49 protein-coding genes and 4 pseudogenes (2 of these 53 running past the window's edge) are annotated in these 55,620 nt (G+C 73.6%); 24 read left to right on the top strand and 29 right to left on the bottom strand.

Going from position 1 to position 55,620, the window contains the following annotated elements:
- Positions 1–316 carry the 3' portion of an OsmC family protein gene (locus tag ACFVGS_RS17850; RefSeq protein WP_384419357.1) on the top strand. Its footprint begins 128 nt before the window's first position, so 316 of the gene's 444 nt are visible here — the last part of the coding sequence; its start codon lies off the left edge, out of view; its stop codon occupies positions 314–316.
- A 222-nt stretch (positions 317–538) separates the two neighbouring features.
- Positions 539–1,018, top strand: coding sequence for a hypothetical protein (locus ACFVGS_RS17845; RefSeq protein WP_385692989.1), 480 nt, complete (start codon positions 539–541; stop codon positions 1,016–1,018).
- 236 nt (positions 1,019–1,254) lie between these two features.
- Here the strand turns inward: ACFVGS_RS17845 and ACFVGS_RS17840 are convergent, their stop codons facing one another.
- A complete protein-coding gene (locus ACFVGS_RS17840) occupies positions 1,255–1,950 on the bottom strand; it encodes an RraA family protein (RefSeq protein ID WP_385692988.1) in 696 nt (231 codons plus the stop codon).
- Between the two features lie 121 nt (positions 1,951–2,071).
- Here ACFVGS_RS17840 and ACFVGS_RS17835 point away from each other — a divergent pair, with 121 nt between their 5' ends.
- Together ACFVGS_RS17835 and ACFVGS_RS17830 are read left to right on the top strand one after the other, a co-directional pair.
- Positions 2,072–2,593: a GNAT family N-acetyltransferase gene (locus ACFVGS_RS17835; RefSeq protein ID WP_384419366.1), complete on the top strand. Its 522-nt coding sequence runs from the start codon at positions 2,072–2,074 to the stop codon at positions 2,591–2,593.
- 60 nt (positions 2,594–2,653) lie between these two features.
- Positions 2,654–3,163, top strand: a complete 510-nt coding sequence (locus ACFVGS_RS17830) for a hypothetical protein (protein WP_384419370.1) — start codon at positions 2,654–2,656, stop codon at positions 3,161–3,163.
- A 199-nt stretch (positions 3,164–3,362) separates the two neighbouring features.
- Here ACFVGS_RS17830 and ACFVGS_RS17825 read toward each other — a convergent pair whose 3' ends face one another.
- Positions 3,363–4,826: a carboxylesterase/lipase family protein gene (locus ACFVGS_RS17825; protein ID WP_384419373.1), complete on the bottom strand. Its 1,464-nt coding sequence runs from the start codon at positions 4,824–4,826 to the stop codon at positions 3,363–3,365.
- A gap of 397 nt (positions 4,827–5,223) precedes the next feature.
- Between ACFVGS_RS17825 and ACFVGS_RS17820 the strand changes: the two genes are divergently transcribed.
- Positions 5,224–5,592, top strand: a complete 369-nt coding sequence (locus tag ACFVGS_RS17820; protein WP_384419376.1) for a hypothetical protein — start codon at positions 5,224–5,226, stop codon at positions 5,590–5,592.
- Here ACFVGS_RS17820 and ACFVGS_RS17815 read toward each other — a convergent pair.
- The 3 genes and pseudogenes from ACFVGS_RS17815 to ACFVGS_RS17805 all read right to left on the bottom strand — a co-directional run.
- Positions 5,574–6,104, bottom strand: coding sequence for a GNAT family N-acetyltransferase (locus ACFVGS_RS17815; protein WP_385692987.1), 531 nt, complete (start codon positions 6,102–6,104; stop codon positions 5,574–5,576). The genes ACFVGS_RS17820 and ACFVGS_RS17815 overlap by 19 nt on opposite strands.
- A gap of 64 nt (positions 6,105–6,168) precedes the next feature.
- Positions 6,169–6,675 (bottom strand): DinB family protein, encoded by a 507-nt coding sequence (locus tag ACFVGS_RS17810; RefSeq protein ID WP_385692986.1) that lies wholly within the window; start codon positions 6,673–6,675, stop codon positions 6,169–6,171.
- Positions 6,676–6,848: 173 nt separating this feature from the next.
- A pseudogene (locus ACFVGS_RS17805) lies at positions 6,849–8,045 on the bottom strand (ROK family protein); the annotation flags it as partial.
- Between the two features lie 372 nt (positions 8,046–8,417).
- Between ACFVGS_RS17805 and ACFVGS_RS17800 the strand changes: the two are divergent.
- Both ACFVGS_RS17800 and ACFVGS_RS17795 read left to right on the top strand, forming a co-directional pair.
- Positions 8,418–8,891 (top strand): hypothetical protein, encoded by a 474-nt coding sequence (locus ACFVGS_RS17800; RefSeq protein WP_385692985.1) that lies wholly within the window; start codon positions 8,418–8,420, stop codon positions 8,889–8,891.
- Between the two features lie 56 nt (positions 8,892–8,947).
- Positions 8,948–9,319: a hypothetical protein gene (locus tag ACFVGS_RS17795; protein ID WP_385692984.1), complete on the top strand. Its 372-nt coding sequence runs from the start codon at positions 8,948–8,950 to the stop codon at positions 9,317–9,319.
- Between the two features lie 13 nt (positions 9,320–9,332).
- Here ACFVGS_RS17795 and ACFVGS_RS17790 read toward each other — a convergent pair.
- The 5 genes and pseudogenes from ACFVGS_RS17790 to ACFVGS_RS17770 form a co-directional block, all read right to left on the bottom strand.
- A pseudogene (locus ACFVGS_RS17790) lies at positions 9,333–10,177 on the bottom strand (IS5 family transposase).
- A gap of 163 nt (positions 10,178–10,340) precedes the next feature.
- The gene (locus ACFVGS_RS17785; protein WP_385692983.1) at positions 10,341–10,640 is read right to left on the bottom strand and encodes a transposase; all 300 of its coding nucleotides are present in this window, start codon (positions 10,638–10,640) and stop codon (positions 10,341–10,343) included.
- Positions 10,624–11,184 carry an IS5 family transposase gene (locus tag ACFVGS_RS17780; RefSeq protein WP_385692982.1) on the bottom strand — a complete coding sequence of 187 codons (561 nt, stop codon included), beginning with the start codon at positions 11,182–11,184 and terminating at the stop codon, positions 10,624–10,626. The genes ACFVGS_RS17785 and ACFVGS_RS17780 overlap by 17 nt, the downstream gene beginning before the upstream one ends.
- 42 nt (positions 11,185–11,226) lie before the next feature.
- Positions 11,227–11,421 (bottom strand): hypothetical protein, encoded by a 195-nt coding sequence (locus ACFVGS_RS17775; RefSeq protein WP_384419391.1) that lies wholly within the window; start codon positions 11,419–11,421, stop codon positions 11,227–11,229.
- Between the two features lie 54 nt (positions 11,422–11,475).
- Positions 11,476–12,225, bottom strand: a complete 750-nt coding sequence (locus ACFVGS_RS17770) for a class I SAM-dependent methyltransferase (RefSeq protein ID WP_385692981.1) — start codon at positions 12,223–12,225, stop codon at positions 11,476–11,478.
- A gap of 131 nt (positions 12,226–12,356) precedes the next feature.
- Here ACFVGS_RS17770 and ACFVGS_RS17765 point away from each other — a divergent pair, with 131 nt between their 5' ends.
- Positions 12,357–13,772 (top strand): sulfatase-like hydrolase/transferase, encoded by a 1,416-nt coding sequence (locus ACFVGS_RS17765; protein ID WP_385692980.1) that lies wholly within the window; start codon positions 12,357–12,359, stop codon positions 13,770–13,772.
- 15 nt (positions 13,773–13,787) lie between these two features.
- On the opposite strand, the gene ACFVGS_RS17760 is transcribed toward ACFVGS_RS17765, so the two are convergent.
- A complete protein-coding gene (locus ACFVGS_RS17760; RefSeq protein ID WP_385692979.1) occupies positions 13,788–14,159 on the bottom strand; it encodes a cupin domain-containing protein in 372 nt (123 codons plus the stop codon).
- 375 nt (positions 14,160–14,534) lie between these two features.
- Here ACFVGS_RS17760 and ACFVGS_RS17755 point away from each other — a divergent pair, with 375 nt between their 5' ends.
- From ACFVGS_RS17755 to ACFVGS_RS17740, 4 genes are all read left to right on the top strand, one after another.
- Positions 14,535–14,918, top strand: a complete 384-nt coding sequence (locus ACFVGS_RS17755; RefSeq protein WP_384419403.1) for a VOC family protein — start codon at positions 14,535–14,537, stop codon at positions 14,916–14,918.
- Between the two features lie 311 nt (positions 14,919–15,229).
- The gene (locus ACFVGS_RS17750; protein WP_384419406.1) at positions 15,230–15,571 is read left to right on the top strand and encodes an SPW repeat protein; all 342 of its coding nucleotides are present in this window, start codon (positions 15,230–15,232) and stop codon (positions 15,569–15,571) included.
- Between the two features lie 253 nt (positions 15,572–15,824).
- On the top strand, positions 15,825–17,114 hold the full coding sequence (locus tag ACFVGS_RS17745; protein WP_384419409.1) for an ATP-binding protein: 1,290 nt from the start codon (positions 15,825–15,827) through the stop codon (positions 17,112–17,114).
- Between the two features lie 267 nt (positions 17,115–17,381).
- Positions 17,382–17,942 (top strand): YdeI family protein, encoded by a 561-nt coding sequence (locus ACFVGS_RS17740; RefSeq protein ID WP_384419443.1) that lies wholly within the window; start codon positions 17,382–17,384, stop codon positions 17,940–17,942.
- Between the two features lie 65 nt (positions 17,943–18,007).
- On the opposite strand, the gene ACFVGS_RS17735 is transcribed toward ACFVGS_RS17740, so the two are convergent.
- Complete coding sequence (locus ACFVGS_RS17735) at positions 18,008–18,526, bottom strand: GNAT family N-acetyltransferase (RefSeq protein ID WP_384419412.1); 519 nt, start codon at positions 18,524–18,526, stop codon at positions 18,008–18,010.
- Positions 18,527–18,628: 102 nt separating this feature from the next.
- Here ACFVGS_RS17735 and ACFVGS_RS17730 point away from each other — a divergent pair, with 102 nt between their 5' ends.
- On the top strand, positions 18,629–19,276 hold the full coding sequence (locus ACFVGS_RS17730; protein WP_385692978.1) for an NADPH-dependent F420 reductase: 648 nt from the start codon (positions 18,629–18,631) through the stop codon (positions 19,274–19,276).
- A 174-nt stretch (positions 19,277–19,450) separates the two neighbouring features.
- On the opposite strand, the gene ACFVGS_RS17725 is transcribed toward ACFVGS_RS17730, so the two are convergent.
- Together ACFVGS_RS17725 and ACFVGS_RS17720 are read right to left on the bottom strand one after the other, a co-directional pair.
- The gene (locus ACFVGS_RS17725; RefSeq protein ID WP_384419418.1) at positions 19,451–19,654 is read right to left on the bottom strand and encodes a hypothetical protein; all 204 of its coding nucleotides are present in this window, start codon (positions 19,652–19,654) and stop codon (positions 19,451–19,453) included.
- Positions 19,651–21,327: a hypothetical protein gene (locus tag ACFVGS_RS17720; RefSeq protein WP_385692977.1), complete on the bottom strand. Its 1,677-nt coding sequence runs from the start codon at positions 21,325–21,327 to the stop codon at positions 19,651–19,653. The genes ACFVGS_RS17725 and ACFVGS_RS17720 overlap by 4 nt, the downstream gene beginning before the upstream one ends.
- A gap of 193 nt (positions 21,328–21,520) precedes the next feature.
- Between ACFVGS_RS17720 and ACFVGS_RS17715 the strand changes: the two genes are divergently transcribed.
- Positions 21,521–22,969 (top strand): PP2C family protein-serine/threonine phosphatase, encoded by a 1,449-nt coding sequence (locus tag ACFVGS_RS17715; RefSeq protein WP_384419422.1) that lies wholly within the window; start codon positions 21,521–21,523, stop codon positions 22,967–22,969.
- A 163-nt stretch (positions 22,970–23,132) separates the two neighbouring features.
- Here ACFVGS_RS17715 and ACFVGS_RS17710 read toward each other — a convergent pair whose 3' ends face one another.
- The gene (locus tag ACFVGS_RS17710) at positions 23,133–24,623 is read right to left on the bottom strand and encodes a hypothetical protein (RefSeq protein WP_385692976.1); all 1,491 of its coding nucleotides are present in this window, start codon (positions 24,621–24,623) and stop codon (positions 23,133–23,135) included.
- A 237-nt stretch (positions 24,624–24,860) separates the two neighbouring features.
- Here ACFVGS_RS17710 and ACFVGS_RS17705 point away from each other — a divergent pair, with 237 nt between their 5' ends.
- The 3 genes from ACFVGS_RS17705 to ACFVGS_RS17695 all read left to right on the top strand — a co-directional run bounded on the left by ACFVGS_RS17705 (position 24,861) and on the right by ACFVGS_RS17695 (position 30,621).
- Positions 24,861–25,991, top strand: a complete 1,131-nt coding sequence (locus ACFVGS_RS17705) for an aminoglycoside phosphotransferase family protein (RefSeq protein WP_385692975.1) — start codon at positions 24,861–24,863, stop codon at positions 25,989–25,991.
- A gap of 314 nt (positions 25,992–26,305) precedes the next feature.
- Entirely contained in the window at positions 26,306–28,240 is a 1,935-nt protein-coding gene (locus tag ACFVGS_RS17700) for an N-acetylmuramoyl-L-alanine amidase (protein WP_385692974.1), read from the top strand.
- Between the two features lie 170 nt (positions 28,241–28,410).
- Complete coding sequence (locus ACFVGS_RS17695; protein ID WP_385692973.1) at positions 28,411–30,621, top strand: germacradienol/geosmin synthase; 2,211 nt, start codon at positions 28,411–28,413, stop codon at positions 30,619–30,621.
- 48 nt (positions 30,622–30,669) lie between these two features.
- Here ACFVGS_RS17695 and ACFVGS_RS17690 read toward each other — a convergent pair whose 3' ends face one another.
- From ACFVGS_RS17690 to ACFVGS_RS17655, 8 genes are all read right to left on the bottom strand, one after another.
- Positions 30,670–31,038: an RNA-binding S4 domain-containing protein gene (locus ACFVGS_RS17690; RefSeq protein WP_128978355.1), complete on the bottom strand. Its 369-nt coding sequence runs from the start codon at positions 31,036–31,038 to the stop codon at positions 30,670–30,672.
- A 17-nt stretch (positions 31,039–31,055) separates the two neighbouring features.
- Positions 31,056–31,556 (bottom strand): hypothetical protein, encoded by a 501-nt coding sequence (locus ACFVGS_RS17685; RefSeq protein ID WP_384418317.1) that lies wholly within the window; start codon positions 31,554–31,556, stop codon positions 31,056–31,058.
- A 50-nt stretch (positions 31,557–31,606) separates the two neighbouring features.
- Positions 31,607–34,786 (bottom strand): ATP-binding protein, encoded by a 3,180-nt coding sequence (locus ACFVGS_RS17680; RefSeq protein WP_385692972.1) that lies wholly within the window; start codon positions 34,784–34,786, stop codon positions 31,607–31,609.
- 176 nt (positions 34,787–34,962) lie between these two features.
- The gene (locus ACFVGS_RS17675) at positions 34,963–35,160 is read right to left on the bottom strand and encodes a DUF397 domain-containing protein (RefSeq protein ID WP_384418334.1); all 198 of its coding nucleotides are present in this window, start codon (positions 35,158–35,160) and stop codon (positions 34,963–34,965) included.
- Between the two features lie 156 nt (positions 35,161–35,316).
- Positions 35,317–36,507 carry a thiolase domain-containing protein gene (locus ACFVGS_RS17670; RefSeq protein ID WP_384418311.1) on the bottom strand — a complete coding sequence of 397 codons (1,191 nt, stop codon included), beginning with the start codon at positions 36,505–36,507 and terminating at the stop codon, positions 35,317–35,319.
- A complete protein-coding gene (locus ACFVGS_RS17665) occupies positions 36,504–37,574 on the bottom strand; it encodes a thiolase domain-containing protein (RefSeq protein WP_385692971.1) in 1,071 nt (356 codons plus the stop codon). Before ACFVGS_RS17665 ends, ACFVGS_RS17670 begins: the two co-directional genes overlap by 4 nt.
- Positions 37,571–38,545: a Zn-ribbon domain-containing OB-fold protein gene (locus ACFVGS_RS17660; RefSeq protein WP_384418306.1), complete on the bottom strand. Its 975-nt coding sequence runs from the start codon at positions 38,543–38,545 to the stop codon at positions 37,571–37,573. Before ACFVGS_RS17660 ends, ACFVGS_RS17665 begins: the two co-directional genes overlap by 4 nt.
- A gap of 129 nt (positions 38,546–38,674) precedes the next feature.
- Entirely contained in the window at positions 38,675–39,475 is an 801-nt protein-coding gene (locus tag ACFVGS_RS17655) for a crotonase/enoyl-CoA hydratase family protein (RefSeq protein WP_385692970.1), read from the bottom strand.
- Between the two features lie 177 nt (positions 39,476–39,652).
- On the opposite strand from ACFVGS_RS17655, the gene ACFVGS_RS17650 reads away from it, so the two are divergent.
- From ACFVGS_RS17650 to ACFVGS_RS17630, 5 genes are all read left to right on the top strand, one after another.
- Positions 39,653–41,287, top strand: a complete 1,635-nt coding sequence (locus tag ACFVGS_RS17650; RefSeq protein ID WP_385692969.1) for an acyl-CoA synthetase — start codon at positions 39,653–39,655, stop codon at positions 41,285–41,287.
- Positions 41,288–41,434: 147 nt separating this feature from the next.
- Complete coding sequence (locus tag ACFVGS_RS17645; RefSeq protein WP_384418331.1) at positions 41,435–42,949, top strand: ABC transporter substrate-binding protein; 1,515 nt, start codon at positions 41,435–41,437, stop codon at positions 42,947–42,949.
- Between the two features lie 329 nt (positions 42,950–43,278).
- Positions 43,279–44,739 (top strand): ABC transporter permease subunit, encoded by a 1,461-nt coding sequence (locus ACFVGS_RS17640; RefSeq protein ID WP_384418328.1) that lies wholly within the window; start codon positions 43,279–43,281, stop codon positions 44,737–44,739.
- Positions 44,720–45,676 carry an ABC transporter ATP-binding protein gene (locus tag ACFVGS_RS17635; protein ID WP_385692968.1) on the top strand — a complete coding sequence of 319 codons (957 nt, stop codon included), beginning with the start codon at positions 44,720–44,722 and terminating at the stop codon, positions 45,674–45,676. The genes ACFVGS_RS17640 and ACFVGS_RS17635 overlap by 20 nt, the downstream gene beginning before the upstream one ends.
- On the top strand, positions 45,673–46,344 hold the full coding sequence (locus ACFVGS_RS17630; protein WP_385692967.1) for an ATP-binding cassette domain-containing protein: 672 nt from the start codon (positions 45,673–45,675) through the stop codon (positions 46,342–46,344). Before ACFVGS_RS17635 ends, ACFVGS_RS17630 begins: the two co-directional genes overlap by 4 nt.
- Before the next feature lie 137 nt (positions 46,345–46,481).
- On the opposite strand, the gene ACFVGS_RS17625 is transcribed toward ACFVGS_RS17630, so the two are convergent.
- Positions 46,482–48,002: an alpha/beta fold hydrolase gene (locus ACFVGS_RS17625; protein ID WP_385692966.1), complete on the bottom strand. Its 1,521-nt coding sequence runs from the start codon at positions 48,000–48,002 to the stop codon at positions 46,482–46,484.
- A gap of 667 nt (positions 48,003–48,669) precedes the next feature.
- Here ACFVGS_RS17625 and ACFVGS_RS17620 point away from each other — a divergent pair.
- A pseudogene (locus tag ACFVGS_RS17620) lies at positions 48,670–48,951 on the top strand (pentapeptide repeat-containing protein); the annotation flags it as partial.
- Between the two features lie 117 nt (positions 48,952–49,068).
- On the opposite strand, the gene ACFVGS_RS17615 reads toward ACFVGS_RS17620, so the two are convergent.
- From ACFVGS_RS17615 to ACFVGS_RS17595, 5 genes and pseudogenes are all read right to left on the bottom strand, one after another.
- Positions 49,069–49,845 (bottom strand): GNAT family N-acetyltransferase, encoded by a 777-nt coding sequence (locus tag ACFVGS_RS17615; RefSeq protein WP_385692965.1) that lies wholly within the window; start codon positions 49,843–49,845, stop codon positions 49,069–49,071.
- Positions 49,846–49,887: 42 nt separating this feature from the next.
- Positions 49,888–51,099 (bottom strand): cytochrome P450, encoded by a 1,212-nt coding sequence (locus ACFVGS_RS17610; RefSeq protein WP_385692964.1) that lies wholly within the window; start codon positions 51,097–51,099, stop codon positions 49,888–49,890.
- On the bottom strand, positions 51,096–51,647 hold the full coding sequence (locus tag ACFVGS_RS17605; RefSeq protein WP_384418284.1) for a cupin domain-containing protein: 552 nt from the start codon (positions 51,645–51,647) through the stop codon (positions 51,096–51,098). The genes ACFVGS_RS17610 and ACFVGS_RS17605 overlap by 4 nt, the downstream gene beginning before the upstream one ends.
- Before the next feature lie 16 nt (positions 51,648–51,663).
- Positions 51,664–52,887: a cytochrome P450 gene (locus ACFVGS_RS17600; RefSeq protein WP_385692963.1), complete on the bottom strand. Its 1,224-nt coding sequence runs from the start codon at positions 52,885–52,887 to the stop codon at positions 51,664–51,666.
- Positions 52,888–53,179: 292 nt separating this feature from the next.
- Positions 53,180–54,221, bottom strand: a pseudogene (locus ACFVGS_RS17595) (type III polyketide synthase); the annotation flags it as partial.
- A gap of 309 nt (positions 54,222–54,530) precedes the next feature.
- On the opposite strand from ACFVGS_RS17595, the gene paaK reads away from it, so the two are divergent.
- Positions 54,531–55,620, top strand: partial view of a phenylacetate--CoA ligase PaaK gene (gene paaK, locus ACFVGS_RS17590; protein ID WP_384418279.1) — the 5' portion only. It continues 200 nt past the right edge of the window; only the first 1,090 of its 1,290 coding nucleotides appear in the window; its start codon is at positions 54,531–54,533; the stop codon falls past the right edge of the window.

The following is a 55,620-nucleotide window of genomic DNA, read 5'->3' as shown; positions in this document are numbered from 1 at the left end:
CGTCGAACTGCTCCTGGCGGCGATGGGAGGCTGCGGCGGCCTGGTGATCGACCGCACGGCGCGGGCGGTCGACCACGACGACCTGAGGATCGTGGTGGAGGGCGTGTCCGGTCCGGAGGACGACGGCAGGATCGGGCGGATCCGGGTGAGCTACGAGTTCGAGCTGCCGGACAACAACCCGCGGGCGGAGGACGTGTTCGCCCGGGGTGTGCGCCTCACGCACGAGAAGTACTGCACGGTGAGCCGGACCGTCGAGCACGGCGCGGAGGTCGAGGCCGTACTCCCGGACGGAACCACGGGCTTCCGGGCCGGCTGAGGCGACGCCACCCGCACCGGGAGGCTGCGCGAGTCCGCCGACCGTGCCGACGAGCGTGCCCCCTCCCCCTCGTCATGCCCCGCACGGCATGACGCCATAGCGATATTCGTCTTGGACGTGGTGATCCAGACCGCCATAACGTCGAAGGCGTCGCGCAGAGCAGTCCAAGTGCGCAACGCCGCAAGGCAGTTCCGAGGCAGTTCCATCGCGAGGGGATTCATCATGCTGATCAAGAGGTTCGTCGCCGTCTCCCTGGCCGCCGCCACCCTCGGCGTCCTCGCCGTAGGCAGTGCCGGTGCCGCCGACACGGCGGCGGCACCGAAGAAGCGCGTCGAGGTCCTCGAGCTCAAGGTCGAGAACCTGCAGTACGAGTCGATCGACCTCGGCGCGGCAGGGCCGAGCCAGGGCGACATGAACGCCTTCTCGGGCACCACGTCGAAGGACGGCCGCGTGGTCGGACTCGGGGGCGGTACGTGCGAGGTCGTCCGCGTCGAAGGCGACAGGCAGACGTCGCAGTGCGTGATCACGGCTCGGCTCGAGAAGGGCTCCCTGACCATGCAGGCCCTCTGGGACAGGGGAGCGCCGGAGCTCGAGATGGCCATCACCGGTGGCACCGGCGTCTACAAGGGCGCGAGCGGCACCGCCTACTACTGGGACATCGCCACCCCCGACGAGCGCATCCGCGCCGAGATCGTCCGCTGACGCGACCCGCACCCCGGGCGCACGAGAAAGGGCACGGCCACCCGGCCGTGCCCTTTCTCGCGTTCCCGGGGAACTGATCGGGCAAGCCACTCCCAGGGCTCGTCCGGCCGATCACAACGCGCGCCGCGCCCGGCCCGTACGGGCACCGGCCCCCGCGCCCGAACCCACACCCGCACCCTCACCCGCACGGCACGGCCCCCGAACCCGCACCCGCACCCGCACCCGCGCCCGCGGACTCATTCCTCGATGGCGCCGCCGATCCGCCGCAGGTGCCGGCGGAAGCTGTAGGAGGGGTCCTGCGCGCGCAGCTCCAGGTACTCGGCGAAGCGGGTCTGGTCGCGGAGGGTCTCCCCCGCCCTGATGCGCCGGGCCTGGTTCCGCTCGGTGCGGAAAATACCCTCGGCGGTGTCGAGCACGGCCTCGACCCGGTCGGCCGCCACGAAGACGACGCCGTCGTCGTCCGCGAACACCACGTCCTCCGCGCCCACCGTGTGCTCTCCGAAACGGGCGCTCCGCAGGGCCTCCGGACCGCGCGGGTCGAGCCGTACCGGCCCGGGGGCGTGGGCGCCGTACGAGAAGACCGGGAGCCCGATCTCCAGCAGATCGGGCGTGTCGCGGTGCAGCCCCCAGACGACGACGCCGGCGACGCCGGCCGCCTCCGCCTCCAGGACGGCGAGATCGCCGATGCAGGCCTCGTCCGTGCGTCCCCCGTTGTCGACGACCAGCACGTCGCCGGGCGCGCCGTGGGTGGTGAAGGCCTCGAGGAACACGTCGACGCTGCCGTAGTGCCGTGCGGGCAGCGCGCGCCCGGCGAGCCGTCGCCCGGGCAGCACGGGCACGATTCCGGCGGGCGCGACCCGCAGCGGCACGCCGAGCCGTACGCAGGCGTCGGCGACCAGCGGCGTGGACAGCTCGGCGAACCGCTTGAGCATGGCTTCTCCCATCGTCGAAGTCGGGCGGCGGTCCGGATGCTATCCGTCACGCGGCGCCGGGAAAGGGCCAATGGGAGGCAGTTGGCCCGGCTCCACGCGTTCGTGATGGAATCCCGGGGTGATGGCGGAAGAGACCTTGTGCGGCGTCCGGCGGCGGACCGACGAAGACCTCGAGGCGTGCGTACGGGCTCTCGCGGACGTCCACCGACACGACGGTTACCCGCTGAACTGGCCTGCCCGTCCTGCCGACTGGCTGCGCGGCGACCCCGTGCTCGGCGCATGGGTCGGCGTACGGGACGGCCGCCCGGTCGCCCACGTCACCCTGTCACCCGCCGCCGGCGACGATCTCGCGCCGATCGCCTGGAGCGAGCGGACGGGCGCGGCCCTTGAGACGACCGCCGTCCTCGGCAGGCTCTTCGTCGCCCCGCAGGCCAGGGGCCACGGCCTCGGCGCCCGCCTGATCGCGGAGGCCACCACCGAAGCCCGCCGCCGCGCCCTGCACCCCGTCCTCGACGTCGTCGCCTCGGACACGTCCGCCATCGCCCTGTACGAGCGCCTGGGCTGGCACCGCCTGACCACGGCCCACCAGCAGTGGAGCCCGACGCAGACGGTCACCGTCCACTGCTACGCGGCACCCGTGTGACGCGCCGGCGGCAAGGTCCCGGCGCATGCCGGCGTGAGGAGGCTCTGCCAGGATGACGACATGTTCGATTTCGGCATCGCGGGCTACCAGCCGATCTGGCTGAACCGCCGCAGTGACATCGCGCGGGAGCATGCGCATCGCCTGCGCGGTCTCGTCGGCCGGACTCTGACACGGGTCTGGATGGTCTGGGACCTCCAGGCTGACGAGTGGTTCCGTGACTGCCCGGTCCTCTTCGACTTCGAGGGCGAGCAGGTCGAGATCAATCACCACAAGCTCGACGATCTTTCCGTCACCTGGAACACGATCGACCCCGGTCGCCCGGTTCAGTGGGCCGGCTTCGACCTGCGGTGGCGCGCCGATCCTCTGTCCGAACTGCACGCCCTTCAAGGCCAGGCCCTCACAGGAGTGGAACTGCTCGAGTGGACAGGCAGGGACCTGGCGCAGGGCAACGTCGACGTCAGCCTCGTCTTCACGACGGGCCGGGCCACCGTCTTCAACGCCCTCGACGAGAACGGTCTCCGCTTCACCCCACCTGGCCCCCATCAGAGGACCCACCCGCTCCTCCACTGATGCCACCGCCGGTTCGCCTCCTTGCCTCCTTGCATCCGTCGGCACCGTCGACGCCGTCGACGCCGTCGACGCCGTCTGCAGTCTCAAGGACCGCCGACGTCCGCGCCGCGCGCCCACGTGACCTCGGCACGGACCATCGGAAGCCCCCAGAGCTCCACGCCTCCCGTGACCAGGTCGGCGAGGAACTGAACCATTGCCTTCACGCAAGCCAGATCCGGCGGACCGCGCGCAAGGGGTCCTTCTCCGCGTGCGGGCTTTCGTCCCAGATCTTCGTCGCGCGGGTGGCCGCCGTGTACGCGGGCCAGTCCGGGCCCGGGTTCTGGTCGGTGACGAAGGCGACCCAGGCCTGGTGCATGGCATCGGCCAGGGGCCGGGGCGGGGTCGGGCCGGCCGCGGCCTCGACGCCGGGTGCTTCCAGGAGGTCGAAGGCGAAGGGCAGGTCCAGGCAGTGGTAGGCCTGGCCGTTGACGGGTGACGGCCACTCGAACTGGTAGAGCCAGGTGGGCCGTTCGCGCTCCGCCCGGGCGTCGGCGACGGCCAGGGACGGGGCGCGGAACGTGACGTCGGTGAGGGCCTGGCCGAAGTGACCGGCGGGGTCGGTCTCCGCGTACGTCTCCGCGAACGCCGCGGCCCGCTCCCCGCTGAGGCCGAGACCGCCGAGCAGCACCGGGAGCGGCGGGCCGTCCGGGCCGGGCGCGGGGATCATGTTGAACTCGTGTGCGGTGAAGCCCAGCATCAGCGGTACGTCGGCGCCCGCGTCGCCCGTCGTCAGCGCGTCCAGGACCGGCTCGGGGACGAGATCGCCGTCGGCGAAGGGCGCGAGGGACAGCATCGGCGGCAGTCCCTCCCTGTCCGGGCCGGGCTCCCCGAGCCGGTCCTGGAGGTCGAGGAGCTCGTCGTCGCTCAGGTCCTGGAGCGCGGCGGCCGTGGCGGGCCGGCCGGTACGGGAGGTGAAGAGGCGCGAGACGGCCCGAGGAACCTCCGGCCCGTCCGGCCTCATCACGGCACCGGAGACCGAGAGCGCGCCGCGGAACAGGCCCCGCGCCGACGGCACGGCGAGCAGCGTCTGGACGGCGCCGCCGCCGGCGGACTGGCCGGCGACGGTCACCTTGGCGGGATCCCCGCCGAAGCGCGCGATGTTGTCCCGCACCCATTCCAGGGCCGCGATCCAGTCCCGCACGCCCCGGTTGTCGGGCGCGTCATCCAGGTGCAGGAAGCCCTCGATGCCGAGCCGGTAGCCGAGCGACACGAGCACGACGCCGTCGCGGTTGAACGCGGCGCCGTCGTACCAGGGGCTCGCGGCCGAGCCCGCGACGTAACCGCCGCCGTGGATCCAGACGAGCACCGGGAGCCCGGCCTCCGGGTCGGCAGCGGGGGTGAAGACGTTCAGGTTGAGCACGCCCGCGCCGGGGATCGACGGCTCAGGAATGGTGGTCACCTCGGCGAAGGGCCGGCGCTGCGCGGTCGGCCCGTACGCGGTGGCGTCCAGCGGCTCGGTCCACGGCTCCGGCGGCTCGGGGGCGGCGAAGCGCAGCGGGCCGACGGGCGGCTTGGCGTACGGGATGCCGAGGAAGCGACAGCTTCCGTCCCGCCGCCGCTCGCCGCGGACGGGACCGCGGGTCGTGGTCACGAGGGGGGCGTCCAAGGGAGTCTCCAGGGACATGGTGCGCCTTCCTGGCCGGGCCGGTGCGGCGGCCGCGTTCTCGGTGCTGTGAACAAGGGTGACACGAGGAATTTACACGTGTCACCGGCGGTGGCAAAGGTCCTCCGTCACATGGCTGGGGTGGGACCCGCGCCGCTGCGGGCCGGGGGGCGGGGGCTGAGGGCCCGCGGTCGGGGGCCGGGGGGCGCGGGCCAGGGGCCGGAGGCCGGGCGCCGGGCGCCGGCAGGCGGGGGTCGGAGGCCGGGGGCCGGGGGCCGGGGGTCGGAGGCCGGGGCCGGGGGCCGAGGCTCGGGGCTCGACGTCCGCTTCGGCGTCCGGTTCGGCGCGACGGGTGTGAACGACCGGCGGGGTGAGACGGTTCTGCGCGAGCCGTCCCGGGAAAGGAGGCGGTGTGAACGTGAGTCTCAATGCCGCCGTCGGCGCCCTGATCGTCATCACCGGCGCCGCTCTCATCGTGGCCGGCGCCCTCTGCAAGGGACGCGCGGTGCGCCCTCTCGCGCCGCGGCGTGCGCGGGCCGTCGCCTGGCGGGCGTACACGCGGGCGCTCACGCGCTCGGCCGAGCTGGCGATCGCCTCCGCGAGGTTCGCGGCGGGTCGGGGTCAGCCGGCGATCGTGACGGTCGAGGACGTCGTACGGCTCGCGGACGAGCGTTTCGGCTACGAGGAGGTCGTCCGCGAGGACGCCGCCGCCGCCCTCCGGCACGCGTACGAGCGCGCCGGCTGCACGGCGGACTGCGTCACGGACGCCTACAGCTCGATCCAGTAGCGCCGCTTGGTGCCGACTTCGGTCTCGCGGACGTCCTCGAGGACTCCCCCGTTGCGCTCGATCGTGCGGGCGGAGGCGATGTTGGTGTCGTCGCAGGTGAGCAGCGCCCGGGTCAGTCCGATCGCACGGGCCTCCGGCAGCACCGCGCCCAGCGCCCAGGTGGCGATGCCGCGGCGGCGGGCGGAAGGACGGACGTTGTAGCCGATGTGTCCGCCGGCACGCAGGAGGAAGTCGTTGAGCTCGTGCCGTACGTCGATCGCACCGAGGAACGTGTCGCCTTCGACGATCCAGAAGTGCGTCGCGTGCACCCGCCCCGCGGGCGCGGGCCGGCTCCGATCGCCCTGCGCGCGCAGCCGCCCGACCCAGGCCGCGAAGCCCTCGGGGCGCGTGAGCTCGTCCGCGGAGGCGAGCCAGACTCCGCCGCCGTCCTGCGGCTCACCCGGACTCCGCTCGGCGTCGGCGGCCAGCCACGAAGCGTGCAGTTGGGCGGTCGGAGCGATCAACTCGGGCATGCCGCGACGATAACAGCCGGGTCGTCCCGGACTTCTGTCGCAGCACTGCGGCATCCTTGGCGCGCTACTCCCCCGTCGTGCCGTCGATGCGCTCCCGCAGCAGGTCGGCATGACCGTTGTGGCGTGCGTACTCCTCGATCATGTGGGCGAGGACGTAGCGGAGCGAGTACGTCTCGTCGCCGTGGCTTCCGGTGACGTCCAGGGACGGGGCCGCCGCCACGATCTCGCGGGCGCGGGCGCACTCCTCGTGCCACACGGCGAAGGCCTCGTCGACGTCGGCGTCGTCCACGTCGAAGTCGGCCCAGTCGGTGGAACCGGGCGGGGTCCACCGGCTGCGGGTGCGCTCGCCGTTGACGATGTTGCGGAACCAGCCGCGCTCGACCTCCGCCGCGTGCCGGACCAGGCCGAGGAGGGAGAGGCCGGAAGGGGCTGTCGCCCGGGTCCGCAGCTGCTCCGCCGTGAGGCCCGCGCACTTCATCGCCAGGGTGTCGCGCTGGAACTGCAGCATGGCGGTGAGGGTGGTGCGTTCGTCGGCGGTGCGGGGCGTCGGGATGCGGTGATCTTGACTCATGCCCCGCATCCTGCCAGCGAAGGGAGCGGCGGGCCGGGCAATTTCCGGGCGACTGGCGCGACGCCGTCCGGGCCGGCGGGTGGTGGACCCGCGTCCGGATCGACGGTTCCGGCCGGCGTCCCGCACCAAGGGGGGTGCCCCTGCTCCGGAGCGCATGTCACCGTCCGGCCTCCCTACCGCCGGTCCGCCATCTCCTCAAGGCTCTGCAGCGGGTTCCGGAAGAGCGGGTTCAGCAGGACCGTACCCGCGGCGACGGGCATGGTGGCCGGGCCGGCGTGGGGGCTGACGATGCGTTCGGGGTCGTGGCAGACGTGGGAGAGGTCGACGGCCGTGCCCTGGATCTCCTCCAGGTAGCGGGGGTCGAGGAGGCTCGCCAGCTCGGTGACCACGACCAGATCCGGGTTGAGCACGTCGAGCAGCAGCGCGACCGCGCGGCCCACCGCGCGGGCCCGTTCGCGCAGGAGCCGGTCCGCTCGCCGGTCGCCGGCCGCCGCCGCGTCCACCACCAGGAACGCGTCGGGGTCCGGCACGATGCCCCGGCGGTACGCGGTCTCGCCGAGTGCCCGGTTGGAGGCGGTCGCCGCCAGGCAGCCCGAACGGCCGCAGGCGCAGGGGACGGTGGAGTCGGGGACGGGCAGGTGCGCCACCTCCCCGGCAGCTGAACCGGGCCCCTGGTGGACGACTCCGGCGATGCCGAGGGCGGCGTCGACGACATTGCCGACGAAGAGGTGGACCAGGCTGCGGCGTGCCTCTGGGCGGCCGAAGAGGATCTCGGACTGGGCGACGGCCCGGGCGTGGTTGTCGACCCGTACGGTGGGTCCGCCGAGGCCGCGGGCGAGTTCGGCGGCGAGGGGGCGGTGGTACCAGCCGAGCGCGTCGTGCCGGACGACGCGACCGTGTTCGGGGTCGACCCAGCCGCCTAGGGCGGCGCCGATGCCGAGGAGTGGGCGGTCTCCGAGGTGTTCGTCGAGGAAGGCGCGCAGTTCGCGGGCGACGGTGGCGGGCAGGACGCGCGGGTCGGCGCCGTCGTGCTGGACGGAATGGCGCGCGACGACGCCGCCGCGCAGGTCCACGAGCCCGAGGGTGGACGCGTGAACGCCGAGGTGGACGCCGCCCGCGACGGGACCGCCGGCGGTGCCGAGGTGCAGGTCGACGGGGATCTGCGGGCGTCCGGGGCCTCCGGTCTCCGCGCGCTCGGGGAGTTCGCGCAGGAGCCCGTGCCGGAGCAGGTCGGTGGCCTGCCGCGAGACGGCGGCGGGGCTGAGGCCGGAGAGCCGGGCGATGGCGCTGCGGGCGAGCGGCCCGTGCTCGCGCACGGTCCGCAGGACGGTGGCCGCGTTGGCTTCACGCCGCCCGTCCCCGGCCGGCCGGGAACCGAGCGCGGGTGGGGAAGCGGGTTCCGAACCAGGTGTGGCAGCGGACGTTGCAGCTGATGCGGCAGCGGAACCGGATACGGGGCCAGGTGCGGCAATGGATGTGGGCACAGGAGCAGCTTCGGCAGCGGCAGCGCGTACGGGAGCAGGCTCAGGTCCTGGTCCTGGTCCTGGTCCGGGCCCGGGTCCAGGCGCCGGGTGGGAGGTGGGGCTGGGGCTGGGGCTCATCCATGCCTCGTCTCGGAAGGTTGGCACCTGTTTACCGCAAGCCACCGACAGCGCGAGCGGCGTCCGGGACGGGCGACTGCCTCGGAATCCGCATGACGTGCCGGGGCGACGACCGTAGGCTCTGCGCGGAAGGCGGGTGACGTGGAAATCACCGTGCAGTGGGTCCGGACGTCCTGGACCAAGCACTCGCGGGGCGGCGAGGCCGCCGCGCTCAGGAATGCCGTGCCGGCCGGCTTCCGCCTGCCGCCGCCGGCCCCCGACGTCGCCCACTTCGTCCACATGGCCGAGTGGAACGGGTTCACGCCGCAGGCGAGCGAGAGGCCCCTGCGGTCGGTGGATGTCGGCCTGCGGGACGAACGCGGCCGGCTGCGGGTGCAGGCATGGGTGAATCCGATGTCCGGTTTGCCTCCGCGGCGGCGCAGGCCCCCGGCGGTGCGGCTCGAGCCCGGTCAGTGGGTGCGTTGGCAGCTGAACTACCGCTTCAGCGGCGTCACGAGCGCCAGGGACTGGTCGTACTGGCTGGACACGTTCAACGTGGCGTACGGCCCCGTGGACCGTGACGCCTTCCTGTCGGAGCCGCCCACCCTCGTCGACGAGCGCGGGCCGCTGCGCTAGGCCGTTTCCTTCGGATCACCTACAACGGTCTTGTCCGGCCTGGATACGGTGATGGCATGACGACAATCCTGCGGCACCCCCGACCTGGATTCATGTGGGATTGGTGGGCAGTGGACGCTCAGGGCTTCCTCGTACAGTTCAGTGGCGGGCCTGCTCCTGAGCGTCTACTGGTGCATGTGGATCGTGTCGACGCCGCGGCTGCATGGGCTGAAGAGAACTGTCCCGCGTGGTTCAACGACGCTCCCCCTTCCCTTCACGCCTTCAACTGCAACGGCGAGCTGCCGGTCTACACCCGCAATAGCGTCCCGGACCTTCCGTTGCGACTGTCCGACGCTCCGGCAGCCATCGCCGACGTTGCAGCCCTGGTTGAACTGCACAAGGCAGTGGGAGATGCCTGGACGGTTTACCTCGACCAGGGATGGGTCTAGGCAGCCGCTGGGGTCATCTGGCTGACCAGATGAAGATGGCGGCGATGTGGAGACCGGCGAGGTAGACGGTGGCGGTCTTGTCGTAGCGGGTCGCCAGACCGCGCCACTGCTTGATCTTGTTGATGCACCGCTCGACGGTGTTCCGCTGCTTGTAAGCCTCGCGGTCGAAGGCCGGCGGACGGCCTCCGAGCCGACCCCGCCGCTTGCGGTTCGCGGCCTGGTCAGAGGGTTGGGGGATCACAGCCTGGATCCCGCGTCGGCGGAGATGAGCTCGGATGGCGCGGGACGAGTAGGCCTTGTCGGCCAGGACCGTATCCGGGGTGGTGCGGGGCCGGCCGATGGCTCGGGGCACCCGCAGGCCGGCCATGACCTGGGTGAACGCGGGCGCGTCGCCGGCCTGGCCGGGCGTCAGGACAAACGCCAGTGGTCGGCAGTTGCTGTCCGCGGCGAGGTGGATCTTCGTGGTCAGTCCGCCGCGGGACCGTCCGAGGGCATGGTCGTCCGGCTCGCCGGCTGGCGCCCCTTTTGACGGGCCCCGGCGGCGTGCTGGTGAGCCCGGACGATGGTGGAGTCGACCGAGACGATCCAGTCGAGGTCGCCTTCGGCGTCGGCCTGGGCGAGCAGGGCGGTGAAGACCTTCTCCCAGGTGCCGTCGGCGGCCCACTTCCGCAGCCGGTTGTGGGCGCCTTTCCACGAGCCGAAGCGTTCGGGCAGGTCCATCCACGGCGTACCGGTGCAGTACTTGAACGCGATCGCGTCGATCACCTGCCGGTGATCGCGCCACCGGCCACCCCGCTTCGGTGTCCGGTCCGGCAGCAACGGCTCGATCCTCGCCCACTGGGCATCAGTCAACGACACACATCAACCAACGATCAGATGATCCGAAGGAAAAGCCCTAGGCCGCTTTCTTGGATCAGGGGCGGACCGGGTCAAGACCCGGAAGAACCGGCCCAGGTCCGTCCGGCGGCTCCAGGCCGGTTCGTTGGGATCACTTGCGCCGGCCTAGGCCGTTTCGTTTGGATCACCGCGCTGACCAGAGGAAGATGCCCGCGATGTGGAGTCCGGCCAGGTAGATGGTCGCGGTCTTCTCGTAGCGAGTGGCGATGCCCCGCCACTGTTTCAAGCGGTTGATGCAGCGTTCGACGGTGTTGCGCTGCTTGTATGCCTCGCGGTCGAAGGCCGGTGGCCTGCCGCCCCGGCTGCCGCGCCGTAGCCGGTGACCGCGTTGATCGGCCGGGACGGGGATGACCACCCGGATACCGCGCTTGCGCAGGTGCTCGCGGATCGCGCGGGAGGAGTACGCCTTATCGGCCAGGACCACGTCCGGCCTGGTGCGGGGCCGTCCTCGGCGCCGGGGAACGCGCAGGCGAGCCATAGACGTGAGCGAAGGCGGGCGCGTCACCGGCCTGTCCGGCAGTGAGCACGAAGACCAGCGGCCGGCAGTGGGCATCGGAGGCCAGGTGGATCTTTGTGGTCAGTCCGCCGCGGGACCGGCCGATGGCGTGGTCTGCCGGCTCGCCGGCTGGGGCCCCTTTTTGCGGGCCCCAGCCGCGTGCTGGTGTGCCCGCACGACGGTCGAGTCGACCGAGACGATCCAGTTGAGGTCGTCGTCGGCGTCGGCCTGCGACCAGCGTGGTGAACACCCGCTCCCACGTGCCGTCGATGGCCCACATCCGCAGCCGGTTGTAGACGCCTCGCCAGTTGCCGTACGTCTCCGGGAGGTGAACCCACTGCGATCCCGTCTGGAAATTCCAGGCGATTGCATCGATCACCTCGCGATGATCCCGCCAACGGCCACCCCGCCGTGGCGTCCGATCTGGGAGTAACGGCTCGATTCGCGCCCACGGCGCGTCAGTCAACGGCACACACGAACAACGACTGCGGGGCTGGTTGGAACGACGCCGCTGTCAGACGGTCGGCCCAGTGCGGAGTCGCCGCGCGTCCCGCACGAGCGTGTACGAAGCGCTGAGGAAGATCACGGCTCCAGCCACAAGCCAGAGAACCGAGGCCCCAGAGCGGTACTCACGAACGGCAAAAACGAGCAGCATCACGCTGGCAAGAACACCGAAGGCCGAGATCAGAGCGCTGATGCGGTTAGTCACATGGACATCATCAACGATGACCTCGGCCAGCGGAAGTGATCCAAACGAACCGGCCTAGTCGTCCTCGCCCGTTCCCGCCGGTGGGACCTCGGCGACGAAGAACAGGAAGCAGGGCTTCGTCGAGAGGGTGTGGAAGTCGTCGGGGAACAGTTCGCGGGCGGCCGGGTCGGGCTGTGGCTCGCTGACTGCGGAGAGGCGGAAGCCGGCGGTGGTGAAGGCCTCGGTCATCGCGTGCAGTGACTTTCGCCAGAACGTCATCGGGGCCGTGTGGCCGTCGAGCGTCCACTCGAAGGCGTAGCTGGTGTTCGCGAAGTAGTCGGGCCGGGAGTCCTGGAAGGTGTACGCCACGAAAGGGTGGTCGACCGAGGCGATCAACCGGCCGCCGGGGCCGAGTACGCGCCGGAACTCGGCCAGCGTCGGTCCCCAGTCCTCCAGGTAGTGCAGCACCAGCGACGCGATCACGTCGTCGAACGCCCCGTCCGCGAAGGGCAGCGGCTCGCTCAGGTCGGCCACGTGCAGGGGCACGTCGTCGCCGAGCCGCCGCCTCGCCAGAGCCAGCATCCCGGCGCTGACGTCGATGCCGGTGACGGTGGCCCCGCGGTCGCGCAAGGCCGCGGAGAGCGGGCCGGCACCGCAGCCGGCGTCCAGGATCCGTCGGCCGGTCACGTCTCCGGCGAGGGCCAGCGTCGCCGGGCGCTCGTAGTACGCGTTGACGGGGCTCTTCTCGTTCTCCGCCGCGTACGCCTCGGCGAAGCCGTCGTAGTCGTTCACCTGACGGTCGGGTAGGTCGGTCGAGCGTTCCATCGTCGCAGCCTAGTTGTCCGGGTGTCCTCCCGGCGCGGCCCTCTGGCGCGGGGATTACTTCCTCTGCGAAATTAATTGCCGGACGCCGAACATCCGCTCCCCGTCCGTCTCCCCGGCCCGAAGGGATCCGCATGCCGCCGACGAACCGCCCCAGCGTGATCGTGGTCCTCACCGACCAGCAGCGGTGGGACACCACCGGTGCGCACGGCAATCCCGCAGGGGTGACGCCCGAGTTCGACCGGCTGGCCCGCGAGGGGACCCTCGTCGAGCAGGCGATCACCTCGAATCCGGTGTGCGCGCCGGCCCGTGCGGCGCTGCAGACCGGGCGCTTCCCGACGGGAGCCGGAGTGTTCCGCAACGGACTTCCGCTCGGAGCGGAAGTACCCACGCTCGCCGAGGCCTTCGCCGCCGCAGGATACGTCACCGGGTACATCGGCAAGTGGCATCTGGCGGGCGAGGAGCACCCCGACGGACCGGTCCCGCCCGAGAGGCGTGGCGGCTACGCGCGCTGGCTCGCCTCGGACCGGCTCGAGTTCACCTCGGACGCCTACCGGACGGTGCTGTACGACGAGGCGGGAGAGCCGGTACGGCTGCCCGGCTACCGTTCGGACGCCCTGTTCGACGCGGCGATCCGCTTCGTCGCCGACCACCACGAGCACCCGTTCCTGCTGTTCCTGTCCCTCCTCGAGCCGCACCACCAGAACGCCACCGACGACTACCCCGCCCCGGCCGGCTACCGCGAGCGCTTCGAGGGACGGTGGCTGCCCCCGGACCTCGCCGCGCTCAGCCCGGGTGCGGCGCAGGGCGGTGCGCACCGCCATCTCGGCGGCTATCTGGGGCAGATCAAGCGCGTCGACGAGGGCGTGGGGCGGCTTCGCGACGTTCTGCGCAGCCTGGGCATCGAGGACGGCACCGTGTTCGCGTGGACCGCCGACCACGGCTCGCACTTCCGCACCCGCAACGGCGAGTACAAGCGCTCGGCCCACGAGGCCTCGGTGCGCGTGCCGTTCGTGCTCACCGGGCCGGGCTTCCGTGGCGGCGGGCGGATCCGGCAGCCGGTGTCCACGGTGGACCTGATGCCGACGCTGCTCGACGCCGCCGGGATCGACGTGCCCGCCGGCGTGCACGGCCGCTCACTGCGCCCCCTGGTCGGCGGCGGCAGCGAACCCGACCGGCCCTTCTCGGTGTTCGTGCAGATCAGCGAGGACGTCATCGCCCGCGCGGTGCGCACGGACCGGTGGAAGTACGTGGTGACCGCGCCGGACGGCGTCGACGCCTGGTCCGAGTCCGCCGCCGACCGCTACCGGGAGAGCGAGCTGTACGACCTGGCCGCCGACCCCTACGAGTTGGAGAACCTCGTCGGCCTCACCTCGCACCGGCGGGTGGCGGACGGCCTGAGGGACGCGCTCGGCGCCTGGTTGAAGGAGGTGGAGGGTGCCTCCCCCGTCATCGAGGCCGCACCGCCACGCACGCTCGACCAGCGCTCGCCGTACTCGTTTCCGGGGGACCGGGTGCCGTGGGAGGGTGTGCGCTTCGGCCACGAGTGACCGACGGGCCCTCCGTCAGCTGCCCGCCGGCTTCGCGTAGTCGACGAAGCCCACCCAGTCCAGGGCCACGCAGGGTTCGTCGCCGACCACCCAGGCGTCGTGCCCCGGCTGGACCTCGTAGAACTCGCCCGGCGCCAGTTCGACGGAGTCACCGTCGTCCATGACGACCTTGATGCGGCCGCTCACCACGTAACCGACGTGGTGGGCCTGGCAGCTGTCGGTGCCGGCGATCGGCTTGACGTGCTCCGACCACTTCCAGCCCGGCTCGAACACGGCCCGGCCGACTGCTCCGCTGTCCGTGTTGAGCAGGTCCATCCGGCCCTTGCCACCCTCGAAGGGGCGGGTCTCGTCTGCGGAGTCGAAGCTCCTGGAAACGATTCCGGTCATCGTCGTCCGCCTCCCGGCGGTGGAGAACGCGCGGATCCCCGAGTCCACTTCCAGGCTACGCCGCAGGTCCTCGACGCACCTGGCGGTAAACCGCGTTGCCGGAGGTGATCGGCTCGGGTTACGTTGCCTGCATGACTGCCGGGTCGGCCGTGGGCCGTGATCGAGAGAGGCGCCCGGCCATGGTGTGAGCGCCGCCGGGAGGTGGGCGCGGGGTCCGCCGTGGCCGTCCGCCCCGTGACACGCGAGAGGCGTGAGCCGCGAGAGGCGCTCGATGCGCCGGACTCGCGAGCCGCGCGAGAAGCGCTCGATGCGCGAGACGCGTGCACGGGGACCGGAGGAAGCACACCAGCGCGCACTCTGCGAAAGGACCCACCTGTGACCGTCGAACTCAACCACACCGTCGTCTACGCCCGCGACAAGCGGGCCTCCGCCGAGTTCCTGGCCGAGGTGCTCGGCCTGGAGGTCGGCGCTCCCTTCGGGCCGTTCGTGCCCGTGGACACCGGCAACGGCGTCACCCTCGACTACTACGACGCGGGGGACACCGCCTTCCGGCCCAGCCACTACGCGTTCCTCGTCCCTGACGAGGAGTTCGACGCCATGATCGGGCGTCTGGAGCGCATGAAGGTCACGTACTACGCGGACCCGAGCCACAACGAGCCCGGGCAGATCAACCGCCTCTTCGGCGGTCGGGGCGCCTATTTCGACGACCCCGACGGCCACAACATGGAGATCATCACCCGGCCCTACGCCCGTCCCTGACCGGACCTGCGGCCGCCCCGCCTCCAACACCTTGTTGAATTTCCGGCGGAAACCGCCGGGAATTGGTGGTTCCGCTCATATCGTGCGGCGGTTTTCTGTGTGGATCCCATATCGGGCAGATCTACACATAAAGGCCATATAAGCGCACAATGAAACCGCGGCACGATGCCGCAAGCGCGGTCAGACGTGCAGAACGCCAGAAGGAGGCGAGTCGTATGGCCGACGTCTCTCACCGTCCCGGCGATATCAGGGGACACCCGGACGCCTCGGAAATGCGGGACCGTTACACCCGTATGCTCCAGACCCGGGGTGTGGCAGCGGTCGAGGAGCTGGTGATCCTGGCCGGCATCTGGGCCGCGGTCTCCGCGTGGACGGTCCACTTCTCCACCACGAAGCCGGAGCTCGCCATCAGCAACCTGGTCGTCGGCATCGCTCTCGCGGCCCTCGGCCTCTGCATGTCGATGGCCCCGGAGCGGTCCCAGGACCTCAACTTCGTGGTCCTGCTGCTCGGTGTGTGGCTGATCGTCTCCCCCTGGGTGGTCTCCCGGGACGCCGGAACCGGCGCGATCCTCAGCAATGTCATCACCGGTGCCTGCGTCTGCCTCTTCGCCCTCACAGCGGGCGGACTGCTCATGAGCAAGAGAAGGACGTAACCATCCGTCCGCTCCTCTCCCAGCAGAGGCCACTCGCCTAAGTCCCCGGAAGGTCCGCCTTCCGGGGACTTCCGCACGCCGGCGGATTCCCGCGCCGGCGCTTCCCGTGCGCCGTGGCCCCCGTGCGTACAGAGCCGGTACGGCGCATTTGCGGCCGCCCGCTTGTGCACGGTGGCGCAGGACCCGCCCCGGGCGCCCCGCCTAGCCTCGCCGACACGAGGCGCGACGGCACCAACGAGGGGCGGAACCACCGGTGAACTGGCTCATCCACGACTACCGCGAGAGCGATCTCGCGGCGGTCGTCCATCTCATCGACACCACGGCCGAACTGGGCCAGGAGTCGGTCTTCTCGCTCGCCGAGTGCATCGGCGCCCTGACCTCCCGCCAGCCCGCCGTCGTCGCCGTCCACCAGGGCGCGCCCATCGGCGCCGCGCTGGCCTGCGTGGCCGGCGAGCGTGCCTGGGTGATGCGCGTGGCGATCTCCTCGGCCTGGCGCGGCCGGGGCCTCGCCAGCGCGCTCCTGGTGGAACTGGAGCGACGCCTGGTGGCCGCGCGGGTCGCCCGCATCGCGTACGTACTGCCCGAGGAGGAGCTGCTCGGCGAGGGGCTGCTGAACGCGGGGTACACGCGGCAGCCCGCCGTCGCGTACTTCGAGAAGGTCGAACCGCTGCACGGTCCCGCCGCCAGTCTCCTCGACGACCTCGGCGGGCGGCTGCTGCCCGCCGACCTCTGGGCGAAGGTCGCCGGCATGGAACGGGAGAAGGACCTGATCGAACGGCGGGTCGTGCTGCCGCTCGCCGAGCCCGAGCGCGCCGCCCGGCACGGCGTACGCCCGCCGCGCGCGATCGGCCTGTTCGGGCCGCCGGGCACCGGCAAGACGACCTTCGCGCGCGCCATCGCCTCCCGGCTCGGCTGGCCGTTCGTGGAGATCCTGCCCTCCCGGCTCGCCGACGAGGGGAACCTGGCGGCGGCGCTGCGCTCGGCCTTCGCCCGGATCGCCGAGCTCGAAAGGGTCCTCGTCTTCATCGACGAGGTCGAGGAGATCGCGCCTGTACGCGCCGAGCCGGTGCAGCCGGGCGGCATGCACGGGGTGACGAACGAACTCCTCAAGCTCATCCCCGGGTTCAGGGAGCGCGACGAGCGGCTCCTGGTCTGCGCCACCAACTCCATCCGCTCCCTCGACCCGGCCTTCCTGCGCCCCGGCCGCTTCGACTACCTCATCCCCATCGGTACGCCGGACAAGGCCGCCCGGGCCGCCATCTGGTCGCGCTACACCGACGCGCGGCCGGAGGTCGACGTGGACGCGCTGGTCACCGCGAGCGAGCTGTTCACGCCCGCCGACATCGAGCACGCGGCGCGGATCGCGGCGCAGAACTCCTTCGAGCGTGACCTGGTGGCGGTCGGCGGTCGCACCGGTGAGGTGGTCACGCCCGGCGCGACCACGGTGGACTACCTGGACGCGATCGGGCAGTGCCGGCCGACCGTGACGCCGGAGCTGGTCGAGCAGTTCGAGTCCGACATCACCACCCACGCGCGGTTCTGACGCCGGGTCAGGCCAGGACGCCGGCCCGTTGCGCTGCCGGGTCGGCACACGGCGGCCGGTTCCCGATGCCGGTTCCGGTGCGGGGTCGGGGTCGGGGCGGCGTCGGAATCGGGTCGAGGTCGGGGTCGGGGTCGGGTCGGGTCGGGTCGGGTCGGGTCGGGTCGGGGCAGTGTGGTCCGCCCGCGCTCGGCCCCACTCCCGTGCGCTTATCGTGGGGGCCCGACGAGTGAGGAGCAGCCGGTGGAGACGGTCGAAGGACTCGCGGTCATGCGTTTCGCCGACGGCGAGGAGCTGGAGGCCTGGCTGGCCGAGCACCACGGCGACACGCCGGGCGGCATCTGGCTGCTGCTCGGCCGCAGCGGCTCCGGCCTCGCCTCCCCCACCTCCGAGGAGATCCTGGACGCCACGCTCGCGTACGGGTGGATCACCGGCAAGCGCAAGGCCCGCGACGAGCGCGGCTACCTCCAGAAGATCACTCCCCGTCGGCCCCGGAGCCTCTGGTCGCAGGTCAACGTGCGCCAGGTCGGGGCCCTGCTCGCGGCCGGCCGGATGCGGGAGCCGGGGCTCGCGGAGGTGCGGGCCGCTCAGGCCGACGGACGCTGGGCGGCCGCGTACCCCTCCCAGAAGGACGCGACCGTGCCGGACGACCTGGCGGCGGCCCTCGCCGCGGAGCCCCGGGCGGCGGCCGCCTTCGAGGCGCTGGGCAGGACCGACCGGTACCTGATCATCCTGAGCCTGTGGCAGGCGCGGACGCCGAGGACGCGGTCCGCCCGGATCGAGCGGGCGGTGACGCGGCTCGCGGCGGGCGGGACGGGGACGGCGGGCTGACCGGCCGGGGGCGCTAGGCCGTTTCTTCCGGATCGCGGCCCCGGCCAAGATCCGGAAGAGACGGCCTAGCGCCGCCGTAGGCGCCGGTAGAGGACCTGCCGGGCGTCCCACTCCACGAACGACTCGACGTGCGTCATGCCGACCGCCTCCAGGAGCCGGCGGGAGCGGGCGTTGGCTTCCTGGGTGACCGCGACGACCGTCGCCGCGTCTGTCAGGGCCCGCTCGACGGCCGCGGCGACGGCCTCGCGGGCGTACCCCTGGCCCCAGTGTTCGGGCAGGAACTGGTACGAGACCTCCGTCTCCCCGTTCCGGCCCTCCCGCTCGACGGTGACCAGGCCGAGCACCGTGCCGTCGGCAGCCCGCTCGACGGCGTGGAACCCGGGCGCGCCGACGATCCGTCGCTGCCGGATGCGGATCACCGAGTCCACCACGGGACCGCCCAGGTGCCGACGCACCTCCGGGTCGGTCCACAGCCGTGTCACCGCCGGCAGGTCACCGGTGCGCACGGGGCGCAGGACGAGCCGGTCGGTCACGATCGGCTCGGAGGCGAGGCCGGCGGCGGCGGGCGGGGAGCTGGAGGCCATACGTCGATGATGTCAGGCCCCGGGACGTACGACCCTCGGGGTAGTGATCACCCGTCGCGCGGCCGAGGCGGGGGCGGGCCGGCCGCCCCTAGCGTCGGGCCCATGAGAATCGGAATCCTTGGTACGGGAAACGTCGGCCGCACGCTCGCCGACGCATGGAACGCGGCGGGCCACGAGGTCGTCCTCGGCTCGCGCAGGCCGGAGGAGGCGGACCCGGGGAACGGGCGGGTGCCGATCGTGTCGACCGAGGCGGCGGTCGCGGGCGCCGACGTCGTCGTCAACGCGACGCCCGGCACGGCCTCCCTGGCGCTGCTCACCTCCGTCGGCGCACCCGCCCTCGCGGGCAAGGTGCTCCTCGACGTCGCCGTCGGGTTCACCGCGGACGGCGACCTCTCCCATCTCGGCGAGAGCCTGGGCGAGGAGCTCCAGCGCTCCTTCCCCGCTACCCCGGTCGTCAAGACCCTGTGCACCATCGACCGTCTCGTCATGGTCGACCCCGGCTCCCTGGAGGGCCCGAGCACCGTCTTCCTGTCCGGCGACGACCGGACGGCCAAGGACACCGTCCGCGACCTCCTCCACGACCTGGGCTGGACCGACGACGCGCTGCTCGACCTCGGCGGCATCGCCACGGCGCGCGGCCAGGAGCACTTCAGCCTGCTGTTCATCGGCATCGCCGAAGGCAGCGGCACCTACCGCTTCGGGCTGCGTGTGGTGATGCCGACGGAGGAGGCCGCGGCCGGCGCGCACTGACGCGGCACGACCCGTGCTGCCTCCGCCCCGGACGGCGTAGCCGCTCGAGGTGACCACGCGGACGACCGGGCGGTACTCCTCGTCCTCGGCCGTCCCGTGGGAGCGCAGGCCCGCGAGACCGGCCGTGGAGGACGGCTCCCACCAGAGCCCCTGCGCGGCCAACCGGCCTTCGACCTAGGCCATCTGGCGGTCCGTCACCGTACGGGCGGTGCCGCCGGTCTCGCGGAGGGCGACGACCGCGCGGTAGCCGCTGATCTCGCAGTCGATGGCGTACGCGTCGGTCGACGCGACCGGGTCGCCGGCGGTGAGCGGCGGCAACAGCGGAGGGCTTACGGCGGGGTCGCGGACGGAACGACGGGCGGTGGCCACGGAGTTCATCCGCCCATCCTCCGTTGGAGCGCGGCGAGCGCGCCGGCGTGCCGGCCGGGCACGGCACGGCGCAGCTCGACGAGCGCGGGGCCCAGCGCGCGGGCCCGCGCCGGGTCCGCGATCTGCTCCCACTGGTGGTGCGCCCGGTCCACCGCGCCCTCGACGTCCGGCTCGTCCGGGCCCTGCCGCAGCCCGAGCCGGGCCTGCGCGGCGGCGATCCACAGCTCGCAGCTCCGCGCCGGCTCCCCCGCCAGCCGCGCCAGGTCCGCCCGCACCTCCACCCAGTGCAGCGCCTCCCCGGACCGCGGCCCGTACCGCCGCAGCGCGTCGCTCTCCCACGCGGAGGCCACCGCGGCGGCCTCCGCGTGCCGCCCGGCCATCGCCGCGGCGAGGATCGCCGGATGCGGGTCCACCCCGCTCCCGGGCCGCGGCGGTCCGCCGACGCCCGCCCCGGGCGCCTCCAGGGGCCGCGGCGGCGCGACGACGCTCTCCGCCCGCGCCGCCGCGTTCGCCTTGGCTTCGGCGCGCCGTGCGGCAAGGCCTCCCTTCCGTGACGGATTCGGCGCCTCCGGCGCACGCGGCTCGCCGGTCGCCCCGTCGGCCTCCGCCGCCACGGACACGGACGCGGGCACAGACAAGGGACCGGGCACAGACGCGGGCGCGGGCACGGACACGGGTACTGGCGCCGGTGCGCCTGGCACTGCAGTCGCCGCCGCCGCGGGCGATTCTTCGTCAAGTCCGCTCTGCGCCTCGGGGCTCGGCGTCGCCGCCGCCTGCCCTGTCCCGGCGTGCGCCTCAGCCGAGCGCGGCAGCAGGCGGCGGGTCGGCGGGGAGTCGACGGCGTCGGGGCGGGAGGCGGGCGGAGACGCCGGCGGCGGCGCGGTCGCGGCCGGCACGGGCTGTGCGGACGGGATGGGCAGCGGAGGGACACCCGGGACCTGGGCTGCCGGCACCGGCCGGCTGCCCGGGCCCTGGGCTGCCTGCGTCGGCTGAGCGGGCGCCGCAGGCGTGGGCTGGAGGACGGTCGGGGCCGGAGGTGTCAGGAACAGGGACTCGGGGCGGTCCGCCAAGGCGGCGGCGGATGCCTCCGCGTGCAGGGCCGGGAGCGGTGGGCGGGCGCCGGAGCGCCAGAGGGTGGCGAAGTGGCGGAGGTAGTCGGGTGTCAGAAGCGGCCCGCGGCGGGGAAAGGGCGTCACGCGCGCGTAGAGCGGGACGGCCGGGCCGAGGGACAGGGCGCCCGGCTCCGCCGCGAGGCGCTGCCAAAGCTCCGGGTCCGCGGCGAGGTCGGCGACGACGTGGGTCGTGCCGGGACGGCGCGGCGCGAGTTCCGTGGTGAGCCAGTGCCAGGGAAGTCCGGTGTAGCGGAGGGTCGTCGGCGTGCTGCGGGCGAGCGCGAGGTGCGGCAGCCGCTGGCGGCGGTCGAGTTGGACCTGGCCCGCGAGGTAGAGGGCGAGCGGCCCGGGTGTGGCGGCGGCGGCGCGGAGTCTGGTGAGGACGGTCTGCGGGTCGAGCGGGTCCGCCAGTTCGACGATCGTCGCCATGTGCGCACCGGCGAGCACCCCGGCCGGTACCGCCGCGAGCGCGGGCAGCACGGACGCCGCGTCCATGGCCCGTCCCCGTCCGGCAGGCGCCGCGGCCAGCAGCACCGCCGTACCCATTGTGTTCTCCGAGTCGTTCACCACAGCAGCACCGTAACCCGTGGCCACGTGGCCGAATGTCTACTGGTCCTCTTGTGGGCCTCAGGCATATGTCAGAAGCACCACCGTATCGAGTGTTGCCAAATGTCTTACGAGGTGTCCCGGCCTGTGCGAAAGTCGTACCCGGGCTTCACTTCCCAGACTTGGCCGCGCCACGTCGCCTGCATCGGAGTACGACATGCCGTCCCATCTGTTCGCGGACCGTCCCGCCCAACCGCCCGAGCCCGGCGCGGTGGACGCGCTGATCTCGCAGACGCGCCGGCTGCGCGGCGAGGTGGACGCGGTGCGCCGGGACGCCGTGGTGGACGAGGACGACCCGCAGAACCGGTGGCAGCGCGCGCTGTGCGATCTGGCCGTGCACCAACTGGACGACCTCGGTGAGCACTTGGGGCAGCTGAAGGCGGGCCTGCCCGCCCCGGCGTCCTCGGACGCGGCGGCGGCGTACGCCGAGCCCCTGCTGGATGCCGTCCCCTCGCAGCGGCTGACCGGTTCGCTGCTCTCCCGGGTCGGCAGCGCCGAGTGGGACCTCCTCACCGACGACGTGCACTGGTCCGACGAGCTGTTCCAGATCTTCGGCCGCGCGCAGGAGAGCGGCCCGATGTCGCTCGACGAGCTGCCGTCGATGGTGTTCGCGGAGGACCAGCCGGTGCTCCAGGCGATGGTGACCGACTGTCTGATCGACGGCAAGCCGATCGACGGGGAGTTCCGGATCGTCCGCACCGACGGCAGGGTGCGCACCGTGCACATGACGGGCGAGCCGGTGCTCGACGCCGACGGCTGCACCGCCTCCATGTGGGCCGTTCTGCGCGACGTCAGCGAGCTGCGCCGCAGTGAGCGCGCGGTCCGCGAGACCCGGGACAGCCTCCAGCGCCACCAGCACATCGAGCACACCGAGCGCCGGGTGGCCGTGGAGCTCCAGGAGGCCGTGCTGCCGCCCTGGCGCGGCTCGCTGCGGTTCGCCCACGACGGCCCGGCCCCGCTCGACGTGGCGGGGCACTACCTGCCGGCCGCCACGACCGGTCTGATCGGCGGCGACTGGTACGACGCGCTGGCGCTCCCGGACGGGGACGCGCTGCTCACGGTCGGCGATCTGACCGGGCACGGCGTGGCCGCGACCTCGTCGATGGCGATGCTGCTGGGCGCGCTGCGCGGCATGGCGGTGGCGGGGATCCGGCCCGGTGCCCTGATGGGGCACCTGAACCAGCTCCTGGAGGCCTCCGTCCAGCCCGCCCTGGGCAGCGCGATGTGCTGCCGTTACGACCCGGCCGCACAGGTCCTCACCTGGTCGCAGGCCGGTCACCCGGCCCCACTGCTGTTCCGCGACGGGACGGGGCGCGCCCTGTCCAGGCCCGAGGGCGTGCTGCTCGGGGCGACGACCGGCGCAGCGTACGAGGAGGCCGAGACGCGGCTGCTCCCCGGCGACGTGCTCGTGCTGCACACCGACGGGCTGACCCGTGCGGCGGGCTGCCTGGACGACGATCCCGGTACGGACCGGCTGCTCGCCCTCGCTCCGCGGCTGGCCGTGGCGCGTGACGCGCAGGACTGCGTCCGGTCGGTGGTGGAGGAGTTCGGCGAGGGACCGCGCGAGGACGACGCCTGCGTGATGGTGGTCCGGGTCGGTCACTAATACGGCCCGTACGGACGGATCACGCCGTACGTACGGACCGATCGGGCGTAGGGACGGATCACGCCGACGGGCAGAGACGTCGTACGACGAGGACGGGCCGGCCACGGCGTCGCCGTCCGGCCCGTCCCCTTCGTCCTCCCTCGGCCCCCGTCGCGTCCGCTCCTCACACCTCACCGGTTCGGGGGCGGTTCGTCGGCGCCTTCGGGAGGGCGGTCGCGATCTCCTCCCTCAGGTGGTCGATCTTGGTGTAGCCCGCGTACTGCCCGGTCAGCCGGTACATCTCGCGCAGCCGGTCCCACGTGCGGTGCGAGGAGGTGTCGCCCATGGAGACCAGGGCGAGGCGCGCGTAGCGGTCCGCCTGCTCGGGGTCGTCGGCGATGAAGCAGGCCGAGGCGAGCGAGATGTGGTCGAAGAGCTTCGAGCGGTCGTGCCCGTTCCGGCGCAGTTCGAGGGCGAGCCTGGCGTGACGCTGGGCCGGGACCGCGGCACCCGGGTCGTGTTCGGCGAGGGTGCGGTAGGCGAGCGCCTGCATGCCGTGGAGGTCGGCCTCGTCGAAGTTCTGCATCCAGCTGGGCCTGTCCTCGCCCTTGTCGGAGACGAACAGGTCCTCGGCCTCGCCGAGGGTGCGGCGCATGGCCTGCCCGCGGCCCATCGACGCCTGTGCCCAGGCCTCGATGGTGTGGAACATGGCCTTGGTACGCGGCAGCAGCCGCTCGCCCGAACCCGAGGTGGCGAGCTTCATCAGGTCGAGCGCCTCGTCGGGCCGGCCCAGGTGGACCATCTGGCGGGCGGCACGGGACAGCGCCTCGCCGGCGCGCGGCCGGTCGCCGCCCTCGCGGGCCGCGTGCGCGGCGATCACGAAGTACTTCTGGGCGGTGGGTTCGAGGCCCACGTCGTGCGACATCCAGCCGGCGAGCACGGCCAGGTTGGCGGCCACGCCCCACAGTCTGCGCTGGAGGTGGTCGGGGTGGTGGTAGGCGAGCATGCCGCCCACCTCGTTGAGCTGGCCCACGACCGCCTTGCGCTGGAGGCCTCCGCCTCGGGAGGCGTCCCAGGCGCGGAAGACCTCGACGGAGCGTTCCAGGGCCTCGATCTCCTCCGACCCGATGGGGGCGGCCTCGTAGCGGTCGTACCCAGCGGGGTCGGCGTGGAGGGGATCGATGGCGCGGGGGGCGGCGCCGGCGTGTGCGGGGTCGGCGTGGAGCCAGTCGTGCATGGCGTTGGTGAGTACGGAGCCGGCGGCAAGCGCGGCACCCGCGCCCACCAGGCCGCGTCGGTTGAGCATGAGGTCCATTCCCGTGAATTCGGTGAGGACCGCTGCCGTACGCTCGGGCGCCCAGGGCAGCCCGTCAGGGTTGTCGGTGTTCCTGACGTCCCGCCGCTTGCCGGCGCGCCCGTGTCGTACGAACCCGAGGTCCTCGATGGTCACGACACGGCCGAGTCGCTCGGTGAACAGCGCTGCCAGCACCCGGGGCACGGGATCGCGCGGGGTCTCCCCCATGTCGATCCAGCGCCGCACCCGCGAGGTGTCGGTCGCCAGCTGGGGGTGGCCCATGGCCGCCGCCTGCCGGTTCACGAGTCGCGCGAGTTCGCCCTTGGACCAGCCGGCCAGGCCGAAGAGGTCTGCCAGGCGGGTATTGGTCTGCCCTGTCACGTCTAAGCCCCCAGGTTCTCGGCTGAGTTGACAGTAACCCCCTGTCATAGGGCTGGCGACTATTCGCCAGGGTTCGCCAGGGTGCGCCCGATGTTCCGCCACCCGCGCCGGGGTGTCAGGTAGGAACGCGCCACCCCGCCCCATCGACCGGCCCTCATTTTCCCCAGGGTGCGGACCGTTCGGGCGGGCGGGGCGACGCACGCAACTCGTCGGCGCACGAAGGGATCTGTCTCCTCCATGTACACAGCATCGTCCTCCGTGTCCGCCCCGCCCCGGCCGCTCCACCGCACCCTCCCGGCCGGCTCCGGACCGTACCTCGCGCCCGCTCCGGCACAGGGAGCGGTGCGGCCGAGGCGCTGGGTGGGAAGCACCGTCCAGCCGCCCAGCGGCCGGATCGACCTGTCCGGTCCCCAGGGCGCCCAGCTGCGCAAGGCCATCGCGTCCGTCCACCGGATCTGCCCCGAGTTCAACCCGGTGCAGGTGCTGCGCCGCAGCGGTCGCTCCGTCCTGATCGTCGGGACGACGGGCCGGACGACGGCGGTGGCGAAGTGTTTACTGGACCACTCCTCCGCGTGGGCCGAGCGGTTCCGGCACGAAATAGCGTCGTACCGTGCGTTCGTCCGGCACCGTCCCCCGGTGCGCGCGCCGCGGCTGATCGCCGCGGACCCGGAGAACTGCACACTGGTCATCGAGCGGATGCCGGGGCGGGCGGCGGCGCTGACGCGCCACCCCGTCGAGGCCCCGCCCCGTGCGGACGTGCGGGCCGCGCTCGGCGCGGTCGCCCGGCTGAACGCCTGGCGGCCGCCGGCCGGGACGTTCGACGCGCCGCTCGACTACGGGGCGCGGATCGCCCGCTATCACGAGCTCGGGCTGTTCACCGACCGGGACCGGGACGACCTGCAGAAGCTGCTGCGCGGGCTCGCGCACGCGGGTGGCAGGCAGGGCATGGGGCAGTTCTGTCACGGTGACGCCCTGCTCTCCAACATCCTGCTGTCGCCGGCGGGACCGGTGCTCGTCGACTGGGAGCACGCGGGCTGGTACCTGCCCGGGTACGACCTGGCGACGCTGTGGGCGGTGCTCGGTGACGCTCCGCTGGCGCGGCGGCAGATCAGTCAGCTGGCGCAGCAGGCGGGCCCGGCCTCCAGGGACGCGTTCCTGGTGAACCTGATGATCGTGCTGACCCGGGAGATCCGTACGTACGAGACGGCGGTGCAGCGGACGATCAAGGAGGCCCCGCCGGCCGGTTCGGTGCCGGTGCCCGCCGGGTCGGTCTCGCCGGGCGAGGAACAGCGGCTGCTGCTGCGGCGGTTGCACGACGACTGCGCGATGGCACGGCGGGCCGTGCGCGCGGCGGTCGGGACCCGCTGAGGAGCCCGGCAGCGGGGCCCGTCCGACCCTGATCGCGGGACGGGCCCCCGTACGGGGGTGGCGCGCCGCGCGCCCGGTGCCGACACACCGGGGCGCGGCGCTTCGGCATGTCGTGGCCGGCCCTCATTGGTCCATGCCACTGACGCGCCGCAGGCGGGCGGGCCGCCCGCGCGAAACTCCTCCGCAGCAGCTCTGACGTGGGAAATCGCGTGTGGGTCCGGGTGATTGACGGATGGTCCGGGAGCCGCTACCCCTGTACGGGTTCGGTTCCGCACGCCCCTGCTCCCGGTCCTCACCCGTCCCTGGAGGCTGCCTTGCTCCGTTCCGCGTCCCTCAGACGTGCCGCGCCCGCCGTCCTGTTGCTGCCCCTGCTGGCCGGCGTGCCGTCGGCCACCGCCGGGGAACCCGAACCCGGCTCGCTCCAGCGGCAGTTCGCGGTGGCTGCGGAGCGGCACCGGGTTCCGCAGAGCGTGCTGCTCGCGGTGTCGTACCTGCAGTCGCGCTGGGACTCCCACGGCGGCGCGCCGAGCGTGACCGGCGGCTACGGGCCGATGCACCTGACGGACGCGGTGACGGCGCTGGCCTCGGCGCCGCACCACTCGGACGGCACGGAGGACGCGCGCGGCGACGGGGCGCGGGCGCCGCGGCTCGCCGCCGAGGCGGCGCCGCCGACGGCGGAGTCGCTGCCGGCGCGGCTGCGGACGCTGGAGCGGGCGGCCGGGCTGACCGGCCGGTCCGCCGAGGAGCTGCGGACGGACACCGCGGCGAACATCGACGGCGGCGCGGCGCTGCTCGCCGAGGCCCAGCGCGCGGCGGGGCTGCCGGCGAGCGCGGACCCGGCCGACTGGTACGGGGCGGTGGCGCGCTACTCGGGCGCGGACGACTCGGCGACGGCGACGGCGTACGCGAACGACGTCTTCGACGTGATCCGCACCGGCGGGTCCCGGATCACGGACTCCGGACAGGTGGTGGACCTGCCGGCCGATCCGTCGGTCGCCCCGGTCACCGGGCAGGTCGATGCGCTCGGGCTGCGGGCGCCGTCGAGGGGCCCGGTGGAGTGCCCGGAATCGGTGGCGTGCGAGTGGGTCCCGGCGCCGTACGAGGAGTTCGGGGACGGCGACTACGGCAACCACGACAAGGCCGACCGGCCCGTGTCGCAGTCGGTCGACTACATCGTGATCCATGACACCGAGGCGGACTGGAAGACCACCCTGAAGCTGGTGACGGACCCGACCTACGTGTCGTGGCAGTACTCGCTGCGGTCCTCGGACGGGCACGTCGCCCAGCACCTGGCGCTGAAGGACGTGGGCTGGCACGCGGGCAACTGGTTCGTGAACGCCAAGTCGGTGGGGCTGGAGCACGAGGGTTTCCTGACGTCGCCGGACTCCTGGTACACGGAGGCGATGTACCGCTCGTCGGCTCGGCTGGTGCGCTACCTGGCGAAGCGGTTCGGCATTCCGCTGGACCGGCAGCACGTCCTCGGCCACGACAACGTGCCGGGCACGACCGCGTCGACGATCAAGGGCATGCACACGGACCCGGGCCCGTACTGGGACTGGGCGCACTACTTCCGGCTGCTCGGCCGTCCCCTCACGCCGAGCGCGGGTCCGGACGCCGGGGTGGTGACGATCCGCCCGGACTACACCTCGCACCGGCCGGTGTACACGGGGTGTGTGAAGGCCGGGGAGGCGTGCGCGCCGCACGGGAGCGGCGCGGTGCGCCTGCACACCGCGCCGAGCGCCGACGCGCCGCTGGTGAAGGACATCGGACTGCGGCCGGGCGGGCAGGACTCGACGACCGGGGTGAACGACACGGGGGCGCGGGCCTCCACCGGCCAGAGCTTCGCCGTGGCGGAGCGGCGGGGCGACTGGACGGCGATCTGGTACCTCGGGCAGAAGGCGTGGTTCCACGATCCGAAGGAGGAGCCGGCGGCGGTGAACGCGCGGGGTCTGCTGCTCACGCCGAAGGAGGGCCTGGCGTCGGTGCCGGTGTACGGGCGGGCGTATCCGGAGGCCTCCGCGTATCCGGCGGGGGTTCCGGTGCAGCCGGTGTCGGCGCTGCCGTACCGGCTTCTCGCGGGGCAGCGGTACGTGGTGGGTGGCCGCACCCCGGGCGAGTACCTCTTCGCACCGACGTTCGACACGTCGGTTCACCGGGTCGTACGCGGCCAGGAGGAGTACTACCAGATTCAGTTCGGCCATCGGGTGGCCTTTGTGAAGGCCACTGACGTGCGGGTTTCCCAGGGCTGACGAGAGAGCGGCGGAAACCTTTCGTTCGCCGGCGGTCCGTGGCGCGAGTCGCGGTCCGCCGGCCCTTCGCCGCGCTCGTATGACTATTCCGGTGTTCGCGTGGGGCCGGGGTCACCCGGGTAATGCTCGGCCGGACGACAGCCCGACGCTCACCGAAAGGCCTCCCTGGCATGGCTCAGCCCTTCGTTCTGCCGGATTTCTACGTCCCGTATCCGGCGCGGCTCAATCCCCGCCTGGAGGCGGCACGCGCGCACACGTGCGCGTGGGCGCGGGAGATGGGGATGCTGGAGGGCTCCGGCGTCTGGGAGGAGTCGGACCTCCGGTCCCACGACTACGCGCTGCTCTGCTCGTACACCCACCCGGACTGCGACGAGGACGCGCTGTCCCTCGTCACCGACTGGTACACCTGGGTCTTCTTCTTCGACGACCACTTCCTCGAGGTCTTCAAGCGCACCCCGAACCGGCCGGCCAGCAAGGCCTATCTGGACCGGCTTCCGCTGTTCATGCCGGCCGACCCCGCGGCCGGCATGCCCGAGCCGACCAACCCGGTCGAGGCCGGGCTGGCCGATCTGTGGCGGCGGACGGTGCCGTCGATGTCGGAGGCCTGGCGGGTGCGGTTCGCCGAGGCGACCGAGCACCTGCTGTACGAGTCGCTCTGGGAGCTCGACAACATCGACGACGGGCGGATCGCCAACCCGCTCGAGTACGTCGAGATGCGCCGCAAGGTGGGCGGCGCGCCCTGGTCGGCGGGGCTCGTGGAGTACGCGGCGGGCGCGGAGGTGCCCGAACAGGTGGCGTACGCACGGCCGTTGCGGGTCCTGAGGGACGCGTTCTCGGACGCGGTGCATCTGCGCAACGACCTCTTCTCGTACCAGCGCGAGGTCGAGGACGAGGGCGAGAACAGCAACGGCGTGCTCGTCCTGGAGAAGTTCCTCGGCTGTTCGACGCAGGAGGCGGCGAACGCGGTCAACGACCTGCTGACCTCGCGGCTCCAGCAGTTCGAGAACACGGCGCTCACCGAGGTGCCGGCCCTCTGCGTGGAGCACGGCCTCGGCCCGGCGGAGGCCGCCGCCCTGGCCGCGTACGTCAAGGGGCTCCAGGACTGGCAGTCCGGCGGGCACGAGTGGCACATGCGCTCCAGCCGGTACATGAACGAGGGCCTGGTGACCGGGACTCCGGCCGCCGTGCCGGGGCTCGGGATGGGGGTCCTCGACATCCGCAGCCTCTTCGGGCGGCGCCAGACCGAGAGCCGCCTGCGCACCCTCACCCACGTGCCGCACCAGCAGGTGGGCCCGTCGCTGCTGCCGGACTTCGACCTGCCCTACCGCCTGGCGCTGAGCCCGCACCACGCCGAGGCCAGACTCCGCTCGGAGGACTGGGCGCAGCGGATGGGGCTCCTCGACGACGTCTGGGACCGGCGGATGATCGAGGGCTTCGACCTGGCGCTGTGCTCGGCGGGGATGGACCCCGACGCCACCCTGGAGGAGCTGGAGCTCAGCGCGTGCTGGCTGGTCTGGGGCACCTACGCGGACGACTACTACCCGATCGTCTTCGGCCGGCCGCGCGACCTCGCGGGCGCGCGGCAGCAGACCGACCGCTTCAAGGCCCTTCTGTCGCACGCCGATCCGGCCGCCGCGGCCGGCCACGCGCGGAACCCCATGGAGCGGGCGCTCGCCGACGTGTGGGCGCGCACGGCGAAGCCGATGGACGAGCAGGCCCGGGAGCGGCTGCGCCGGGCCGTCGGGCTGATGCTGGACAGCTGGATCTGGGAGCTGCACAACGTGGCCCAGCACCGGGTGCCCGACCCGGTCGACTACGTCGAGATGCGCCGCAGCACCTTCGGCTCGGAGCTGACCATGCTGATGGCACGGCTGCGGCACGCCGAGACGCTGCCGCCGGAGATCTTCCGGTCGGGCACGGTGCGGGCGCTCGAAAGCGCGGTGATGGACTACGGGACGATGATCAACGACCTGTTCTCCTACCAGAAGGAGATCGAGGTCGAGGGCGAGGTCCACAACCTGGTGCTCGTCGTGCAGAAGTTCTTCGACTGCGACTACCCGACGGCGGTGCGCATGGTCGACGACCTGATGCGGGGCCGCCTGCGCCAGTACGAGCACCTGAAGCGGCGCGAAGTCCCTTTGCTGTACGCGGACTTCGGGCTCGACGCGGCAGGCCGGGCGGCCTTCGGGGCGTATCTGCGCGAGCTGGAGGACTGGCTCGCGGGCATCCTGAACTGGCACCGCACGGTGCGGCGTTACGGGCCGGAGGACGTGCACCGGGGCGCGGGCACGACACTGGCCCGGCGGGGTCCGCGGGGTCTCGGGACGTCGGCGGCCCGGCTCGCTCCGGCGACTCCGGGACTCCGCCGGCTGGTGCGGTGAGGACGCCGGAGCCCGCCCCGTGCTGCGGGGCGGGCTCCGGCGACGGCTTCAGGGGCGCAGGCCGCGCAGCTGGTCGAGTTCGCGGCGGTCGCGCTTGGTGGGGCGGCCGGCGCCGCGGTCGCGGACGGCGATGACCACGGCCTCCTCGCGGGGCGGCGGGGGCGGGCTGTTGTCGACGTACGCCTCGGCCGCCACGGGCGGTCCGACGCGCTTGGTGAGCAGCTGCTTCACCTCGACGATCCGCTGGCGTCCGCCGTGGAAGAGCCGCACCTCGTCGCCCGGCTTCACGGGCTGGGCGGGCTTGGCCCGCTCGCCGTTGACCTTGACGTGTCCGGCGCGGCAGGCCGCGGCGGCCTGGGAGCGGGTCTTGGTGAGCCGTACGGCCCAGATCCAGCTGTCGACGCGCACGCTGCTCATCGGCCCCCGCCTCCCGGTCAGCCCTGCTGGAACAGTTCGGCGGGCAGCGGCTTGAGCAGCGCGTACAGGTCGTCGGTGATGGGGCGGTCCCAACTGGCGATGGTCACGAGGACGTTGTCGCTGCGATCGAACTGCACGCAGGAGATCCGGCTCTCGGAGAGCTTGAGGCGGCGCACGATGAGCAGGTTGTCGCCCTGCATCACCGGCACGTCCTCGCTGCCCTGCACCTCGACCGGCTCGTCGTTCTCCAGGGCGGCGAGCAGCTGGGCCACCTCGAACGGAACCTGCCCGTCGGCGAGCTCCCGCGCCGGGGAACCCTCCGGGAGGTTGCCGATGATCATCGCGGGTCCCCGGCCGCCGAAGAGGTCGTAACGGAGGAACACGCCCTGGCAGCTGCCGTCGGGGGCCGGGAGCAGACCGGCGCCGAGATTGCCGGGCCAGTCCCCGGGGTCCATGGCCAGGACGTCGAAGTCCGGGCCCGCGGGTGTGGCGGCGCTGCGGCGGCGGAGGAAGGACATACCGCCATGGTACGTGCCCCGGTGCGCGATGCGGCGCGCCGGGGCCCGGGTCACGGGGCCGCGCCCGTCGGTCCGCGCAGGGCGCCGTCCAGACCGGCGCGGTCGGTGCCGAGCTTGCGGTAGACGGCGGAGAGCAGGCGGGTGGCGGTGGCCTGGTCGACGCCGAGGACGAGGGCCGGGTCCGCCCCGCGGGCGGCGGCCTCGGCGGCGGCCCGCTCACGTGCCGTGAGCGAGTCGGTGCCGGCCGTCCGGAGCTCGCGGGGGCGCAGTCCGGCGCCGGCGAGTTCGGCCCGCGCGTCCTCGACCAGGCCGTCCGCGCCGCAGCTCTGGGCGGTCTCCAGACCGCGGTAGAGGTGCTCGGCGGCCTCCCGGGTGCGGCCGGTGCGGCGCAGGGCGGTGCCGAGGGCGACGAGGGAGCGGGCCAGCTCGTAGGCGGCGGGCGAGCGGTCGAGCCAGTCGACGGACTCCTCCAGGAGCTTGACCGGGTCGGCGCCGGTCTCGCCGGAGACCTCGGCGGTGACGCGGAGCGCCTGCCCGATGACGGAGGGCGCGCCGTACTGGCGGGCCCGTTCGACGGCGGCGAGGGCGGTGGCGCGGGCCCGCTCGGGGGTCTCGGCGGCCTCGGCGAGGGCCAGGTGGAGCTGCCAGGGGCACCAGGCGGGGTTGCGCATCCCGCGCGGGTCGAGGCGGCGGCCGACGGCCGCGAGCTCGGCGGCGGCCGCCTCGGTGCGGCCGGTGGCGAGGAGCAGTTCGGCGTGGACGGTCTGGGAGTCGGGGAAGGTGACGGCGGCCGGGAAGGGTTCCCCGAAGTCATGGGTGCGGGCGACCCGCTCGGCCTCCTCGGTGCGGCCCCGGGCGAGCAGCACCTCGATCATGACGCCCGTGGCGTACCACTGGGCGGGCGTGCGGGGGCCGACGCGCTCGGCGAGCCGCAGGCCCGCGCGGACGAAGTCCTCGGCCTCGACGAGCCGGCCGCGGCGGTAGCGGATGTAGCCGAGCAGGGTGTACGCGAAGGAGAGGTGGGCGCCGCGCCAGCCCTGGCGCTCGAACTCGGCTGTGCCGGCGGCGAACAGTTCCTCGGCGCGGCCGGGCCGGTCGGCATACAGGAAGGTGAGGGCGACCAGGACCGGGACCTCGAAGCCGCGGCTCTCGTCGGCCCAGCTGAGGCCGCCGGCCAGGGCGCGCTCGGCGTGCGCGACGGCCACGGCGGAGGGCTCGGCGCGTACGGTGGCGTCCCAGGCACGCAGGCCGATGATGTAGCGCTCGGTGAGGTCGCGGCCGGTGAGCCGGTCGGCGAGCCGGGCGAGCCGCCGGGACCGGGCGGGCGACTCGGGTTCGTCGGCGCGGAAGGCGTCCCACATGAACTTCTCGGCCTGCATGCGCAGCCGGCTGCGGGCGTCGGTGGTGAGCCGGGACTCGCGGCCGAGGAGTTCGGAGGCCTCGACGAGCCGGTCGCTGTGGGCGAGGACCTGGGAGAGCCGGTAGACGATGCCGTGGCGCAGGGCGGGGTCGGCGACCGGTTCCTCCAGGGCGGCGCGGAGGTGGTTGACGGTGGTGGCGGGCTCCGTGAGGAGCGAGGCGCAGCCGAGTTCGAAGAGGACGGCGGCGCGCTCGTCGTGGTCGGGCGGTTCGCGCAGGGCGCGGGCGAGATAGCGGCGGGCCGTGTCGGGGGCGCCGGCCCGCAGGGTCTCCTGGGCGGCGGCGCGCAGGTGCCTGACGACCCACGGGTCGCCCTCGGGGTGGGTCTCGACGAGGTGGCGGGCGGCGGCGGTGGGGCCGAGCCCGGCGTCGACGACGCACCAGGCGGCCTGGCCGTGCAGGGCGACGCGGGTGGCGGCGGGGATGGCGTCGTAGACGGCGGTGGCGATGAGCGGGTGGACGAACTCGAGGGTGTCGGTGCCGTGGCCGGTGCCGTCGTCCGTTCCGCCGCCCGTCGCGTCGGACCGGGCCTCGGCCAGGACCCGGGCCCGGCGCAGCAGGCCGGCGCCGCGGGCGACGTCCTCGGCGCCCAGTCCGGCGACGGCGCCGGCGAGCTGCGGGGAGATCTCGGTGCCGAGGACGGCGCAGGCCCAGGCGAGGCGGACGGTGGCGGTGCCGAGCCGTTCGATCTGGGCGATCAGTCCGCTGCCCTTGACGGCGGCGGCGAGGTCGCGCAGCGCGGGGGCGCGGTCCGCGGTGGGCTCGAGGCCGCGGTCGCGGATCCTGGCGGCGAGCTCGACGGCCTCGAAGGGGTTGCCGGAGGTGACGGCCCAGCACTCGCGGCAGAAGGTGTCGTCGGCGTGGGCGCCGACGCGGTCGCGGACGAGCCGGGCGATGGCGCCGGAGGTGAGGGGTTCCAGGCCGAGGGGCCGCTGGCCGGACCGTCGTCCGGTGAACTCCTCGCCGTCGTCGGGGAGTTCGTCGGGACGGTAGGCGACGACGAGCAGCATGGGCAGCTCCTCGGCGCGCGGTGAGAAGGCGGAGAGCCAGCCCAGGGACTCGGGGTCGGCCCAGTGGACGTCGTCGAGGACGAGGACGAGCGGGGCGCGGCGCACGGCGAGGTGGGTGAGGACCCAGTCGAGTCCGTCGCGCAGGCCCTGCGGGTCGGGCGGTGAGCCCTCGGCGGCGGTGCACAGGCCGAGCGCGGGGCCGACGATGTCGTACCAGCCGCCGAGCCGTTCGCGCAGTTCGTCGCGGGAGGCGCCGGCGAACTGGGGCTGGAGGAGCTGGCGGGCGACGTGGAAGGCGACCCGCTGTTCCTGGTCGCCGCCGCGTGCGGACAGCACGGTGCAGCCCTTGGCGGCGGCGCGGCGGCGGATCTCGGCGAGCAGGGTGGTCTTGCCGAGGCCGGCGGGCGCGGCGTAGGCGAGGACGCCGCCGCGGCGTACGGTGCGCCCGTTCGCTCCGCCGGAAGCGGCTCCGGCCGTGCCCTTCACCAGCCGCAGGGCCGGGGGGCCGGCGGCGGGCCGCGGCGCGGGGACCCGGTCGGGGCGCCCGGGCACGCCGACCACACCGGACACGCCGGACACGCCGACGGGCAGGACCGGCCTGCGGGCCTCGGCGTCGTACGGGCTGATGCCGTCACCGTCACCGAAGCCGTCTCCGAGGCCGGCACCGACGCCGGTTCCGGCGTTGATACCGGCGTTGATGCCGACGAGGAGGTTCAACGCCTCCTCGGCGGCCGTGAGTTCGGCGTCGCGTTCGAAGAGCCCGAAGCCCCGCCCCACGCGTCCGCCGTCGTGCACTGCCATGGTCAACCCCCACCCCGGGGGCGCACGCCCGGCGCACAGGGGGGTGCTCCGGGGCGAAGGCCCCACGAAAACCCCAGCGTACGCCGGTGTGCGCCGCCAGGGAGGCCGATTGTGGCGGTTGTGTGAACGGAGGCCGAAAGAGCCCGTCACCTGCTGTGTGAGGGCGCGTTCGCGCCTCAGGTCAGATCGAACTCACCCTCGCGTGCGTTCACCACGAACGCCCGCCATTCCGCCGGGGTGAACACGATCGACGGGCCTTCCGGGCGACGGCCGTTGCGCATGGCGATGAAGCCCTCGACGAACGCGATCTGGACGTCTCCCACGCCCTGGCTGCCGGAGCGCCAGTCGGCTCCCGCCAGGTCGAGGTCCGGCATGTCCTGCCCGCCGAGGCCGTGCCGGCCGACGGTGCCGGTGATCGTGCTGGTCGTCCTGCTGTCCGCCACGTCCGTGCTCCTCTCGCGTTCCCCGCGTCACGCTCTGCGGCTGATCCGGGCCTCAGCGTAGCGACCGGCCCGGAGCTCCGACACCCCTCAGACGGTCGGCGGCCGGTCGCCGACAAGCCACATGGAGAAGAACTGCGCGCCCCCGCCGTACGCGTGCCCGAGCGCCGTGCGCGCCCCCTCGACCTGGTGCTCGCCGGCCTGCCCGCGCACCTGGAGCGCCGCCTCCGCGAAGCGGATCATGCCGGAGGCGCCGATCGGGTTGGTGGACAGGACGCCGCCGGAGGGGTTCACGGGCAGGTCGCCGCCGATCTCGGTGACGCCGGCCTCGGTGAGCTTCCAGCCCTCGCCCTCCTCCGCGAACCCGAGGTTCTCCAGCCACATCGGCTCGTACCAGGAGAACGGCACGTACATCTCGACCGCGTCGATCTGGCGGCGCGGGTCGGTGATGCCGGCCTGCCGGTAGACGTCGGCGGCGCAGTCCCGGCCCGCACGCGGCGAGACGAAGTCCTTGCCGGCGAAGAGCGTCGGCTCGCTGCGCATCGCGCCGCCGAGCAGCCACGCGGGCGGCCGGGGCGAACGGGCCGCGCCCGTACGGTCGGTGAGGACCATCGCGCACGCGCCGTCGGAGGACGGGCAGGTCTCGGAGTAGCGGATCGGGTCCCACAGCATCGGCGAGGACCGCACCTTCTCCAGCGTGATGTCGTGCTCGTGGAGGTGCGCGTACGGGTTCTTCAGCGCGTTGCGGCGGTCCTTGTACGCGACGAGGGAGCCGATCGCGTCCGGTGCGCCGGTGCGGCGCATGTAGGCGCGGACGTGCGGGGCGAAGAAGCCGCCGGCGCCGGCGAGCAGCGGCTGCTGGAAGGGCACGGGCAGCGACAGGCCCCACATGGCGTTGGACTCGGACTGCTTCTCGAAGGCGAGCGTGAGCACGGTGCGGTGGACCCGGGCGGCCACCAGGTTCGCGGCGACCAGGGCGGTGGAGCCGCCGACCGAGCCGGCGGTGTGGACCCGGAGCATCGGCTTGCCGACCGCGCCGAGCGCGTCGGCGAGGTACAGCTCCGGCATCATCACGCCCTCGAAGAAGTCGGGGGCCTTGCCGATGACGACGGCGTCGATGTCCGCCCAGGTCAACTCGGCGTCGTCGAGGGCCCGTCGGGCGGCCTCGCGGACGAGTCCGGCGATCGAGACGTCCCGGCGTGCGGCGACGTGCTTGGTCTGGCCGATGCCGACGACGGCGACGCACTCCTTCGCCGTCCCGGCCGTGCTGACTGCGCTCATCGGGGGTCTCCTTCCAGGACGGCGACCAGGTTCTGCTGGAGGCAGGGCCCGGAGGTGGCGTGGGCGAGGGCGCGGTCGGAGGCACCGCGGTGGATGCGGGCGGCGGCCTCGCCGAGCCGGATCAGGCCCGCGGCCATGACGGGGTTGGCGGCGAGCGCGCCGCCGGACGGGTTGACGCGGACCTCGTCGCCGATCCGGAGCGCCTTGCGCAGCACGACCTCCTGCGAGGTGAAGGGGGCGTGCAGTTCGGCGGTGTCGACGGGGCGGTCGGCGGTCGGGTCGAAGGCCCCGGCGCGTTCCGCGGCGAGGCGCGTGGACGGCGAGTCGGTGAGGTCGCGCACGCCGAGGGAGTGGGCCTCGATGCGGTGGTCCATGCCGGTGATCCAGGCGGGCCTGGCGCACAGTTCACGGGCCCGGTCGCCCGCGGCGAGGATCACGGCGGCGGCGCCGTCGCCGACGGGCGGGCAGTCCCCGGTCCGCAGCGGCGCGACGAGGTGGTCGCCCTGCGGCCGGGCGCCGGGCAGCTGGGCGTGCGGGTTCGCGGCGGCGTCCTGGCGGCTGCGGGCGGCGATCGCGGCGAGCGCGGGCTCGTCGGTGTCGCCCGCGTCGATCAGGGCCCGGGCCTGGAGCGCGGCGAGGGCGACGGAGTCGGGCCACAGCGGGGCCACGTAGTACGGGTCGAGCTGGCGGGTCAGCACGTCGCGCACGGAGCCGGGCGAGGACTTGCCGTACGCGTAGACGAGGGCCGTGTCGGCCTCGCCGGTGAGCAGCTTCACCCACGCCTCGTACAGCGCCCAGGCGCCGTCCGTCTCGACGTGGGACTCGGAGATGGGCGGCCAGGCGCCGACGCCGTCGAGCGCCATGGTGAAGGAGAAGGGACGGCCGGCGAGGTAGTCGGAGGAGCCGGAGCAGGTGAAGCCGATGTCGGAGGTCTTGAGGCCGGTCTGCCGCAGCACCTCGTGGAGGACCGGCATGAGCATCTCGACCTCGGAGAGTTCGTCGGTGCGCCGGGTGTGGTCGGTCTGGGCGAAGGCGACGATGGCGACGTCCCGGCGTGCTGCGGTCACAGGAGCTCCTTGTACGTGTCGTAGTCGGCGTCCGGCTCGCCGCTGGGCCGGTAGTGGTCGGGGTAGCGGCCGCCTTCGGTCCACACGGGTTCGACGCGCAGGCCCATGCGGACCTGGTCGTACGGGATGCCTCCGATGCGGCCGTGGAGGGCGAGGCCGGCTCCGTCGAGGGCGATGTGGGCGTAGACGTAGGGGACTTCGATGTCCAGGTTCTTCGCCTTGATGTTGACGATGCAGAAGGTGGTGACCGTGCCGCGGGGGCCGACCTCGACACGCTCGGTCGTCGCGACGCCGCAGGTGGGGCAGGCGCCGCGGGGCGGCACGTAGACCTTGGCGCAGGACGGGCAGCGTTCGCCGACGGTGCGGCGCTCGGCCAGGTCGTGCAGCCAGGCGGTCTGGGCGCGGCCGGGTGTGTAGGTGTAGTCGAGGCGGGCGGGCGCGACGATGCCGGTGACCGGCTCGTCGAAGACGCCGTCGTGCGGCCGGGCGGCGTGGCCGGCAGGGCCACCGGCATCGCCGTCGTCGCCGTCGTACGGCTCGAAGCACGCGATGTCGGTGATGGCGCCGTGCCGTTCGGCGGCCCAGCGGATCCGGACGCGCATCCCGGTGCGGACGGTCTCGGGTCCGGGGGCGTCGAGGGCGTGCAGCAGCGCGGTGTCGGCGCCGTCGGGCCGGACCAGGACCCAGGCGAAGGGCGTGTCGAGCGGCTGTCCCCGCCGGGGCTCGGGGTTCCAGGCCCAGGTGGTGACGGTGCCGGTGGGTGCGAGCTCGACGAGTTCGCGCAGTTCGGCGGCGGTCTCGGGGTCGTACTCGACGGGCGGGACCAGCACCCGGCCGGCCTCGGTGCGCACCCCGAGCAGGACGCGCTCGCGCAGGCCGGTGAGGAAGGCGGACTGGACGGGGCCGAGGGAGCGGGTGAAGGGGAACTCGACGACGAGGGGTGCGCGGAGGGTTTCGGGGGCGGCGGTCATGGGGGCGGCTCCTTGGTGGGTGGGGGAAACTCCGGCCCCGCCGGCGTCCGAGGCGCTGGGTCCGAACGGGCGGGGCCCGGTTCGGGAAGGGGCGGAGTCCCGGTTCGGAGGGGGCGGGGTGGGGAAGGGTCACTCCCGGCGGTAGACCGGCGTGCGCTTCTCCGCGAAGGCCTGCGCGCCCTCCTTCGCGTCCGCCGTGGCGAAGATCGGCCAGCCCCGCTTCAGTTCCGCCGCCAGTCCCTCCTGCTCCGTCATCTCGGCGGTCTCGTAGACCGACGCCTTGACGGCCTCGACGGCGAGCGGACCGCAGGCGTTGATCCGCTCGGCGGTCTCCAGGGCCGCCTCCAGAGCGGTCCCGTCCGGGACGACGCGGCCGACGAGGCCGATGCGCGCGGCCTCCTCGGCGGTGTACGGGCGGCCGGTGAGGAGCATTTCGAGGGCGTGGGTGCGCGGGATCTGCCGGGGAAGCCGGACCGTGGAGCCGCCGATCGGGAAGAGGCCGCGGCGGACCTCGAAGAGGCCGAAGGTGGCGGAGGCTCCGGCGACCCGGATGTCGGTGCCCTGGAGGATCTCGGTGCCGCCGGCGACGCAGTGGCCCTCGACGGCGGCGATGACCGGCTTGCGCGGGCGGTGGTGCCGCAGCATGGCCTTCCAGTGGAGGTCGGGGTCGGCGGTCATGCGGTCCCGGTAGGCCTCGCCCTCCATGCCCTTCCCGGCGAGCGCCTTGAGGTCCATGCCGGCGCAGAAGGAGCCGCCGGCGCCGGTGAGGACGACGGAGCGGATCGTGTCGTCGGCGTCGGCTTCCAGCCAGCCGTCGTACAGGCCGACGAGCATCGGCAGCGAGAGCGCGTTCTTGGCCTCGGGCCGGTTCAAGGTGAGGACGAGCGTGGCGCCTTCGCGCCGCACGTCGAGATGTTCGGTGCCACCCATGGGCGTCTCCCGTCTCCATTTCTGGAACAGGTTGCAGGAGTGGCGGGTCCAGTTCAATAGTTTTCTGACACTCAGTCAGATTCTTCTGCGCGACCCCTTCCCACCTCCGTCCGTCGGCGCTCTAATGACCGCCCAGTGACCGACGGGGGTCAGTCCGGGCCAGGATCAGGAGGAACGGTGGAGTACAACCTTGCCGACCTGTTCGAATCGGTCGTCGACGTGGTCCCCGACCGCGAGGCGCTGGTCTACCTCGACCACCCCGGCACCGGCGCCGAGCGCCGGCTGACCTACGCCGGACTCGACGCCGCCGCGAACCGCATCGCCCACCACCTGATCGACGCGGGCCTGCGGCCCGGCGAGCACCTCGGCCTCCACCTGTACAACGGGATCGAGTACCTGCAGACGGTGCTGGCCTGCCTGAAGGCCCGGCTCGTACCGGTCAACGTCAACTACCGCTACGTGGAGGAGGAGCTGGTCTACCTCTACCAGGACGCGGACCTGGCCGCGCTCGTCTTCGACGCCGAGTTCACCGAGCGCGTCGCGGGCGCCCTGCCGCAGACGGAGAAGCTGCGGCACCTCGTGCGGGTGGGGACCCCGCCCGAGGGCGCCCCCGCTCTCCGCTGCGTCGCGTTCACCGAGGCCGAGGCGGCCGGATCACCGGAACGCGGCTTCGCGCCGCGTTCGCCCGACGACCTCTTCGTCATCTACACCGGCGGCACCACCGGCATGCCCAAGGGCGTGATGTGGCGCCAGGAGGACCTGTTCTTCGCCGGCCTCTTCGGCGGCGACCCGAGCGGCGAACCCGTCAAGAGGCCCGAGGAGCTGGCCGAGCGGGTCGCCGCGGGCGGCGCGGGGCTCACCTTCTTCCCCACTCCCCCGCTGATGCACGGCACGTCCACCCTCACCTCGTTCATCGCCTTCAACTACGGGCAGCGGGTGGTGATCCACCGCAAGTACGTGCCCGAGGAGGTGCTGCGCACCATCGAGAAGGAGCGGGTGTCCAGCGTGTCGCTGGTCGGCGACGCCATGCTGCGGCCCCTGGTCGACGCCCTCCACGGACCGCTGAAGGGCACCGACCTGTCCTCGCTGTTCAGCCTCTCCTCGTCCGGCGCGATCATGTCGGACACGGTGCGCGACCAGTTCCGGGCCCTGGCGCCGAACGTCCTGCTGCTCAACAACTTCGGCTCGTCGGAGTCCGGTTCCAACGGGCGGGCGACGGACGACTCCGGCCCCGCCAGGGGCTTCCGGCTGCACGTCAACGAGCGCACCCAGGTCGTCGACCCGGCCACCCACGAGCCGGTCGCCGTCGGCGAGGTCGGCCGGCTCGCCCAGCGCGGCCACGTCCCGCTGGGCTACTACAACGACCCGGACAAGACCGCCGAGACCTTCTTCCGGAAGGGCGACGAACGCTGGGTGCTGCTCGGCGACATGGCCACCGTCGACGCCGAGGGGATCGTCACCGTCCTCGGGCGCGGCTCGCAGTGCATCAACACCGGCGGCGAGAAGGTCTATCCGGAAGAGGTCGAGCAGGCACTCAAGTCCCACCCCGACGTGTACGACGCGCTGGTCGCCGGCGTGCCCGACGCGAAGTGGGGCAACCACGTGGCGGCCGTCGTCCAGCTGCGCGAGGGGGCGGCGCTGTTGGATCTGGCGGCGCTCCAGTCCCACTGCCGCACCCGGCTCGCCGGGTACAAGGTGCCGCGCCAGCTCGTCCTCACCGACACGATCCAGCGCTCCCCCAGCGGCAAGGCGGACTACCGCTGGGCCCGCTCGGTGGCGACGGAGGCGGACGCCGCGGCCGCGGGGTCCTGAACCGGGCCGCAGGGCCCTGACCGGGCCGCCCCGGCACGGGTCCGCCGGGCGGCCTCGCCTCGGCCAGCTTAATGGCAATGATTTTCATTCTGCTAGGGTTCGGCGCGTCTCCGCACGTCACGCCCCTGAGGACCCCTCGTGTCTCGCCTGCCCGAAAACACACCGCCCCTCCGCCGCCGCCTCCTCGCCGCCCTCTCCGTCGCCACCGCGACCGCCGTCCTCTCGGGGTGCTTCGACGGCAGCGGCGGCCGGGCCGCCGGAGGAGGCGGCGGAGAGGGCGGCCGCATACGGGTCGCGATGATGCAGCCGCCCCGCTCCGGCCTCTCCCCGCTCTCCGACGACGCCTTCAAGCTCTCACGCTGGTCCACCGCCGAGACCCTCGTCCGGCTCGACCGCGACGGCGACGCCGTCCCCGCGCTCGCCACCGCCTGGCGGCAGCAGGGCCGGACCTGGACCCTCACCCTCCGCCAGGGCGTCACCTTCCACGACGGCACCCCGCTCACCCCCGCCGACGTGGTCCGCTCCCTCACCACCGCCGCGACCGCCTCCCCCAAGCCTCGGATCCTCGACGGCGTCGGCCTCACCGCGCGCGCCGCCGGCCCCCGTACGGTCGAGGTGACCACCGCGGCCGCCGACCCGCTCGTACCGCAGCGCCTCAGTTCGCCACAGCTGTCGGTCCTCGCCGCCAAGGCGTACCGCGGCAGGACGGTCGACCCGGTCGGCGCCGGCACCGGCCCCTTCGTGCTCCTCCGCGCCGACGGCACCACGGCGGCGACCCTCGACCGCTACGACCGCTACTGGGGCGGACGCGCCAAGGCCGCCGGCATCGACGTGCGGTACGTGCCCGACGGCACCGCCCGGGCCGCCGCGCTGCGCAGCGGGGAGGCCGACATCGTGGAGGCGGTGCCGGTCTCCCAGGCCCGGCTGCTCGACCAGGACCTGATCACCGAGGTCCCGATGCCGCGCACCAACACCCTCTACCTGAACACCCGGCGCGGCGTGTTCCGCGACCCGGCGCTGCGCGCCGCCGCCCGCGCGGCCGTGGACCCCCGCGCCCTGGTCAGCGGCGTCTACGAAGGCCGGGCGGACGTCGCCGGCGGCCTGCTCGGACCGGCCCTGCCGTGGGCGGCGAAGCTGCGCACGCCTGTGCGGCACACCGCCCCGGGCGACCCGAAGGGCGCGACGATCACCCTCGGCACCTTCACCGACCGGGCCGAACTGCCCGAGGTCGCCCAGCTGCTCCAGCAGCAGCTGCGGAAGGCCGGGTTCACGGTGCGGCTCGACGTGCGGGAGTACGCCGCCATCGAAGCGGACGCCCTGGCGGGGAAGTTCGACGCCTTCGTGCTGTCGCGGGCGACCGTCCTCGACTCCGGCGACCCCGCCGCGTACCTGTACAGCGACTTCGCGGGCGACGGCTCCTTCAACATCTCGCAGCTCGCCGACCCGACCGTCGACTCGGCGCTCGCCGGCGCGTCCGCGACGCCCGCCGGCGACGCCCGCCGGCGGGCCGTCGTCGCCGCCGAGGCCGCGGTGCTCGCCACCGACGCGGCCGTGCCGATGCTGCACGAGCGGGTGATCCAGGGCGACGCCGCGAACGTCGTCGGCGCCGCGCACGACCCCCGCGAGCGCGAGCTCGTCACCGTCGACACGCACGTACGGTGATCCGTCCGCACATCACGGCCCCGGCCCTGCGCGCCGGGGCCGCCCGGGCGGTGGCGCTGGCCGGCGTCGTGGCCCTGGTCGGGCTGCTGCCCTGGCTGTCCGGCCGGGACCCGGCGCTCGCCCTGCTGCGGGCCCGGTCCGCCGAGCAGGAGCCGACCCGCGAGGCGCTTGCCGCGATCCGCGCCGATCTCGGTCTGGACGCGGGTCCGTCGGGGCTCCTCGGCGGCTGGTTCGGCCGGCTGCTCCACGGCGACCTGGGGGTCTCCTGGGTGTCGGGCGCCGACGTGCTTCCGTCGGTCACGGCCGGCCTCGGCGTGTCCCTCACGCTGATGGGCGCCGCGCTGGCCGTCGCCCTGCTGGTCGGCGCGCTGCTCGCCGTACCGGTGCTGGTGCGGGGCCGGGCCACGGGCGGCGCGGTGGCCGCGGTACTGACCTCGGTCCCCGAGTTCCTGCTCTCGCTCATCCTGCTCGTCACGGTCGGCGTGTGGCTCGGGTGGCTGCCGACGTCCGGCTGGGCGGGCCCGGCGCATCTGGTGCTGCCCGCGCTCGCCCTCGGAGTGCCCGCGGGCGCGCTGCTCGGCCGGCTCGTCGCCGACGCGCTCCCCGCCGTCCTCGACGAGCGGTGGGCGGAGCTGTGGCGCGGCGCGGGCACCGGGCGGGGCCGGATCACCGCCGCGGCGCTGCGGCGGGTGCTGCCCGCGCTCGCCGGACAGTTCGGGATGGTGGCCGTCGGCCTTACCGGCGGCGCCGTCGCCGTCGAAACGGTCTTCGCCGTGCCCGGCATCGGGCGTACGGCGCTGGGCGCGGCGAAGTCGCAGGACCTGCCGCTGCTCCAGGGCTGCGTCCTCGCCCTCCTCGGGCTGGGACTCCTCGCGGGCGCGGCGGCCGCGCTGGTCCGGCGCCGGCTGCTCGGGCCCGCGCTGCGGGAGGCCGGGCTCGGCCTGCCGGCGCCACGCCCGGTCCGGATCCCGCCGGCCGTTCCGGCGGTGCTGGGCGCCGTCCTCGTCGTGGTGCTGGGCTGGGGGCTGCTGCGCGACCCGTACGCCGTGGACGTCACGGCGCGGCTGGCGGCGCCGTCGGCGGCGCGTCCGCTCGGCGCGGACGCACTCGGCAGGGACGTGCTCGCACGGCTCGGGCACGGGGCCGCGTCGACGGTCGGAACGGCCGCCGCGGTGACGCTCCTCAGCCTGCTCGTCGGGCTCGCACTGGGGGTGCTGCCCGGAGTGGCGGCCGGGTTCGCGGACGTCGCCAACGCGCTGCCGCCGGTGCTCACCGGTCTGCTCGTCGCGGCCGCGACCGGGCCGGGGACCGGGGCGGCGGCGCTCGCCGTGACGCTGGTGTCCTGGCCGCCGCTCGCCGCGCACGCGGCGGCGCTCGTGCGGGAGGCGCGGGCCTCGCGCTTCCTGCTGGTGCAGCGGGCGATCGGCGCGGGGCCGCTGTGGGTGTGGACCCGGCACGTGCTGCCGTCGGTGGCCGGGCCGGTCGCCCGGCACGCGGTGCTGCGGCTCCCGGGCGTGGTCCTCGCGCTGGCGTCGCTCGGCTTCCTGGGTCTCGGCCCGCAGCCTCCGTCGCCGGAGTGGGGGCTGCTGCTCGACGAGTCGGCCGACTACGTCGAGCGGGCGCCGGTCGCCGCACTCGCCCCGGCCGTGGCGTTGGCGCTGCTCGCGGCGCTCGCGGTCTGTCTCTCCTCGCGGGGCGCCACGGTACGCCGCGGCTCCCGCCCGCTCTCCGTTGTTCGCCCGCCGTCCGTACGAAGGAAGGTCCGGCCCGTTGCCGCCCGAACCGACTGAACTCCCCCGGCCGCTGCTCCAGGTGGACGACCTGCGGGTCGGCCTCGCCGGTGTCGAGGCCGTCCGTGGTGTGTCCTTCGCGCTGCGCGCCGGCGAGGTGCTCGCCCTGGTCGGCGAGTCCGGCGCGGGCAAGTCCCTCACCGCGCGGGCGCTGCTCGGGATGGCGCCGCGCGGGGCCGTCGTCTCCGGCACGGTGCTGCTGCGCGGTGCGCCGGTCGTGCCGGCCGATCTCGGCCGACGGCTGGCGTGGATCCCGCAGGACGCGATGTCGGCGCTGTCGCCCGTACACCGGGTCGAGGACCAACTGGCCTTCGCGGTGCGCTCGGTGGCGCGGACCGAGCGGCGTGAGGCGCGGGCGGTCGCCCGGCGCGCGCTCGCCGCCGTCGGCCTCGCACCGGAGACGGCCGCGGCGTTCCCGCACGCGCTGTCGGGCGGGATGCGGCAGCGTGCGGTGATCGCGACGGCCCTGGTCAACGGGCCCGACCTGGTGGTGGCCGACGAGCCGGCCACGGCCCTCGACCCCGAGCGGCAGGAGCAGGTCCTCGCGCTGCTGCGGGAGCGGTGCGCGGCGACCGGAGCGGCGCTGCTGCTCGTGAGTCACGACCTGGAGGCGGTACGGCGGCACGCGGACCGGATGGCGGTGATGTACGCGGGGCGGCTGGTCGAACAGGGCGCCACGGACGACGTGCTGGGGCGGCCCGTCGCCCCGTACACCCGGGGTCTGCTGGCCTCCCTGCCGACGGCCGGCATGCCGCACCGCTCGCGCCTGCCGGTGCTCGACGGGCCGCCGCCCGGCACGGCGGCACCCGGCGCGGGCTGTGCCTTCGCCCCCCGCTGCCCGCACGCCGGCGAGGTGTGCCGCGGCTCCGAGCCCGGGACGCGGACGGTCGACGGCCGTCTCGTCGCCTGCCACCACCCGTTCGGCGAGGCGGCATGAGCGCCCTTCTCGAAGTGCGCGACCTGGTCGTCCGGTACGGGGCGCACCGGGCCGTCGACGGGGTGTCGTTCGACGTGGGGGCCGGGGAGACGGTCGGACTCGTCGGGCCCTCGGGCTGCGGCAAGTCGACGACCGCCTCGGCCGTGCTGCGGCTCCTGCGGCCCGACGCGGGCTCGGTGCGGTTCGCCGGGGTCGAGCTGACGGCGCTGCGGGAGCGCGAGCTGCGGCCGCTGCGGCCCCGGTTCCAGCCGGTGTTCCAGGATCCTTACGGCGCGCTGAGCCCGCGCCGCCGGGTGCGCGAGCAGATCGCCGAGCCGCTGCGGGTGCACGGCCGCTGGTCGGCCGGCGGTCCGGCGCGGGTCGACGAGCTCCTGGGGCTCGTGGGCCTGGACGCCGGGCTCGGCGACCGGTTCCCGCACGAGCTGTCCGGCGGCCAGTGCCAACGCGTCGGCATCGCCCGGGCGTTGGCCACAGCCCCGGACCTGCTGGTCCTCGACGAGCCCACCTCGGCACTCGATCCGTCGCTGCGCGCGGGAATCCTGAACCTCCTGATGGACCTTCAGGACTCCCTGGGAACAGCATCGCTGTTCATCTCCCACGACCACGCGGCGGTGCGGCACGTCTGCGACCGGGTGCTGACCATGCGCGACGGGAAGCTGCAGCCGTGATCCCCTCACCCGTCGGCGGACCCGGAAGCCGTCCAGGGCCTGTCCGGAGCGGATCACGGCCGGACAGGCCCTGGGCCGTCTCTTCCGGATCTTGGCCGGGTCCGCGGCCTATCCGGCCCTGATCCGAAAGAAACGGCCTAGACGCCGAACTCCCGCAGCAGGGCGAGGAATTCGCGCGGACGCGACTCGTGGATCAGATGGCCGGTGTCGATGGTGACGTGTCGGGCGTCCGGAAGCTGCTCCGCCATCCAGGCCAGGTGCTCCTGCGGCAGATGGCTGTCCTCGCCGCCTCCGACGACCAGGGTGGGCGCGGTGATCGCGGACAGCTCGGCGCGCCAGGCCGGGTCTGGGTCGTTGAGCTCCGCGTTGGTCGCGTCGAGGATCGCCCAGTCGAAGGAGACGGGCCCCTCGGGAGGACCGGCGGGCCCGCGCGGCGGGTCCAGCGGGAAGAAGACCGGGGCGTCCTCCAGGACCAGCCGTCCGATCAGGCCCGGCTCCCGCTGGGCGAGCAGGTACGCCGCGGCGCCGCCCATCGAGTGGGCGACGACGGTCGTCCCGGTCAGACCGAGGGCCTTGAGGAAGCCGCCCAGTTCGTCGCGGAAGACGCCGAAGCCGTACCGCCCGGGCCGGTCGCTCAGGCCGTGGCCGCGCAGGTCGACCGCGTACACCCGGCGGTCGGCCGACAACTCCGCCGCGATCCCGGCCCAGTCGGTGCCGTCGGCGCCGCGCCCGTGCACCAGGACGACCGGCGGTGCCTCCTCGGGACCGCTCACCCGGTAGGCGAGCCGTACGCCGTCGACGGTCACCGTGCGGACCTCGGGGTCGAGGAAGGCGAGGACCGGGCGGACGAAGTCTCCGGCGTCGTCGACCCAGGGGAAGTGGCCGGCCCGCGGCTGCACGACGAGCTCGGCGTGCGGGAAGCACGCGGCCAGCTGGGCGGCCCGCACCGGGCTCGGCCCCGCGTCGTACTCGCCCGCCAGGACGAGCACGGGGGCGGTCAGCCGGCGCAGGGCGGCGCGGGTGGCCTCGGGCTCGAAGGCTCCGGGCGCGTAGAAGGCCCGGGCCGCCGCCCAGTTCATCTCCGTCGGGGCACCCGCCGCGTGGGCCCGGGCGGCGGCGTCCCAGCGGCCGTACGCGAACGGCATGGCGATCGCCGACTGCTCCTCGAGGGAGGTGTCGGGGCCGATGGCGTCGAGGGCGGCCCGCGCCTCCGGGTACCAGGGTTCGCCCGCGAAGACCTCGACGGCGCCGTCCCACTCCGCGTCGGAGATCTCGATGCCCACCGCCCGCGTCCCCGGAGTGACCAGGACGAGCGAGCGCAGCCGCCCGGGATGCGCGGCGGCATAGAGGACTGCCAGGTTGCCGCCCGCGGAGTGTCCGAGCAGGTCGATCCGTTCCAGGCCGAGGTGGGCGCGCAGCGCCTCCACGTCCGCCACCTGCCGGTCGCAGCGGTAGCTCGCCGGGTCGGCGGGCGTCGCGCTGCCGCCGACGCCGCGCTGGTCGGGCACGATCAGGGTGCGGTGGGCGGACAGTCCGCCGAGGTCGCCGAGGTAGTCCGCGTCGCGCATGGGTCCGCCGGGCAGGACGACGAGGGGTTCCCCCGCGCCCAGGGTCCGGTAGGAGAGACGGGTTCCGTCGTACGTCGTGAACTGAGGCATGCCGCCGATCATGATCGTCCACGACCGGTCCGGCAACCGGGTTCGCCGACAGCGCGATACGGTGGGACGTCCGCCACCATCAGCGAAGAAGGCCGTTCCTCCCGTGTCCCAGCCCCGTCAGACCGCCAAGCCCCACGACGAGCCCCGGCACGGCGAGCTCCGCGGCGACTGCGCGAACTGCTTCGGGCTGTGCTGCGTGGCCCTCCCCTTCGCCCGGTCCAACGACTTCGCCGTGAACAAGTCGGCGGGCGACCCGTGCCGCAACCTCCAGGACGACTTCCGCTGCGCCATCCACACCCGGCTGCGGGACTCCGGCTTCCCCGGCTGCACCGTCTACGACTGCTTCGGCGCCGGCCAGCACGTCTCCCAGGTCACCTTCGGCGGTGTCTCCTGGCGCGAGGCCCCGCAGACCGCCCGGCAGATGTACGAGGTGTTCCCGGTGGTGCGCCAGCTGTACGAGCTGCTCCGCTACCTCACCGAGGCCCGCTCGCTCGCCGCGACCCGCCCGCTCCACCGTGACCTCGACCGGGCGCTCGCCCGCGTGACCGCGCTGACCGAGGGCGACGCGGACGGCCTGGAGAAGCTGGACGTGGCGCCCGTGCGGGCCGAGGTGAACCCGCTCCTCCTCAAGAGCTCCGCCCTGGTCCGCGCGGCGGCCGGAGGCAAGCCGAAGAGCAGGCGGGGCGCCGACCTGATCGGGGCCCGGCTGCGCGGGGCGAAACTGCGCGGCGCCGATCTGCGCGGCGCGCTGCTGATCGCGGCCGACCTGAGCGGCGCGGACCTGTCGCTGGCCGACCTGATCGGCGCCGACCTGCGCGACGCCGACCTGTCGGGCGCGGACCTGACCGGGGCCCTCTTCCTCACCCAGCCCCAGCTCAACTCGGCCCGCGGCGACGCCGCCACCCGCCTCCCCGAGGGCTTCGAGCGCCCCGGGCACTGGACGCGCTAGATCCCCCGTACGCATCCGGCGCCGGATCCCGTACGCGCGGGCGTCGGAACCCCTACGCGTACGGCGCCAGAACCCGTACACGTACGGCGCCGGCCCCCTACGAGTACGGCGTCGGATTCAGATCTCGTACAGGTACGGCGTCGTCGTGGTCAGTTCCGCGAAGCCCAGGCGCGCGAGGATCGGCCGGCTGGTGTCGGCGGCGTCGACCTGGACGTAGCGGTAGCCGCGCTCGGCGGCGATCCGGGCGCGGTGGGCGACCAGGGCCCGGTACAAGCCCCTGCCCCGCCAGGCCGCGACGGTGCCGCCGCCGTACAGGCCCGCGAAGTCGCTGCCCGGAGGCAGGTCGAGGCGGGCGGCGCTGACGGGCTCGCCGTGGGCCAGGGCGACGACGGCGGCCGCCGTGCCGGGCGCGTCGGCCAGCTGGTCGAGGAGGCGGCGGCCGATGTGGGAGCTGTCCGTGCCGAAGGCCAGGTCGTGCACCTGGACCACCATCTCCACTCCGGCCTCGTCGGTGACGGGCCGCAGTTCGACGCCGTCGGGCAGGTCCACCGGGGCGGACACGGCGCTCGCCTCGGCGACCATCACGGTCTCCCGCTCGTCGGCGGTGAAGCCGGCGGCGACGAGCCGCCGCGCGAGGTCGGCGGGGCCGTCGTGGCCGTACAGCTTCCATTCGAAGGAGCGGCCGGCGGCCCGGAAGTGGCCGATCTGCGCGGCGATGGCGGCGTCGGCGTCGTGGTCGCCGAGTCCTGACCACAGCACCCCGTTCCAGCCGTGCGCCGGTCCGGTCTGGCGGACGACGAGTCCGTCCCGTTCGACGCGGGCGCCCGGCCCGTCGGGGCGGGCGCCGAGTCGGAGCTGGCGGTCGAGGAGGGTGCGCAGTGCGGTGATGTCCATGGCCCTCACCCCAGCATCCGCACCGGCACCCCTGCCACCGAATTACCAGGTGACGGGCAGGGCCTCCGGTCCGCGGTTCACCGTGCCCGTACGCCAGGCGATCTCGTCGGGCGGAACGGCGAGCGCGAGCCGGGGGAACCGGGCGAGCAGGGTGGCGAGCATGACCTCGGCCTCCATGCGCGCGAGCCGGGCGCCGGCGCAGTAGTGGGCGCCGTGACCGAAGGCGAGGTGCGGGGCCTCGTCCCGGGAGAGGTCGAGGCGGTCGGGGTCGGTGTAGACGGCGGGGTCGCGGTTGGCGGCCGGGTAGAAGACGTGCACGGTCTCGCCCTCGCGGACGGTGACGCCGCCGACCTCGATGTCGGCGGTGGCGATCCTCGGCATGCCGACGCCGTTGCGCTGGGGGATGAAGCGGAGGAGTTCGTCGACGGCCCTGGGCAGCCGGCCGGGGTCGATGCGGAGCTTCGCCGTCTGGTCGGGGTGGACGAGCAGCACGTACGCCATGGTGGAGACGATGTTGCGGACGGCGTCGAGTCCGTTGAGGGTGAGCATCACGGCCAGGGAGACCAGCTCGGGCATGCTGATCCCGCCGGCCGCGCGGGCGGCGGCGAGTTCGCTGACGAGGTCGTCGGCGGGGTGCCGGGCGCGGTGCCGGGCGAGCTCGGCGAAGTAGCCGGCGATCTCCTTCTTCACGGACTCGCCCGCGGCGGCGGTGGTGTCGTGGTCGAGCAGTCCGGCGCGCCAGGCCTGGACCCGGTCGAGGTCCGCGGCGGGGACGCCGAGGAGTTCGGCGACGACGGTGGCCGAGAGCGGTCCGACGAAGCCGTCCGCGAGGTCGGCGGGCGGACCCGCGTCGAAGATGCGCAGGGCGAGGGCCTCGGCCCTGCGCTCGGTGCGGCCCCGCAGGGCGGTCATGCGGCGGCGGCCGAAGGCGGGCGCGACGAGTCTGCGCAGCCGGGTGTGGTCGGGCGGGTCGGCGCGGCCGACGCCGCCGGCCGGGGCGAGGGTGTGCGGGGTCATGCTGGGCAGCGGCCGCCCGACGGTGAGCGCGCGGCTCATCCGCGGGTCGGCGGTCACCAGCTTGACGTCCTCGTAGCGGGTGACGAGCCAGGCGTGGCCCTCGCCGTGGGGCAGGCGGACGCGCGCGACCGGTTCCTCGTGGAGGAGCCGGTGCGGCACCGGGTCGAACGCGGTGCCGGGCAGGGGAACCACGGCCCAGTCGTGGACGACGGGGCCGTGGTCGGATGGGGGCGTCATGGCGTGGGTGTGGTCTCCTGCCGTACTCCGGCGTCGTGCCGGAGCGGGGTGATCTGTTCGATGTCGTAGCGGACGCGAAGCCGTTCGACGGCCTCGTGGTCCACCGGGTCGCCCGCGCCGAGGATCTCCATCAGCTCCTCGAAGTACGTCTCGTGGTACGTGGGCGGTGAGACCTGGAAGAGCATGCGGGCGGGGGTGTCGCCGAGGTTGGCGAAGGCGTGCGGGCAGCCGGGCGGGACGAGCATGAGCGTGCCCGGGGTGGCCCGGACGGCGCGCCGGCCGTCGGCGGTGCGCCAGCCGCGCCAGCTGTCGGCGGTGCGCACCTCGGGCTCGAAGGCGAGCACCTCGAGTTCGCCGTCGAGGAGGTAGAAGAGCTCCTCGGCGCGGCCGTGGGTGTGCGCGCCGACGTCGAATCCCGGCGGGACGACCACCTCGAAGGTGGACGCGGTGGTGGTGTGCTCGCCGGTGACCTTGAAGGTGACGTGCTGGGCCCGGGTGGCGAGGATCCGGCCCTCGCCCGGGGGCACGATGAGGCCGCTGAGGGTCATCGTCGGGTCGGTCCTCTCACCAGGTGACGGGCAGGGTCTCGGGGCCGCGGATGAGGGCGCCGCGCTGCCAGCGGATCTCCTCCTCGGGGACGGCGAGACGGAGGTCGGGGAAGCGGGTCCACAGCGTGTCGAGGAGGATCTCGGACTCGATGCGGGCGAGCGCGGAGCCGGGGCAGTAGTGCGGGCCGTGGCCGAAGGCGACGTGCGGGTTGTAACTGCGGTCGAAGTCGAGTCGCTCGGGCTCGGCGAAGACGGCGGGGTCGCGGTTGGCGGTGAGGTAGGAGACGTAGACGGGGTCGCCCCGGGGGATGGTGACGCCGCCGATCTCGACGTCCTCCAGGGCGATCCGGGAGAGGCCGACGGCGTTGCGGTGCGGGATGTAGCGGAGCAGTTCGTCGACGGCCTGCGGGAGGAGTGCGGGTTCGGCGCGCAGGCGGGCCAGGTGCTCGGGGTGGGTGAGCAGAGCGAAGACCATGTTGGCGCTGTTGTTGCGGACGGCGTGGGCGCCGCCGATCTGGATGAGGACGGCGAGGCCGACGGCCTCCTGCTCGTCGAGGGTGTCGTCGTCGATGGCGTCGGCGAGGACGGCGGCGAGGAACTCCTCGCCGGTGCCGTGGCTGCGGCCGATGAGTTCGGTGAAGTAGCGGGCCATTTCGGCCTTGGCCTGCTCGCTGGCCTCGCGGCCGGCTCCGGCGGAGATGATGGTGTCGGACCAGCGGGCCATGAGCGGCTGGTCGCCCTCGGGGACGCCCATGAGTTCGCTGACCATGGCGAGCGGGAAGGGCCGGTTGACCAGTTCCATCAGGTCGGCGGGCGGGCCGTGCTTCTCGAGCCGGTCGAGCAGCCGGTCCATGACGGCCTGGGCGTGGTCGCGCAGCGAGCTCAGGGCCCGGGCGCTGAAGGCGCGGGCGACGACCCGGCGCATACGGGTGTGGTCCGGCGGGTCGGCGAAGCCGACGGCGCCTTCCATGGGGATGAAGTGGGGGGCGAGCCGGGTGATGGAGCGTCCGTAGACGGCCTGCCGGCTGAACCGCGGGTCGACGGAGACGAATTTGACGTCTTCGTAGCGGGTGACGAGCCAGGCGTGGCCGTCGCCGTGCGGGAGGCGGACGCGGGTGACGGGGTCCTCGTGGAGCAGCCTGGCGAGGAGCGGGTCGAAGTCGAGTCCGGTGAGGTCGGGGACGGCCCAGAAGTGGACGCGGGGCTCGTCGCCGGTGTGGGGGGTCGTGGTCGTCGTCATGAGGCCACCGCCGCTGTCGTGGGGAGAGGGGTGTCGAGGGGTGTGTCGGAGGGGGTGTCGAAGGAGGTGTCGGGGGTGTGGGCGGGAGTGCACCCGACCGGGGCGAGCGGGTCGAGGGAGTCCAGGTCTTCGAGGGTGCCGAGATCGCCGAGGTCGCCCATGCCTGCCAGGTCGCCGGGGCCGCCGGGGCCCGGGGCGCCCGGGCCGGCGCCGGGGCGGGCGGCGTCGCGGGGGCCCGCCTGTGCGCCGATCGACACGGTCCGGCGGCGCTGCGGGCCGGCGGCCTCGGGGCCGGTCCAGCTGCCCAGGGAGATCTCGGCGGTGATGCCGGGGCCGAAGCCGGCGAGGATGCCGGTGGCGCCGGGGGCGGGGCCGCCCTCGTCGAAGAGCCGGCGCAGCGCGTCGAGCACGACGGCGCTGGCGATGTTGCCGTACTCGGTGAGGGTGGCGCGGCTGAAGCGGAACATGTCGGCGGGCACGTCCAGGTGCTTGCCGAGGTCGTCGAGGATCCGGGGGCCGCCCGCGTGGATGAGGTAGAAGTCCTGGCGGCCGGCGTCCCGGCCGTGCCGGGAGGCGAGCCGGACGAGAGCGGGTGCGAGCTGCTCCATGGTGCCGGGCACGCGCTTGTCGAGCAGGAAGTGGAATCCGGTCTCGCGGACCTTGTAGGCGATCCAGTCCTCGCTGTCGGGGACGAGGTAGGAGCCGTTGCGCTCCAGCCGGATGCCGGTGCCGCCGGAGCCGCGGACGACGGCGGCGGCCACGGCGTCGCCGAACAGCCCGTTCGAGAGCAGGTTGCCCACGGTGAGGTCGTCGGGCTGGTAGCAGAGGGAGCAGAACTCGCAGGCGACGATCAGCGCGTTGGCTCCGGGGTACGCGGCGCAGAAGTCGTGCGCGCGGTTGATCGCCGCGCCGCCGGCGGCGCAGCCGAGCTGGGCGATGGGCATCTGCCGGGTGTCGCTGCGGAAGCCCAGGGTGTTGATCATCCAGGCGGTGAGCGAGGGCATCATGAAGCCGGTGCAGGAGACGTAGACGATCAGGTCGATGTCACGCGGTCCGAGCCCGGCGTGGTCGAGTGCCTCGGCGACGACGGCGGGGACCCGCGCCTTGGCCTCGGTCTCGTAGAGGGCGTTGCGGGCCTCGAAGCCCGGGTGGGCGAGCGTGCGCTCGAGGGGCTGCACCAGGTGCCGTTTGGCGACGCCCGTGTTGCCGATCAGGCGGAGGACGAGAGGCAGTGACTCGTGGCCCGCGTGGAGGGTGCGGGCCAGGTCGAGGGTTTCCTGCCGCGTGATCGTGTGTTCGGGCACGGCGACGGCGGGACGGCACAGGACGGGCATGGTGGTTGTCGATCCGTTTCGTCCGGGGTTGGGAAGGGGAGCCGGACGGCTTCATCATCCGTTCCCCCTTCCCTCCACCGGCCCGGATCCCGCCCCCGCGGGGGCAATGGCACCCGATTGTGTGATCGCGCGGCCCGACCCGGTCAACAGTGATCATCGGCGAAGAAAACCTGTCCCGACCTCTTGCCAAGCCCGGGGTGCGGCCGGATTTACTGGGCTGGCAAGGATCAACCGAATGATCGGTCGCCCGTTTTACGACGGTGTTGCGACCGCTTCGGGCACGACGGTGTGCGGGCGAGGGAGTGGCGCATGAGTGATCAGCTGGACGCGGGCGAGCGGCTCGGACGCGACGAGCTGGAGGCCCTCCAGCTGGAACGGCTGCGCGCGACCCTGCGCCACGCCTACGACAACGTGCCGTTCTACCGGCAGTCCTTCGACAAGGCCGGCGTACGGCCGGAGGACTGCGGCTCGCTCGCCGACCTCGCCCGCTTCCCCTTCACCGCGAAGACCGATCTCCGCGAGCAGTACCCCTTCGGCATGTTCGCCGTCGACCGGTCCGAGATCCGCCGCATCCACGCCTCCAGCGGTACGACCGGCCGCCCCACCGTCGTCGGCTACACCGAGCGGGACCTCGACACCTGGGCGGACGTCGTGGCCCGCTCCATCCGCGCCGCCGGCGGCCGGCCCGGCCACCGGGTCCATGTGGCGTACGGATACGGGCTGTTCACCGGCGGTCTCGGCGCGCACTACGGCGCGGAGCGGCTCGGCTGCACGGTGATCCCCGCCTCCGGCGGCATGACGGCCCGGCAGGTCCAGCTGATCCAGGACTTCGAGCCCGACATCATCATGGTGACGCCCTCGTACATGCTCACGCTGCTCGACGAGTTCGAGCGCCAGGGCGTCGACCCGCGCGGCACCTCCCTCAAGGTCGGCATCTTCGGCGCCGAGCCCTGGACCGAGGAGATGCGCCGGGAGATCGAGGAGCGCTTCGCGATCGACGCCGTCGACATCTACGGGCTCTCCGAGGTCATGGGCCCGGGCGTCGCGCAGGAGTGCGTGGAGACCAAGGACGGGCTGCACATCTGGGAGGACCACTTCCTCCCCGAGATCGTCGACCCCCTCACCGGCGAGGTGCTGCCGGACGGGGAGGAGGGCGAGCTGGTCTTCACCTCCCTGACCAAGGAGGCCATGCCGGTGGTGCGCTACCGCACCCGCGACCTGACCCGGCTGCTCCCGGGCACGGCGCGGGTCTTCCGGCGCATGGAGAAGGTCACCGGCCGCAGCGACGACATGGTGATCCTGCGCGGCGTGAACCTCTTCCCCACCCAGATCGAGGAGATCGTCCTGCGCACGCCCGCCGTGGCGCCCCACTTCCAGCTCCGTCTGACCAGGGAGGGCC

It is taken from the genome of Streptomyces sp. NPDC127114 (assembly GCF_042677525.1).
GTDB lineage: Bacteria > Actinomycetota > Actinomycetes > Streptomycetales > Streptomycetaceae > Streptomyces.
The sequence above is the reverse complement of the archived record's forward strand: the minus strand, read 5'-3'. Positions and strand labels throughout refer to the sequence as shown.

Coding starts and splice junctions, on each gene's coding strand:
- ACFVGS_RS17845 (WP_385692989.1), top strand. CDS start 539: ATGCTGATCAAGAGGTTCGTCGCCGTCTCCCTGGCCGCCGCCACCCTC.
- ACFVGS_RS17840 (WP_385692988.1), bottom strand. CDS start 1,950: ATGCTCAAGCGGTTCGCCGAGCTGTCCACGCCGCTGGTCGCCGACGCC.
- ACFVGS_RS17835 (WP_384419366.1), top strand. CDS start 2,072: ATGGCGGAAGAGACCTTGTGCGGCGTCCGGCGGCGGACCGACGAAGAC.
- ACFVGS_RS17830 (WP_384419370.1), top strand. CDS start 2,654: ATGTTCGATTTCGGCATCGCGGGCTACCAGCCGATCTGGCTGAACCGC.
- ACFVGS_RS17825 (WP_384419373.1), bottom strand. CDS start 4,826: ATGTCCCTGGAGACTCCCTTGGACGCCCCCCTCGTGACCACGACCCGC.
- ACFVGS_RS17815 (WP_385692987.1), bottom strand. CDS start 6,104: ATGCCCGAGTTGATCGCTCCGACCGCCCAACTGCACGCTTCGTGGCTG.
- ACFVGS_RS17810 (WP_385692986.1), bottom strand. CDS start 6,675: ATGAGTCAAGATCACCGCATCCCGACGCCCCGCACCGCCGACGAACGC.
- ACFVGS_RS17795 (WP_385692984.1), top strand. CDS start 8,948: ATGACGACAATCCTGCGGCACCCCCGACCTGGATTCATGTGGGATTGG.
- ACFVGS_RS17770 (WP_385692981.1), bottom strand. CDS start 12,225: ATGGAACGCTCGACCGACCTACCCGACCGTCAGGTGAACGACTACGAC.
- ACFVGS_RS17765 (WP_385692980.1), top strand. CDS start 12,357: ATGCCGCCGACGAACCGCCCCAGCGTGATCGTGGTCCTCACCGACCAG.
- ACFVGS_RS17760 (WP_385692979.1), bottom strand. CDS start 14,159: ATGACCGGAATCGTTTCCAGGAGCTTCGACTCCGCAGACGAGACCCGC.
- ACFVGS_RS17740 (WP_384419443.1), top strand. CDS start 17,382: ATGCGTTTCGCCGACGGCGAGGAGCTGGAGGCCTGGCTGGCCGAGCAC.
- ACFVGS_RS17735 (WP_384419412.1), bottom strand. CDS start 18,526: ATGGCCTCCAGCTCCCCGCCCGCCGCCGCCGGCCTCGCCTCCGAGCCG.
- ACFVGS_RS17730 (WP_385692978.1), top strand. CDS start 18,629: ATGAGAATCGGAATCCTTGGTACGGGAAACGTCGGCCGCACGCTCGCC.
- ACFVGS_RS17725 (WP_384419418.1), bottom strand. CDS start 19,654: ATGAACTCCGTGGCCACCGCCCGTCGTTCCGTCCGCGACCCCGCCGTA.
- ACFVGS_RS17715 (WP_384419422.1), top strand. CDS start 21,521: ATGCCGTCCCATCTGTTCGCGGACCGTCCCGCCCAACCGCCCGAGCCC.
- ACFVGS_RS17705 (WP_385692975.1), top strand. CDS start 24,861: ATGTACACAGCATCGTCCTCCGTGTCCGCCCCGCCCCGGCCGCTCCAC.
- ACFVGS_RS17695 (WP_385692973.1), top strand. CDS start 28,411: ATGGCTCAGCCCTTCGTTCTGCCGGATTTCTACGTCCCGTATCCGGCG.
- ACFVGS_RS17690 (WP_128978355.1), bottom strand. CDS start 31,038: ATGAGCAGCGTGCGCGTCGACAGCTGGATCTGGGCCGTACGGCTCACC.
- ACFVGS_RS17685 (WP_384418317.1), bottom strand. CDS start 31,556: ATGTCCTTCCTCCGCCGCCGCAGCGCCGCCACACCCGCGGGCCCGGAC.
- ACFVGS_RS17680 (WP_385692972.1), bottom strand. CDS start 34,786: ATGGCAGTGCACGACGGCGGACGCGTGGGGCGGGGCTTCGGGCTCTTC.
- ACFVGS_RS17675 (WP_384418334.1), bottom strand. CDS start 35,160: ATGCCGGACCTCGACCTGGCGGGAGCCGACTGGCGCTCCGGCAGCCAG.
- ACFVGS_RS17670 (WP_384418311.1), bottom strand. CDS start 36,507: ATGAGCGCAGTCAGCACGGCCGGGACGGCGAAGGAGTGCGTCGCCGTC.
- ACFVGS_RS17660 (WP_384418306.1), bottom strand. CDS start 38,545: ATGACCGCCGCCCCCGAAACCCTCCGCGCACCCCTCGTCGTCGAGTTC.
- ACFVGS_RS17655 (WP_385692970.1), bottom strand. CDS start 39,475: ATGGGTGGCACCGAACATCTCGACGTGCGGCGCGAAGGCGCCACGCTC.
- ACFVGS_RS17640 (WP_384418328.1), top strand. CDS start 43,279: ATGGGCGCCGCGCTGGCCGTCGCCCTGCTGGTCGGCGCGCTGCTCGCC.
- ACFVGS_RS17630 (WP_385692967.1), top strand. CDS start 45,673: ATGAGCGCCCTTCTCGAAGTGCGCGACCTGGTCGTCCGGTACGGGGCG.
- ACFVGS_RS17625 (WP_385692966.1), bottom strand. CDS start 48,002: ATGCCTCAGTTCACGACGTACGACGGAACCCGTCTCTCCTACCGGACC.
- ACFVGS_RS17615 (WP_385692965.1), bottom strand. CDS start 49,845: ATGGACATCACCGCACTGCGCACCCTCCTCGACCGCCAGCTCCGACTC.
- ACFVGS_RS17610 (WP_385692964.1), bottom strand. CDS start 51,099: ATGACGCCCCCATCCGACCACGGCCCCGTCGTCCACGACTGGGCCGTG.
- ACFVGS_RS17605 (WP_384418284.1), bottom strand. CDS start 51,647: ATGACCCTCAGCGGCCTCATCGTGCCCCCGGGCGAGGGCCGGATCCTC.
- ACFVGS_RS17600 (WP_385692963.1), bottom strand. CDS start 52,887: ATGACGACGACCACGACCCCCCACACCGGCGACGAGCCCCGCGTCCAC.